46 protein-coding genes (1 of these 46 running past the window's edge) are annotated in these 57,671 nt (G+C 73.1%); 6 read left to right on the plus strand and 40 right to left on the minus strand.

What is annotated here, in order from left to right:
* Window positions 1–691: 691 nt before the first annotated feature.
* Window positions 692–1,993 carry a tyrosine--tRNA ligase gene (gene tyrS, locus ADL05_RS22220; protein WP_053618942.1) on the minus strand — a complete coding sequence of 434 codons (1,302 nt, stop codon included), beginning with the start codon at window positions 1,991–1,993 and terminating at the stop codon, window positions 692–694.
* A 248-nt stretch (window positions 1,994–2,241) separates the two neighbouring features.
* Here tyrS and ADL05_RS22225 point away from each other — a divergent pair, with 248 nt between their 5' ends.
* The 3 genes from ADL05_RS22225 (at window position 2,242) to ADL05_RS22235 (ending at window position 4,775) form a co-directional block, all read left to right on the plus strand.
* On the plus strand, window positions 2,242–3,051 hold the full coding sequence (locus ADL05_RS22225; RefSeq protein WP_053618943.1) for an alpha/beta fold hydrolase: 810 nt from the start codon (window positions 2,242–2,244) through the stop codon (window positions 3,049–3,051).
* A complete protein-coding gene (locus ADL05_RS22230) occupies window positions 3,044–3,634 on the plus strand; it encodes a TetR/AcrR family transcriptional regulator (protein ID WP_053618944.1) in 591 nt (196 codons plus the stop codon). Before ADL05_RS22225 ends, ADL05_RS22230 begins: the two co-directional genes overlap by 8 nt.
* A gap of 442 nt (window positions 3,635–4,076) precedes the next feature.
* Window positions 4,077–4,775 carry an HNH endonuclease family protein gene (locus tag ADL05_RS22235; protein WP_053618979.1) on the plus strand — a complete coding sequence of 233 codons (699 nt, stop codon included), beginning with the start codon at window positions 4,077–4,079 and terminating at the stop codon, window positions 4,773–4,775.
* A gap of 195 nt (window positions 4,776–4,970) precedes the next feature.
* On the opposite strand, the gene ADL05_RS22240 is transcribed toward ADL05_RS22235, so the two are convergent.
* The 34 genes from ADL05_RS22240 to ADL05_RS22405 form a co-directional block, all read right to left on the minus strand.
* On the minus strand, window positions 4,971–5,468 hold the full coding sequence (locus ADL05_RS22240) for a hypothetical protein (protein WP_231640867.1): 498 nt from the start codon (window positions 5,466–5,468) through the stop codon (window positions 4,971–4,973).
* A 119-nt stretch (window positions 5,469–5,587) separates the two neighbouring features.
* Window positions 5,588–6,805 carry an L-2-hydroxyglutarate oxidase gene (gene lhgO / locus ADL05_RS22245; RefSeq protein WP_053618945.1) on the minus strand — a complete coding sequence of 406 codons (1,218 nt, stop codon included), beginning with the start codon at window positions 6,803–6,805 and terminating at the stop codon, window positions 5,588–5,590.
* Window positions 6,806–6,940: 135 nt separating this feature from the next.
* Entirely contained in the window at window positions 6,941–7,399 is a 459-nt protein-coding gene (locus ADL05_RS22250) for a DUF742 domain-containing protein (RefSeq protein WP_053618946.1), read from the minus strand.
* Complete coding sequence (locus ADL05_RS30695; protein ID WP_156365970.1) at window positions 7,389–10,847, minus strand: sensor histidine kinase; 3,459 nt, start codon at window positions 10,845–10,847, stop codon at window positions 7,389–7,391. Before ADL05_RS30695 ends, ADL05_RS22250 begins: the two co-directional genes overlap by 11 nt.
* 263 nt (window positions 10,848–11,110) lie before the next feature.
* A complete protein-coding gene (locus ADL05_RS22260; protein ID WP_053618947.1) occupies window positions 11,111–12,028 on the minus strand; it encodes a sirohydrochlorin chelatase in 918 nt (305 codons plus the stop codon).
* Window positions 12,029–12,184: 156 nt separating this feature from the next.
* Window positions 12,185–12,787: an ATP/GTP-binding protein gene (locus ADL05_RS22265; RefSeq protein ID WP_053618948.1), complete on the minus strand. Its 603-nt coding sequence runs from the start codon at window positions 12,785–12,787 to the stop codon at window positions 12,185–12,187.
* Window positions 12,768–13,262 (minus strand): DUF742 domain-containing protein, encoded by a 495-nt coding sequence (locus ADL05_RS22270; RefSeq protein WP_082376758.1) that lies wholly within the window; start codon window positions 13,260–13,262, stop codon window positions 12,768–12,770. Before ADL05_RS22270 ends, ADL05_RS22265 begins: the two co-directional genes overlap by 20 nt.
* Window positions 13,259–13,693: a roadblock/LC7 domain-containing protein gene (locus tag ADL05_RS22275; RefSeq protein WP_053618949.1), complete on the minus strand. Its 435-nt coding sequence runs from the start codon at window positions 13,691–13,693 to the stop codon at window positions 13,259–13,261. The genes ADL05_RS22270 and ADL05_RS22275 overlap by 4 nt, the downstream gene beginning before the upstream one ends.
* Before the next feature lies 1 nt (window position 13,694).
* Entirely contained in the window at window positions 13,695–16,379 is a 2,685-nt protein-coding gene (locus ADL05_RS22280) for a nitrate- and nitrite sensing domain-containing protein (RefSeq protein WP_053618950.1), read from the minus strand.
* 524 nt (window positions 16,380–16,903) lie between these two features.
* A complete protein-coding gene (argH, locus tag ADL05_RS22285; RefSeq protein WP_053618951.1) occupies window positions 16,904–18,349 on the minus strand; it encodes an argininosuccinate lyase in 1,446 nt (481 codons plus the stop codon).
* 88 nt (window positions 18,350–18,437) lie between these two features.
* A complete protein-coding gene (locus tag ADL05_RS22290) occupies window positions 18,438–19,640 on the minus strand; it encodes an argininosuccinate synthase (protein WP_053618952.1) in 1,203 nt (400 codons plus the stop codon).
* A 53-nt stretch (window positions 19,641–19,693) separates the two neighbouring features.
* Entirely contained in the window at window positions 19,694–20,227 is a 534-nt protein-coding gene (locus ADL05_RS22295) for an arginine repressor (RefSeq protein ID WP_053618953.1), read from the minus strand.
* On the minus strand, window positions 20,224–21,171 hold the full coding sequence (gene argF, locus ADL05_RS22300) for an ornithine carbamoyltransferase (RefSeq protein WP_053618954.1): 948 nt from the start codon (window positions 21,169–21,171) through the stop codon (window positions 20,224–20,226). The genes ADL05_RS22295 and argF overlap by 4 nt, the downstream gene beginning before the upstream one ends.
* Complete coding sequence (locus ADL05_RS22305) at window positions 21,168–22,376, minus strand: acetylornithine transaminase (RefSeq protein ID WP_053618955.1); 1,209 nt, start codon at window positions 22,374–22,376, stop codon at window positions 21,168–21,170. Before ADL05_RS22305 ends, argF begins: the two co-directional genes overlap by 4 nt.
* Entirely contained in the window at window positions 22,373–23,371 is a 999-nt protein-coding gene (argB, locus tag ADL05_RS22310) for an acetylglutamate kinase (RefSeq protein ID WP_053618956.1), read from the minus strand. The genes ADL05_RS22305 and argB overlap by 4 nt, the downstream gene beginning before the upstream one ends.
* The gene (locus ADL05_RS22315; RefSeq protein WP_053618957.1) at window positions 23,368–24,156 is read right to left on the minus strand and encodes a bifunctional ornithine acetyltransferase/N-acetylglutamate synthase; all 789 of its coding nucleotides are present in this window, start codon (window positions 24,154–24,156) and stop codon (window positions 23,368–23,370) included. The genes argB and ADL05_RS22315 overlap by 4 nt, the downstream gene beginning before the upstream one ends.
* Window positions 24,157–24,616: 460 nt before the next feature.
* Window positions 24,617–25,645 carry an N-acetyl-gamma-glutamyl-phosphate reductase gene (gene argC / locus ADL05_RS22320; protein WP_053618958.1) on the minus strand — a complete coding sequence of 343 codons (1,029 nt, stop codon included), beginning with the start codon at window positions 25,643–25,645 and terminating at the stop codon, window positions 24,617–24,619.
* 111 nt (window positions 25,646–25,756) lie between these two features.
* Window positions 25,757–27,205: an FAD-binding oxidoreductase gene (locus ADL05_RS22325; RefSeq protein ID WP_053618982.1), complete on the minus strand. Its 1,449-nt coding sequence runs from the start codon at window positions 27,203–27,205 to the stop codon at window positions 25,757–25,759.
* A gap of 171 nt (window positions 27,206–27,376) precedes the next feature.
* Window positions 27,377–27,862, minus strand: a complete 486-nt coding sequence (locus ADL05_RS22330; RefSeq protein WP_053618959.1) for a MarR family winged helix-turn-helix transcriptional regulator — start codon at window positions 27,860–27,862, stop codon at window positions 27,377–27,379.
* A gap of 213 nt (window positions 27,863–28,075) precedes the next feature.
* On the minus strand, window positions 28,076–29,323 hold the full coding sequence (locus ADL05_RS22335; RefSeq protein WP_053618960.1) for an aspartate aminotransferase family protein: 1,248 nt from the start codon (window positions 29,321–29,323) through the stop codon (window positions 28,076–28,078).
* Window positions 29,324–29,824: 501 nt separating this feature from the next.
* Window positions 29,825–32,317 (minus strand): phenylalanine--tRNA ligase subunit beta, encoded by a 2,493-nt coding sequence (gene pheT / locus ADL05_RS22340; RefSeq protein WP_053618961.1) that lies wholly within the window; start codon window positions 32,315–32,317, stop codon window positions 29,825–29,827.
* Window positions 32,317–33,435, minus strand: a complete 1,119-nt coding sequence (gene pheS / locus ADL05_RS22345; RefSeq protein ID WP_053618962.1) for a phenylalanine--tRNA ligase subunit alpha — start codon at window positions 33,433–33,435, stop codon at window positions 32,317–32,319. The genes pheT and pheS overlap by 1 nt, the downstream gene beginning before the upstream one ends.
* A gap of 162 nt (window positions 33,436–33,597) precedes the next feature.
* Window positions 33,598–34,848 (minus strand): HAMP domain-containing sensor histidine kinase, encoded by a 1,251-nt coding sequence (locus ADL05_RS22350; protein ID WP_053618963.1) that lies wholly within the window; start codon window positions 34,846–34,848, stop codon window positions 33,598–33,600.
* 463 nt (window positions 34,849–35,311) lie between these two features.
* The gene (locus tag ADL05_RS22355; protein WP_053618964.1) at window positions 35,312–36,163 is read right to left on the minus strand and encodes an RNA methyltransferase; all 852 of its coding nucleotides are present in this window, start codon (window positions 36,161–36,163) and stop codon (window positions 35,312–35,314) included.
* 91 nt (window positions 36,164–36,254) lie between these two features.
* Window positions 36,255–36,629 carry a 50S ribosomal protein L20 gene (gene rplT / locus ADL05_RS22360; protein WP_179827896.1) on the minus strand — a complete coding sequence of 125 codons (375 nt, stop codon included), beginning with the start codon at window positions 36,627–36,629 and terminating at the stop codon, window positions 36,255–36,257.
* 171 nt (window positions 36,630–36,800) lie between these two features.
* Window positions 36,801–36,995, minus strand: a complete 195-nt coding sequence (gene rpmI, locus ADL05_RS22365) for a 50S ribosomal protein L35 (RefSeq protein ID WP_053618965.1) — start codon at window positions 36,993–36,995, stop codon at window positions 36,801–36,803.
* A gap of 186 nt (window positions 36,996–37,181) precedes the next feature.
* A complete protein-coding gene (infC, locus tag ADL05_RS22370; RefSeq protein WP_082376763.1) occupies window positions 37,182–37,766 on the minus strand; it encodes a translation initiation factor IF-3 in 585 nt (194 codons plus the stop codon).
* 374 nt (window positions 37,767–38,140) lie between these two features.
* Complete coding sequence (locus tag ADL05_RS22375; protein ID WP_053618967.1) at window positions 38,141–38,977, minus strand: shikimate dehydrogenase; 837 nt, start codon at window positions 38,975–38,977, stop codon at window positions 38,141–38,143.
* A gap of 16 nt (window positions 38,978–38,993) precedes the next feature.
* The gene (gene mltG / locus ADL05_RS31955) at window positions 38,994–41,861 is read right to left on the minus strand and encodes an endolytic transglycosylase MltG (RefSeq protein WP_231640866.1); all 2,868 of its coding nucleotides are present in this window, start codon (window positions 41,859–41,861) and stop codon (window positions 38,994–38,996) included.
* Window positions 41,845–42,348, minus strand: a complete 504-nt coding sequence (gene ruvX / locus ADL05_RS22385) for a Holliday junction resolvase RuvX (protein ID WP_053618968.1) — start codon at window positions 42,346–42,348, stop codon at window positions 41,845–41,847. Before ruvX ends, mltG begins: the two co-directional genes overlap by 17 nt.
* A gap of 717 nt (window positions 42,349–43,065) precedes the next feature.
* On the minus strand, window positions 43,066–45,738 hold the full coding sequence (gene alaS, locus ADL05_RS22390; protein WP_053618969.1) for an alanine--tRNA ligase: 2,673 nt from the start codon (window positions 45,736–45,738) through the stop codon (window positions 43,066–43,068).
* 427 nt (window positions 45,739–46,165) lie between these two features.
* Window positions 46,166–46,813, minus strand: a complete 648-nt coding sequence (locus ADL05_RS22395) for a hypothetical protein (protein ID WP_053618970.1) — start codon at window positions 46,811–46,813, stop codon at window positions 46,166–46,168.
* Between the two features lie 120 nt (window positions 46,814–46,933).
* Complete coding sequence (locus tag ADL05_RS22400) at window positions 46,934–47,224, minus strand: hypothetical protein (protein WP_053618971.1); 291 nt, start codon at window positions 47,222–47,224, stop codon at window positions 46,934–46,936.
* Entirely contained in the window at window positions 47,221–47,616 is a 396-nt protein-coding gene (locus ADL05_RS22405) for a DUF948 domain-containing protein (protein WP_053618972.1), read from the minus strand. Before ADL05_RS22405 ends, ADL05_RS22400 begins: the two co-directional genes overlap by 4 nt.
* 376 nt (window positions 47,617–47,992) lie before the next feature.
* Between ADL05_RS22405 and ADL05_RS22410 the strand changes: the two genes are divergently transcribed.
* Complete coding sequence (locus ADL05_RS22410) at window positions 47,993–49,549, plus strand: serine/threonine-protein kinase (RefSeq protein WP_053618973.1); 1,557 nt, start codon at window positions 47,993–47,995, stop codon at window positions 49,547–49,549.
* A gap of 19 nt (window positions 49,550–49,568) precedes the next feature.
* On the opposite strand, the gene ADL05_RS22415 is transcribed toward ADL05_RS22410, so the two are convergent.
* The 3 genes from ADL05_RS22415 to ADL05_RS22425 form a co-directional block, all read right to left on the minus strand.
* Window positions 49,569–50,060: an SRPBCC domain-containing protein gene (locus ADL05_RS22415; RefSeq protein ID WP_197285896.1), complete on the minus strand. Its 492-nt coding sequence runs from the start codon at window positions 50,058–50,060 to the stop codon at window positions 49,569–49,571.
* An 81-nt stretch (window positions 50,061–50,141) separates the two neighbouring features.
* A complete protein-coding gene (locus ADL05_RS22420; RefSeq protein WP_053618974.1) occupies window positions 50,142–51,554 on the minus strand; it encodes a replication-associated recombination protein A in 1,413 nt (470 codons plus the stop codon).
* A gap of 9 nt (window positions 51,555–51,563) precedes the next feature.
* On the minus strand, window positions 51,564–53,630 hold the full coding sequence (locus ADL05_RS22425; protein ID WP_053618975.1) for a SpoIIE family protein phosphatase: 2,067 nt from the start codon (window positions 53,628–53,630) through the stop codon (window positions 51,564–51,566).
* Window positions 53,631–54,217: 587 nt separating this feature from the next.
* Between ADL05_RS22425 and ADL05_RS31240 the strand changes: the two genes are divergently transcribed.
* On the plus strand, window positions 54,218–54,358 hold the full coding sequence (locus ADL05_RS31240; RefSeq protein WP_179827869.1) for a hypothetical protein: 141 nt from the start codon (window positions 54,218–54,220) through the stop codon (window positions 54,356–54,358).
* 249 nt (window positions 54,359–54,607) lie between these two features.
* Here ADL05_RS31240 and aspS read toward each other — a convergent pair whose 3' ends face one another.
* A complete protein-coding gene (gene aspS, locus ADL05_RS22430) occupies window positions 54,608–56,380 on the minus strand; it encodes an aspartate--tRNA ligase (RefSeq protein WP_082376765.1) in 1,773 nt (590 codons plus the stop codon).
* Window positions 56,381–56,523: 143 nt separating this feature from the next.
* Complete coding sequence (locus ADL05_RS22435; RefSeq protein WP_053618977.1) at window positions 56,524–57,201, minus strand: MBL fold metallo-hydrolase; 678 nt, start codon at window positions 57,199–57,201, stop codon at window positions 56,524–56,526.
* A gap of 440 nt (window positions 57,202–57,641) precedes the next feature.
* Here ADL05_RS22435 and ADL05_RS22440 point away from each other — a divergent pair, with 440 nt between their 5' ends.
* Window positions 57,642–57,671: the beginning of a DUF349 domain-containing protein gene (locus ADL05_RS22440; RefSeq protein ID WP_053618978.1), read on the plus strand. The gene runs 1,203 nt beyond the window's last position; the window shows 30 of its 1,233 coding nt (coding positions 1–30); its start codon is at window positions 57,642–57,644; the stop codon falls past the right edge of the window.

Genomic DNA, 57,671 nt, shown 5'->3' on the forward strand with positions numbered 1-57,671 from the left:
ATCAGGTGTTCCGTGCCCCGCCAAATCGGCGGTTTCGGAGCAATTGATCGGGGTAAAGCCCGTTCCGCTTCTCCGACCCGGCGAATTCGCCCGGCTTTCGAAGCAACTCCCCGAGCCTACCCGAACCGCATGAGTGCTCGGACCGGTAAGGCCGGAAAAGAGTCGAGGTGTCGCAGGACAATCGGACGGAACGACGTTCCACCCGACCGCGGTCCGGTGCTGAGTCGACCCGAAGAGCCGCTCGCCGTCCCGTGGCGACTCGACCTACTCTAGGCGGACTGGGAGCAGACGTCAAATCAGAGCCCGGAGCGGGGCCGTCCCCGCGGTCCGGGACCTCGGCGCCCCCGTGGGGCGGCTTCTCGGTCTCCCGACGGGCGCGATCCAGGGTCGCGTGGTCACGTCGGCTCTCGTTGTCTACCAACGAGCGTCATTCCCCCGGGACTCCCCTCGAAACACACAAGCCACGGCAAAGCACACCCCGGTCGCGTCCGTGCACGCCGTCGGGCTCCTGACGCCGGCGGGGCCGGGGCGCTGGCCCGCCAGCACGCCCCCCCCGCCCCCTCGCAGGGCGGTCGCGTCTCCTCCCCCGGGTACCAACCCAAAACCACCCCCGCCGTGGCGGGCCGGGGGGGCCGGCCCCCCGGGGCGCACCCCGCCCCCGCCGGCCCGTCAGACGGGCGTTCGTTTCGCGTCAGCCCGTGAGGACGACGCCACCGATGTTGCGCTTGCCCTTGCGCAGCACGACGAAGCGCTCCTGGAGCACGTCCTCGCTGCCCACCCGCGCCTCCACGTCGGTGACCTTGACGTTGTTCACGTAGGCACCGCCCTCCTGGATGGCCCTGCGGGCGGCGGACTTGCTCGGGGTCAGTCCGCACTGGGCGAACAGGTCGGCGACCGACGGCAGGTCCGCCACCGACCCCTCGTGCTCGGTCCTGGGCACCTCCGCCAGGGCCGCGTCCAGCGTGCGCCCGTCCAGCTCGGACAGGTCCGCACGGCCGAACAGGGCCAGGCTGGCCTCGATGGCCTTGCGGCACTCCTCCTCGCCGTGCACCAGTGTGGTGAGCCCCTCCGCCAGGGCGCGCTGGGCGGCACGGGCCTGCGGGCGCTCCTGTGTCTGGCGCTCCAGGTCCTCGATCTCGGACTGGCCGAGGAAGCTGAACACCTTCAGGTAGCGCACGACGTCGCGGTCGTCGGCGTTGAACCAGAACTGGTAGAAGGCGTACGGCGAGGTCAGGTCGGGGTCGAGCCAGACGGTTCCCGTCTCGGTCTTGCCGAACTTGGTGCCGTCGGCCTTCGTGAGCAGGTTCGTGGTCAGCGCGTGCGCCTGTCCGTGCGGCCGGTTGCCGTCCATCCGGCGGACCAGGTCCAGACCGGCGGTGATGTTGCCCCACTGGTCCGAGCCGCCGGTCTGCAGCGTGCATCCGAAGCGCCGGTAGAGCTGGACGTAGTCGTAGGACTGCAGCAGCACGTAGCTGAACTCCGTGTAGCTCATGCCCTCGCCGTCGAGACGGCTGCGCACGGTCTCGCGGGCGAGCATCTGATTGATGCTGAAGTGCTTGCCCACGTCACGCAGGAGTTCGATGGCGTTGATCTCGCCGAGCCACTCGCGGTTGTTGGCGAGGATCGCGTCGGTCGGCGCCGCCTGCTCGCCCTCCGGGGTGAAGCGCAGGAAGCGTGACAGCTGTCCGGCCAGGGTGGCGACCCATCCCTCGACCGTGTCCACCGAGTTCATCTGCCGTTCGGCCGACGGCTTGGGGTCGCCGATGAGTCCGGTCCCACCGCCGACCAGGGCGATCGGGCGGTGCCCCGCCTGCTGGAATCGGGCCAGGGTGAGGATCTGGGTGAGGTGACCGACGTGGAGGCTGCCCGCCGTGGGGTCGAATCCGCAATACAGGGTGATCGGACCATCGGCGAGCGACTTGCGGAGTGCGTCAATGTCGGTCGTCTGCGCGACCAGGCCGCGCCACTGGAGTTCGTCGATGATGTCGGTCACTGTGTTGCTCTCTGTCGTGTAGGCGGGCCCGTGGCCCGGTCTGCCTGGCAGTCTAGGCGGGCGGCCACGGCGGATCACCCGGTTTCCCTCCACGCTATCGGCTGCCCCGAACGCTGGTCACACGTGCACCTCGGGCGAAGGCGGAAGCCGAGCGCCGTCCGCACGTGTCGGCGACGAGGCCTTGACGCCTTTGGCTAATGGGCATAGCTTTTTGGCTATCAGCATTAGCTAGAGCCGAGGAGGCCCTGATGCACTACCTCGACCGACCCCACGGCCGGATCGCCTACGACCTCTCCGGACCCGAGAACAGCGGAAGGCTGGTGGTCTGCGTTCCGGGCATGTTCGACCACCGCGCCTCCTTCCGCTTCGTGGCCGAGCGGCTGGCCGACGCCGGGCACCGGGTGGCCGTGATGGACCTGCGGGGGCACGGTGACAGCGACGCCGCGTTCGAGGCCTACACCAACCGCGCCGCCGCCACCGACGCGATCGCCCTCGCCGAGGAACTCGACGGCCGCGACGTGGTCATGGTGGGCAACTCCTTCGGTGGAGCCGCCGTCACCATCGCCGCGTTGGAGCGCCCCGACCTCGTCGCGGGTATCACCCTGCTCGGCCCCTTCCTGCGCACCCGCCCGACGAGCCCCGCCATGACGCTCCTCCAGCGGCTCATGGTGGCCCGGCCCTGGGCGCCCTGGACCCTGGCCGCCCTCTACGACAGCCTCCACAAGGGGCGCGTCCCGGAGGGGCACCGGGAGCAGAAGGCCCGCGTCCTGGCGATGCTGCGACCGGCCGACCGCCTACGGGCGGTGCGGGCGACCATCTTCGGACCCAACGAGCAGGTCCTGACCGCGCCCGGCCTCCGGGCCGAGGCCCTGGTCATGGTGGGCGAACAGGACCCCGACTGGCCGGACCCGCGCGCGGAGGCGGAGTGGGTGGCCTCGGTGATCGACGGCACGGTCGAGATGGTCCCCGAGTGCGGGCACTACCCGCAGTCCCAGAGGCCCGGCGTCGTCGCCGCCGGCGTACTGCGGCTGATCGCGGAGGTCGACGCCGATGCCTAGGGCAGGACTCACCCCGCGTGTGGTGGCGGAGGAGGCCGCGCGGTTGTGCGACGAGGAGGGGTTCGACGCCCTGACCCTGGCCTCGCTCGCCAAGCGGGTGGGCGTGGCCGCGCCCAGCCTGTACAAGCACGTCGACGGGTTAACGGCCCTGCGCCGGGACGTGGCCCTCCTGGGCATGGCCGAACTGGCCGAGGCGCTGCGCGGGGCGACGGTCGGACGGTCGGGGGCTCCCGCCCTGAGGGCGGCGGCCGACGCCTACCGCGGTTACGCCCGCGCCCACCCCGGGCGCTACGCCGCCCTCCAGCAGGCCCCGCGTCCCGACGACGAGGAGGCCCAGCGGGTCGCGGCCGGTCCGGTCTCGGTGCTGGCGGCCGTGCTGCGCGGCTTCGGGATCGGGGACGATCAGGCGGTGCACGCGATCCGGGCGCTGCGCAGTGGACTGCACGGGTTCGTCCATCTGGAGGCCAACGGCGGGTTCAGGCTGCCCGAGGACCTGGACGAGAGCTACGGACTGCTCGTGGAGGGGTTCGTCCGCGCCTTCGAGGGCTGGGCCGATGTCGCGGCGCGGACCGGAGACGGCTGAGGCCGACCGGCGCCCCGCCCTCCAGGACGGTCGGAGAACGGCCGCCGCCGACGGGACGCGAGGACGGGGCCGGGAAGCGGCCGGAAGACGGCCGCGACCGACAGGACGAGGGCGGCCGGACGAGGGCGGCAGGAGGAGGGCCGCGGCCGTAGCGCCGTCCCCGCCCGACGGCCCGGCGGCCACCGCCCGCCGTCCCACCCAGCCGACCGCCCCGCTCCGCGCACGCGCTCCTTCCCCTGGCGGCCGAGCGGTGAGGAGCGGGAGGGGAACCGCCCGCCACTGGCGGGATCACTGGTCTCGGACACCACCTGCCCAGGGATTCGGCGCGGTGACGAGGCCCTGCCCCCGGGCGCGATTTCGGTGACCGGCGGTCATGGTCCAAGCTTGGGGTGCCGGAACGGCCCCCGCCCGCGCGGATCGAACAGCAGTGTTGGAGTCCTCCATGCCCAAGAAACCCTCAGCCAGAGGCACGAGCCTCGCCGCCACCGTGGTCGGTGTCCTCGCCGTCGCCGCGTTCGTCCTCTATCAGTTGGGCGTCATCGATCTGGAGGGCCTGGACACCTCCGGCGGCGACGCCCGGTCCAACGACGCCGCGGCCTCGTCCTCCGACACCGACCAGGTAGCGGCGTGGTTGGACGAGATCCGGATCGAGGACGAGAACGACCCGCCCGGGTACGACCGGGCGTTGTTCCCGCACTGGAGCACGGTCGAGGGCGCGTGCAACGCCCGGGAGACGGTCCTGGCCCGCGACGGCCAGGACGTGGAGGCCGACGACGAGTGCCGGGCGGTCTCGGGCACCTGGAACAGCGTCTACGACGGTGAGAGCTTCACCGACTCCGGTGACCTGGACATCGACCACATGGTGCCGCTCAAGGAGGGCTGGCGCTCGGGCGCGCACTCCTGGAGCACCGACCAGCGGGAGCAGTTCGCCAACGACCTGGAGCGCTCGCCCCAACTGTGGGCGGTGAGCGCGTCCAGCAACCGGTCCAAGAGCGATTCCGACCCCTCCGACTGGATGCCGCCGAGCGAGGACTTCCACTGTGACTACGTCGCGGCGTGGATCGAGGTCAAGCACGAGTGGGACCTGACCGTGGACCCCGACGAGGAGGCGACACTGCGCGAGGTCCTGTCCGGCTGCTGAGTCCCCCGGTCACCGCCGAGCCGGTCGCGAACCCCGTGACCGGCCGGCGGTGACCGCACCCCGACGGCGCCAGAGGGCACGGGACGTCACCGCGCGGCGCCGGAACGGGACGCGCCGGCCCGGCCCGGAGAGTCCACGGCGGAGCACCCCGAACCGGCCCCGGCCGCTGAGGACCGGAGCCGACACGTCTCCCGGTCACTCCGGCCGAATCCCACGGGCGGTGGCCAGGAGTTCGTCCGTGCCGAGGAGACCGAAGGCATCACGCACCTCCACCGCCACGCCCGCCTCGGGACACCAGAAGGCCTCCGTCTCGCCGTGCAGGCCCTCGACCCCGTTGTTGTCGAACTCGCTGAGGTCCCAGGTGTCCGGCGAGCGCTCGTGGTACTCCGTGAGGAAGGCCCGCACGGCGGACAGGTCGGTGAGCCGCGAGCCCCGCAGGACGAGGACCTGGAGGACGACCTGCGCTCCCCCGCCCTCCAGGCTCCGCTCCCACACGCGCGTGGAGAAGGACACGTCCTCCCATTCGTAGGCGAAGTCCGCGACCTCGGTCCGATCGTCGATCTGGTCGGGCAGGTGCCCGATGGCGAAGCCGTCCAACTCTCCCCCTCGCGGGTCGGTGGCGACCGCGGCCGCCGTGAGTACGAACACGAGCGCGGTGGCCAACGCCACCATGGCCCACCGGACAACGAACATGGTCACCCCCGACGGTGGTCGCGGGCCCCTCCCGGACCACCTGCCTTCCATGGTCCGCGGAGTCGCAGGCCAGTACCAGAGTGGGCTCCAGCCTGTGGACAACCCTGCTCCGACACACCTCAGCGGGGCGGTACGTGGGTGTCGGCGAGGTACTCGGCGATGGCGAGCGCGGAGGTCGCCGCGGGCGAGGGCGCGTTGCGCACGCACACCACGCGGCCGTGGGCGTCCACCCGGAAGTCGTCGATCAGGGAGCCGTCGCGCCCCAGGGCCTGGGCCCGTACGCCCGCCTGCGCCGGACGCAGGTCCGCACCGGTGATCTCCGGCAGCAGCCGCCGCGCCTGCCGGGCGAACGCCGTCCGCGACGCGGAGACCAGGGACTCGCGGATCCCGGTGCTCCAGTGCCGACGCGCCAGCCGCCAGAAGCCCGGCCAGGCGAGGGTCTGGGCGAACTCGCCCCGCTCCAGGTCGCGGAAGCGGTAGCCCTCGCGCGCCGTGGCGAGCACGGCGTTGGGTCCGGCCATGACCTCCCCGTGGACGTGCCGCGTCAGGTGCACGCCCAGGAAGGGGTACTGGGGGTCGGGCACCGGGTAGATCAGGCCCCGCACGAGGTGGCGGCGTTCGGGGACGAGTTCGTGGTAGTGCCCGCGGAAGGGGACGACGCGCGGGTCCGGTCCGGCGCCCGCCATGCCGGCGAGCAGGTCGCTGTGCAGGCCGGCGCAGGCCACGAGCCGGTCGAAGCGGTGGATGTGCCGTTCGCCGCGCGGGTCGCCGGTCAGGACGCGCACGCCGTCGTCCTGTTGGCGCAGGTCCAGGACCGGGGTGTTGAGCAGGACGCGTCCGCCCGAGCGGCGCACGTCGTCGGCGAGCTGTTCGGCCACGGCCACGAAGTCGGTGATGGCGGTCGTGGGCGAGTGGAGGGCGGCGACACCCGCGGCGTGGGGCTCGATGTCGCGCAGGCCCTCGGGTCCGAGCCGGGTGAGGCCGGGGACGCCGTTCTCCTCTGCCCGGCGTCCGAGGCCGTCCAGCCGGGCCTCCTCCTCCGCGTCGAGGGCGACGACGACCTTGCCCGCCTCCTCGTAGGGCAGTCCGTACTCGGCGCAGTACTCGCGCAGCAGACCGACGCCGCGGCGGCACAGGGTGGCCTTGAGGGATCCGGGCTTGTAGTAGAGGCCGGCGTGGACGACTCCGCTGTTGTGTCCGGTCTGGTGGGCGGCGACCCGGTCCTCCTTCTCCAGAACGGTGACGCGGATGCCGGGGCGTTGGAGGAGGAGTCGGCGGGCCAGGGCGAGGCCGACGATGCCCGCGCCGACGACGCCGATGTGTTCGCTGCTGCGCATGGGGCGCACGCTAGCAACCCGGGGGCCGTCCACGGCGGTCGGGGCACGGTCGACCGGGGCGGTCGGCCTGCCTGGACCGGGCTCGGCAGGCCGATGCCGGGCCGGGCCCGGGCCCCGGGTTCGGGCGGCGCGGGATCACAGCGAGCGCAGGCCCACCAGCACCGCGTGCAGGATGTCCTGGCGCTCCAGCGGCCGGGAGGGCCCGCAGCGTTGGAGGGATCCATCGGCGATCATGTGGGCGACGATGCTCCTGACCTGACTGAACGGCAGCCGCAGCTCCGCCGCGAGTTCGGCGAGCGTGCGGGCGCGCACCGCGCGCAGCAGGATGGTCTCCCGTTCGGGGCGGAGTACTTCGCGCTCGCCGGGCAGCCGGGCGGCGACGAGCAGGGTGAGCATGTCCAGGTCGTCCTCGTGCTCGACCGGGTCGTCCGTGGGACGATCGGCGGTTCCGGCGTCCACGGCGTAGGGGCGCAGGAACCGCTCCGTCTCCTCGTCGGCGGCCGTGGGCGGTTCCGGGAACCGGGGCCCCACCGTGGACGGCGGATCGGGGACGTGGCCGACCATCGGCCGGGCGTGCGCGCCGTCACCTCTCATCGTGCGCCTCCGGAGGCGTGTCGGGAGCGAGGACGCGGCCGAAGCCGTCGGGCGGGGTGGGCCAGGACGCCCCCGGTGCGTCGGCCGGGTTCGGGTGCTCCTGCCGCGGGCGTGCGGGATCCGACGAATCCTGTGGCTCGTTCGGTCGGCTCGAAGGCCCGGAGCCGGGCCGCGCGTCGACCGGTCGCGCGCCGGTGGGCGGCCCGGAGGCCGGAGACACCCGTTTGGGCAGTGGCGCCCGGGTGTCGGCGGACGGGTCGGGCCCCCGATGCGGCACCGGAGGAGGTGCCGTCCCCTCGGGACCGGGAGGACCGTGGTGCGGCACAGGTGCCTGGGGGCCGCTGACGGACGCCGGAGGCGGCCCGTCGCCCGGCCACGCGGCGTGCGCCGGGCCCTGCGGGGGCTGGTGCCGACCGCGGGCCCTGGCGGGCTGGGGCTGCGAGAGCGCGACCAGCGCATCGAGGTCGCGCTGGTGAGCGGTGTGCGCGGGGCCCGGTGCCGGGGCGCCCTCCCCGCCCCACGGCCGTACGGGAGCGGGCCGGTCACCCTGCCAGGGAGGCCGGCCGGGGTCCCCCTGGCCGACGGGACCGTCCGGGTCGGGCACGACCGGCCACTGCGGTCCGGTCACGGGCGCCTCGGGGGCACCGGCCACCCGGTCGCGGTGCTCCGGTCCAGGGAGGGAGCCGTGTCCGGGAGCCCCCGGCCACGGAGGACCCGTCACCGACACCGGCCGCTGCGGATCGGTCCCCGGCACCGCGCGGTCGGCCGACGCCCCGGACCCGCCCCAGTCCCCGGAGACACCAGGACCCACGTGCGGCTGCGGACCCGTGACCGACACCCCCGACGACGCACCCGAACGACCGGTGTACTCCGAACCGGCACCGTCCATGCCGGGCCCGATCCCCTGTTGGGGACCCGTGACCGACCCTCCGGACGGCGTTCCGCCCGGGCGGTCCCAGTTCTCAGCACTCCCAGGACCACCATCACCGGCAAAGCCCATCTGCTGTTGAGGACCCGTCACCGACCCGCCGGACGGCGCTCCGCCCGGACGACCCGCGTACTCGGCACTCCCGGGACCACCATCACCGACGAAGCCCAACTGCTGCTGAGGGCCTGTGACCGACTCCGAACGATCACCCGACGACCCGAACCCGCCCCGGTCCCCGGAGACACCAGGACCCACGCCCTGCTGCGGACCCGTCACCGACAGCGGACGCTGCGGACCGGTCCCCGGCGCCGCGCGGTCGTCCGTCGGCCCGAACGCGCCCGCCCCCTCAGGGCCGGGACCCACGTGCGGCTGCGGTCCCGTGACCGCTCCGCGGTCGCCCGGACGGTCGGCGGGAGGGCCGTGGACGGAGATCCGCGGGCCGCTGGGGGGCTCGGTCGACACGGGCGCCTGCGGGTGCGGCCGTCCGTCCGACGGTTCCGGGCCGCCGCCCGGGCCCGTGACGGGGACCGCGAGCGGGCTCTCCACCGGTTCGAGCAGGGACTCCGGCAGCAGCGCCGTGGCCCGGGTGCCGCCGTAGGACGAGGGCCTCAGCCACACGCGGATACCGTGCCGCTCGGCCAGCCGGGCCACCACGAACAGGCCCAGGCGGGGGTCCTCCGGCAGTTCCATCACGTCGAACTCCGGCGGCTGGGTGAGCGTGCGCTCGGCGGCCGCGTAGCCGTGCTCGGACATCCCCAGGCCGCGGTCCTCCACCTCCACGGTCAGCCCGCCGACCACCGGGGCGCAGCTGACGTCCACCGGCGCGCCCGCCGGGGAGAACTGGGTGGCGTTCTCCACCAGTTCGGCGAGCAGGTGGACGACGTCGGCGACCGCCTGGCCGTGCATGAGGACGCGGGGCGCGGAGGTCAGGCGGACCCGGTCGAAGTCCTCGGTCTCGGCGATGGCCGCGCGCAGGACGTCCACGAGCGGGCGCGGCTGGCGCCACCGGCGCACGGACTGGCCGCCGCCCAGGATGATGAGGTTGTCGGCGTAGCGCCGCGCCCGGGTGGCCAGGTGGTCGAGCCGGAAGAGCCGGCGCAGCGCCTCGGGGTCCTGCTCGTTGTACTCGATCTCGTCGAGCAGGCGCAGCTGGCGCTGGACGAGGTTCTGGTTGCGGAAGGCGATGCCCAGGTAGGCGCGGTTGGCGCCGCGGCGGATCTCGGCCTGGCGCACGGCCGCCTCGACGGCGGTCAGCTGGGCGGAGTCGAACGCCTCCGCGACCTGCCCGATCTCGTCCCTGCCGATGTCGTCGAGCGGGGGCAGCTCCTCCTGGACGTCGACCTTCTGTCCCCGCTGGGCCCGGTCGACGATGTCGGGCAGGTCGTCGTCGCGGTCCAGGATCTGGGAGCGCAGCCGCAGGAGGCGGTCGGTCAGGCGGCGCGAGGAGCGGCCGACCACGGCGATGGCGGCCACACCGCCGGCGAGCGTGGCGACCGCGGCGGCCACTCCGAGGGCCACGCGCAGCAGCGCGGCGCTCCGGGCCAGGTCGACGGTGCGCTCGGCCTGGGACCGGGCGAGCGAGTCCAGGCTCCGCGCCGCGTCGGCCGAGGACTCGTCCCACGCGGCGGCGCCGACGCCCACCTCCGTGTTCCACTCGGCGTCGGGCTCCCCGAGGGGCGGCGGGCCGTCGTCGGGGTCGCGGTCGACGATCGGGGTCCGGGTGACGACCTGGCGGCTGAGCTGTTCCGCCCGCGACCACTCCTCGCGGCCGGTCATCGCCTCGTAGCGCCGCTGGAGCGACGGGTGCAGGGTCGGGGCGACCGTGGAGAGCGTGGAGCGGTAGGAGGCGGTGAGGTAGGTGAAGTGCGCGGTCTCCTCGTAGCTCATCTCGCCGCTGGCGATCACCCCGGCCAGCAGCGCGTCGGCCGTGGAGTAGTCGGCGTGGGCGCCCATGAGTTCGCGCGTCAGGACCGCGTCGGTGAGGTTCTCTCCGCCGTCGGTGGTGTGGACCAGGGCGGTGATGGCGGACCGGGTGCCGCCGATCAGGTCCCCGTAGCGCAGGAGCGCCTCCCCCCGGTCGAGGGCGAGGTCGTCGACGAGGTCCCGTACCTCGGCCAGGGCCTCGGGCGCGGCGGCGACGGCGGCCGCGCTGCGATCGACCTCGTCGTCCTGGGCTCCGCGCAGCCGTTCGGCGAGGTCGACCGCCTCGGCCAGGGCCGCGTCGGTGCTCTCGCGCTGTTCCCGCAGGCCGGCGTCGGCCTCGTCGCCGGCGCCCTCGTTCTCGCTCCGGCCCATGTGGACCAGGGTGTCGCGGCGTTCGTTCCGCAGTTCGGTCGCGGCCCTGGAGAAGATCGCCGTGCCCTCGGCGGCACGTTCGACATCGCCCATGAGTTGGACCGCCCGCACGGTGCCGACGGCCGCCACGACGAGCCAGAGTGCGAGGAAGCACAGGCTCGGAATCAGCACGATGCGGGTGAGCTGACCGCGGATCGTGGACGCGTGGTCGCGGTTTCTGCGCATGGCCCCTCCAGCCTGAGCGGGTGCCGGACGTCCTCGGAAGGAGGCCCGGAGGCTCGTGGTCGTGACGAGGCTATCGAAAAAACATTGCCTTACGCTGTCAAACAATCACAAGTAGTTATCCGTCAGGGGAGACGAAACCGGCGCACCGTGTGTTACGCGACATCGACGCGGTGTCGAACGCGCAGGTCGTCCGGCCACGACACGAAGGGCCGCCCGTGGAACGGGCGGCCCTCGATGGCGTGGGGAGTCGGCGTGTCGCCTTCTCAGGACTCCGGCCGGTGGCGGGAGCCCACGGGCGCCGGAAGCTCCTCCGCGGTCGGCGGCTGCTCCACGCCGAGCGAGTTCAGCACCTCGGCGTAGCGCAGGGCGGCGATTTTGCCCAGCAGGCTGTCGGCGCCCAGCGGGGCGCCCAGACGGGCGCCGAACCGCGCGGCCAGGTCCTCCAGCTCCGCGGCGCGCAGCTCCGGGCCCAGCGCGCTGGGCGCGATGACCGGCCGCTGGCAGCCGCCCTGCCGCAGCTGGCCCAGGACCTGCTCGACGGCGGCCGGGTTCTCCAGGTCGGCGGGCAGCACGGTCAGGCCGAGGCGGGCGGCCAGCAGCACCGCGGACACACCGGCGGCACCGGCGGCGGCCTCACCGCCGACCGCGCCCACGACGACGCCGTCCGCCATGGTGTTGTTGCGCGCCACCACGCTGATCAGGCGCATCCGGTCGGCCCGGACGAACCCGGCCTCGGCCAGGCGCAGGTGCAGGACCTCGGCGAGCATCGGGTGCGGGCCCAGGCCCTCGGTGACGCGTACGTCGGCGCCGGCCCGGGAGACCGCCGCGTCGATCGCGGCGGACATCGCGGCGTGCGGCGCGGTGACCAGGGGGACGACCACTCCGGCCAGAGGGCGGCCGTCGGACCGCTCCAGCCCGGCCAGGGCCTCGTCCAGGGTCTGCTCGTCACCCTCGATGTGGCCGTGGCGGATGGTGACCTCGGGGCGGTAGGCCCGCACCAGGTCGGCCATGCGCCCACCGATCGACCCACCGTCGGCGTCCCTGGCCTGTTCGGCCGTGCCCGGGACCGCCATGATCAGTGCGGGCGTCCCGAACCAGTTGTCGAACGACAGGGGGTTGCGGTGTCGGCCCGAACGCCGCTTGGGCAGTTCACGTGGAGGAAGTCGATCAGAGTTTCGCATACCAGGATTCAGATGAGAGGCGGATGGGGTGCCCAGTTCACAGCTTTGGTCACTGCCGCGACATTGTAGCGTTCAACACCACATTTCCGGGCGCATCCCCCGAACGTATACCCGGGTACCGCCCCGGAGCGGCGGCGGGGCACCACCCGGCGCGGGTCATCCCGTCATGGCGGGGCTCCGGCTGCGGATGACGTGGGTGACCAGTTCCACCAGCACGTCGCGGCAGGAGTCGCGGTCACGGGCGTCGGCCATCACGACCGGCACCGCGGCGGGGATGTCGAGCGCCTCGCGCACCTCGGCGGCCTCGTAGGGCTCCGAGCCGTCGAACCGGTTGACCGCGACGACGAACGGCAGCCCCTGGCGCTCGAAGAAGTCGACCGCGTGGAAGCACGTGTCCAGCCGGCGGGTGTCGGCCAGGACGACGGCGCCCAGGGCTCCGGCGGCGAGTTCGTCCCACATGAACCAGAACCGGTCCTGCCCCGGTGTGCCGAAGAGGTAGAGGACGATGTCGTCGTTGATCGTGATCCGGCCGAAGTCGAGCGCGACGGTGGTGGTGCTCTTGCTCTCCACCCCGCCCAGGTCGTCCACCCCGTAGCTGGCCTCGGTCATCACCTCCTCCGTGCTCAACGGGGTGATCTCGCTGACCGAGGCCACCAGGGTGGTCTTGCCGGCGCCGAATCCCCCGGCGACGATGATCTTGACGGCCTGCGGGATCGCCTCCGGCGTTCCCCGGCCGGTCTCAGAGTCTGCGGATGCCATCGAGTACCGCCTGAAGTACTTTCTTCTCGGGGAGTCGGGTCACGGGCACGGCCGCCCGCGTGCGTACGTCGCCCTCGGCGACGAGGTCGCCCAGGAGCACCTTGACGACCGTCAGGGGCATGTCCAGCCGGGCGGAGACCTCCGCGACGGAGATCGGCCGGTGGCACAGCCGCAGGATCTCCTTGTACTCCGGTTCCAGGTGGTGTTCCTCCCGGTCCCCGGCGGCCACCACGATCGTGATCATGTCCAGGGCCGGGCCCGCGGACCGGGGCCGCGTCCGTCCCCTGGTCAGGGTGTAGGGGCGCACGAGCGGCTCGGAGGGCCCGTCCCCCCGCGCCAGGCCCGCGGCGGGCCCCTCGGAGCTGGGGTGGCCCCCGCCGCGGCGCCGGAAGGGCGCGGGGTGCTCGCGCGCCGCGCCCCCCGCCGCCTCCGCCGCTCCGGCCCAGGCGGTTCCCGGCCGATCCCAGGGGTTCACGACCCCGCCCCGCCCATGGCGGTGAGATGGCCCGCGCGCCGAGGCGCGGCCGTGAGGAACTGGCCCACGCGTTTGACGCGCAGGTTCATCTCGTAGGCGACCAGCCCCACGTCGGCGTCCTCGGTGGCCAGCACCGCCAGGCAGGCCCCCGTGCCCGCGGCGGTGACGAAGAGATAGGAGTGCTCCATCTCGACCACGGTCTGGCGGACCTCGCCTCCGCCGAAGTGGCGCCCGGTCCCCCGTGCCAGGCTCTGGAAGGCCGACGCCACCGCCGACAGGTGTTCGGCGTCCTGTGCGGAAAGCCCTCGCGAACCGCCCAGGAGCAGGCCGTCCGACGACAGGACGATCGCGTGTGCGGCTCCCACGACCCGGTCCACCAGGTCGTCCAGGAGCCAGTCAAGGTTGTCCGCGGCCCCGCTCATTCCCACCATCTCAGTCGCTCTCTCCCCTGCGGTCGTCGGTGCTGGCACCGACCTGGTCACTGCTGTACTCCCGTCCGGTCTCCTCGGCGTCGGCCGCGCGCCCCCTCCTGGTACCGGCGCTGAACGCGTCCATCATCCGGCGCGCGTCCTCCGGACTGCGCTCGGTGGCGGCCGTCCGCTCCCGCGGGTCCGGGCCGGCCGGTACCCGCGTCTCGGCGTCGTGCTTGAGCTGGGGTGCCAGGCTCGCCTGGCGTCTGCGGCGCGGCAGCCCGGGCCGGTCCGGTCGGGCGCCGACCCTGCCGGGGAGTGTGGTCTCGGGGGTCTCCCGCGGTGCCGTGGGGGTGTCGGCGGTGGCGGAGGGGGCGGCGGCGCCAGGAGGGTCCGCGGCGGCGGAGGAGGCGTCGGCGTCGCCGGGGGGATCCGCGAAGTCGGGGAGGGAGTGGGCGCCGGTGTCGACGGTGAGGTCGGGGACCTGGCGCAGGAGGGGGGCGGGGCGGCGCCGCACGACGGGGCCGTCCTCGCCGGGGGCGGGCACCGGGCGCAGCAGCGCGCGCGAGCCGCGCGGGGTGTCGTCCGGGGCCAGGACGTCCCGGGCCCGGCGCGTGGAGCGCTCCTCACGGGAGACCCGCTGGTCGAGCAGGTCCTGGCGTGCCAGGGCCGCGATGCGGGGGCGCTCGGTGCCGGGTCCGGGCTGGGCGGCCACGAGCGCGGAGGGAATGAGCACGGCCGCGCGCGTCCCCCCGTAGGGCGAGGGGCGCAGCTGCACCTGGATGTCGTGCTTGGCGGCGAGGCGGGCGACGACGAACAGGCCGAGCTGGGCGTCGGTGCCCGGCACCATGACGTCGAACTCGGGAGCCTCGCTGAGCGTGGTGTTCGCCCTGGCCAGGGCGTCCTCGGCCATGCCCAGGCCGCGGTCCTCGATCTCGACGGCCACGCCCTTGGGCACGGTCTCGGTGACGATGGTGACCTCGGTGTGCGGCGGCGAGTAGGCGGTGGCGTTCTCGACCAGCTCGGCGATCATGTGGATGACGTCGGCGACCACGGCTCCGGACAGCGACAGGTCGGGGACCGAGACCAGCCGGACGCGGGCGTACTCCTCCGTCTCGGAGATGGCGCCGCGCAGGATGTCGACGATCGGGATGGGGTGGCGCCAGCGGCGGCCGGGCTGGGCACCGCCGAGGATGATGAGGTTCTCGGCGTGGCGGCGTCCGCGGGTGGCCAGGTGGTCGAGCTGGAAGAGGCTCTCCAGGAGGTCGGGGTCCTCCTCCTCGCGCTCCACGCGGTCCAGGAGCTGGATCTGCCGTTGGACGAGCGACTGGTTGCGGTGGGCGATGCCGAGGAAGACGCGGCTGACGCCCGCCCGGATGTCGGCCTGCTTGACTGCGGCGCCGACGGCGGTGCGCTGGGCGATGTTGAAGGCGTCGGCGACCTGTCCGACCTCGTCGTCGCCGTGGTCGAGCTGCTTCATCTCGGTGTCCAGGTCGACGCTCTCGCCCGCCTCCAGCCTGCGCACGATGCGCGGCAGGTCGGTGCGGGCGGTGCCCAGGGTGTCGGCGCGCAGCCGTGCCAGCCGGTAGGTGAGCCGGCCGACCGAGTGCGCGGCCACGCCGTAGGCGACGGTGCCCGCGAAGAGCGAGGTGATGCCGCCGCCGAGCGCCAGCGAGAACATCCAGGTGCTGGCGGAGTCGGTGGCGTCCACGACGGAGGCGGCCCGGTCGGCGGTGATGGCGCTCAGGTCGGCGTTGACCGCGTCGGCCGCCGCGCGCCAGTCGTCGAGGCCGTCGGGCGGCGCGGAGCCGCGCTCCAGGTCGCCGGTGACCGGGTCCACGGACACCTCGGCCTCGTGGCGGGCCAGGGTGGCCGCCATGGCCAGGGCGTCCTGCCAGGGCGCGCCCGCGGCGAGGGTGACGGGCGTGGGGCCCTCGCCGGCCTCCTCCGCCCCGTCGGTGTCGGCCTGGCCGGTCGGATCGGCCGGGTCGACCTCGGCGGCCGGCGCTGTGTCACCGGTGTGGACGGTCTCGACCCGGTGGCGGGCGTCGGCGGTCAGCGCGGCGATCTCGGTCTGGTCGGCGCGGGTGAGTTCGTCCCGGGCCAGGACGGAGGCGACGACGGCGTCGGCGTGGCTGAAGCTCTCCTGCGCCCACATCAGGTCGGTGGTGGCGGAGGCCTCGGCGGAGGCGGTCCCGTCGTCGAGGGCGCGTGCGGTGCCGGCGTAGAGGCGGATGCCCTGGTGGATGGCGGTCGTGTAGGCCAGCAGGGTGGCGTCGGTGTCCCCGGGGGCGGCGAGGTTGTCCGCGCGCAGTTCCCCGGCGGCCCGCAGGGAGTCGAGGAAGTCGTCGGCCAGCGGACCGGTGGCGGGGTCGTCCTGGTCGCCGAGGTCGTCGGCCAGGGACCGCAGGTCGTCGACGGCGAGGTCGGTGTTCGTGCCCGCCTCGGCCAGCGCGTCGCGGTGGTCGCCGGAGGGGGCGGCCAGGTACTCCGCGCCGACCCGGCGTTCCTCCTGGAGCAGCGTCAGCAGTGCGGCGAGCTCGATCCCGGCCCGGCCCTCGCTCAGCGCGGCGCGCAGCGAGACGGCCTGGGCCAGTGTGGCCGCGCTGATGACGACGAACAGCACCAGGAAGGTGATGCTGGGGATCAGCACGATCCGGTTGAGCTGGGCTCTGATGCCGCGCCTGTTGCCCCCCGGCTGCGCCATTGCGTTCCTCCCACGGACTGGTCGCGAGCGCCGGTCGCCGTGGCCGTGGCGCGGACTGTCACGGTACGCGCAGGAGAGGCCACGTGGTGCCCGCAGGTTCTGGACGCTATCGCACTCCCGGCGCGGGTGCGGGGGGATTGGCGAAATGAGGGCGTGCCCGGCGCGGACATGCCCGACATGGCCGTCGGGGCGGGCGCGGCGCACGCGTGCGAGGGGCGTCCACGTGACCGGAACCCAAGGGGAGCCGGAGCAGGGAGCGGGTCCCGGGCCTTCAGGCACGCCTCCGCGACGCGACAGGCGCGCACCCCTCCGCGGGGTGCGCGCCTGTGCGGTGGCCGTGCCGTGAGCCGGGGGACGCTCCTAGGACGTGCATGGGAGATACTCGCCCTGCTGCGCGTCGCCCCAGCGGCACTCCCGCCGCGTTCTCATCAGTCGACAGGGGAACCACCCTGACTCCCTCTTCGGCCTCGCGAGAGCACCACTGGCTGCACCGCTCGCGACGGGCAGCATCCACCACACACGCCCTAGCCGAACGCCTTGCGGTACTCGGCGGCGCCCGCGCGCAGCCGTTCGAGCTGCTCGGCCACGCGCACCGGCGCGGTGCCGCCGCGCCCGGAGCGGGAGGCCAGGGAGCCCTCGACGGTGAGCACCTCGCGCACGGCCGGGGTCAGGTGCGGGGAGATGGCCGCGAAGTCCTCGTCAGTCAAGTCCGGCAGGTCGATGCCGCGCTCCTCGCACACCCGCACGCAGGTGCCGGCGATCTCGTGCGCGTCCCGGAAGGGCACGCGCTCGCGGACGAGCCACTCGGCGATGTCGGTGGCCAGGGAGAAGCCCTGCGGCGCCAGTTCGGCCATGCGGTCGGTGTGGAAGGTCAGGGTGGCGACCATTCCGGTCATCGCGGGCAGCAGCAGGTGGAGGCTGTCGACGGCGTCGAAGACCGGCTCCTTGTCCTCCTGCAGGTCGCGGTTGTAGGCGAGGGGGAGCCCCTTGAGGGTGCTCAGCAGGCCGGTGAGGTCGCCGATCAGGCGGCCCGCCTTGCCGCGCGCGAGTTCGGCGACGTCGGGGTTCTTCTTCTGGGGCATGATCGAGGAGCCCGTGGAGAAGGCGTCGTCCAGGGTCACGAAGGAGAACTCCTTGGTCGCCCAGAGGATGACCTCCTCCGACAGCCGGGAGAGGTCGACGCCGATCATCGCGGTGATGAAGGAGAACTCGGCGACGACGTCGCGGGCGGCGGTGCCGTCGATGGAGTTGTCGACCGACTCGGGGAAGCCGAGCTCCGCGGCCACCGCGCGCGGGTCCAGGCCCAGCGAGGACCCCGCCAGCGCGCCCGATCCGTAGGCGGACACCGCGGCGCGCCGGTCCCAGTCGAGCAGCCGCTCGACGTCGCGCATGAGCGGCCAGGCGTGCGCCATGAGGTGGTGGGCCAGCAGCACCGGCTGGGCGTGCTGGAGGTGGGTGCGGCCGGGCATGGCCGCCCCGGGGTGCGCGGCGGCCTGGTCGGCGAGCGCGCCGACCAGGTCCAGGAGCTGGTCGGCGATGGCGCGCGCCTCCTCCCGCAGGTACATCCGCACCAGGGTGGCGATCTGGTCGTTGCGCGAGCGCCCGGCGCGCAGGCGCCCGCCCAGGTCGGCGCCGACGCGCTCGATGAATCCGCGCTCCAGCGCGGTGTGCACGTCCTCGTCCTCCAGGACGGGGGTGAAGGCCCCGGAGGCGACGTCGGCCTCCAGGCGGTCCAGGCCCTCGATCATGCCGTCGAGCTCGTCGTCGGTGAGCAGCCCCGCCCGGTGCAGGGCGCGGGCGTGGGCGCGCGAGCCGGCGATGTCGTGCCGGGCGAGCCGCCAGTCGAAGTGGGTGCTCAGCGACAGCCGGGCCAGCGCCTGGTCGGGGCCGCCCTCGAAGCGGCCGCCCCACAGGCGCAGGGCCTGGGGCCGGCCTTCGCCTGGCTGGTCGTTGCCGGGCCGGTCGGCCATGGTGGTTCTCCTTCGGTACAGCGGAACGGTGGACGGGGGGTGGCGGGCGGTGCGGGCGGGCCGCACCGCCCGGGGCGCTGTGGCGCGGCTATCCGGCGGTGCGCCGGTCGCGCCGGCCGGCGATCCTGCCCGGCAGGGCGAACACGTCGATGAACCCGCGGGCGGCGCTCTGGTCGTAGGTGTCGCCGGTGTCGTAGGTGGCCAGGTCGAAGTCGTAGAGCGCGGTCTCGCTGCGGCGGCCGGTGACGACGGCGCGGCCTCCGTGCAGGACCATGCGGATGTCGCCGGTGACGTGCCGGTTGGCCTCGGCGACGAAGCCCTGGAGCGCGTCCTTGAGCGGGGAGAACCACAGGCCGTCGTAGACGAGTTCGCCCCAGCGCTGGTCGACGCCGCGCTTGTAGCGGGCCAGTTCGCGCTCGACGGTGACGTTCTCCAGTTCCTGGTGGGCGGTGATGAGGGCGATGGCGCCGGGCGCCTCGTAGACCTCGCGGCTCTTGATGCCGACGAGCCGGTCCTCGACCATGTCGATACGGCCCACGCCCTGGGCGCCGGCGCGGCGGTTCATCTCCTCGATGACCTGGAGCGGGGTGAGCGGGCGGCCGTCGATCGCGGTGGGGACTCCGTCGGCGAAGGTGATGACGAGTTCGTCGGGCTCGCGTGCCTCGGCCGGGTCCCGGGTGTAGTCGTAGAGGTCCTCGATGGGGCCGTTCCAGATGTCCTCCAGGAAGCCCGTCTCGACGGCGCGCCCGAAGAGGTTCTGGTCGATGGAGTAGGGCGACTTCCTGCTGACGTCGATCGGCAGGCCCCTCTCCTCGGCGAAGGCGATGGCCCGGTCCCTGGTCATGCCGGAGTCGCGGACCGGCGCCAGGACCTTGAGCTCGGGGAAGAGGGCGGCCAGGCCGGCCTCGAAGCGGACCTGGTCGTTGCCCTTGCCCGTGCAGCCGTGGGCGACGTGCGTGGCGCCGTGGTAGCGGGCGGCCTCGGCCAGGTGCTTGACGATGAGCGGGCGCGAGAGCGCCGAGACCAGGGGGTAGCGGTCCATGTAGAGGGCGTTGGCCCGGATGGCGGGGACGCAGTACTCGGTGGCGAACTCGTCGCGGGCGTCGGCGACGACGGCCTCCACCGCGCCGCAGTCCAGGGCGCGGCGGCGCACGGCGTCGAGGTCCTCCCCGCCCTGCCCGCAGTCGATGGCCACGGCGACGACCTCGGCGCCGGTCTCCTCGGCGATCCAGCCGATGGCGACGGAGGTGTCGAGTCCTCCGGAGTAGGCGAGTACGACGCGCTCGGACATGGTGTTCCCCCTGGGCTGTACGTGTGCTCGGCCGCCCCGCGGTGCGCGGTCCCCTACGGCCTGCGGTCGGCCAGCCGCAGGAGCGCGGCGGCCAGTTCGTCGCCGCCCTGGGGGTCGCGGGCGATCACCATGATGGTGTCGTCGCCCGCGATGGTGCCCAGGATGGCGTGGAAGTCGGTGTGGTCGATGGCCGAGGCCAGGTACTGTGCCGCACCCGGCGGGGTGCGGACGATGACCATATTGGCGGAGGCCTCGGCCGAGACCAGCAGATCCTCGGCCAGCCGGGTGAGTCGTGCTCCGGAGACCTGTTCGAGGTCCAGGCTGTCGGGGCGGGTGCGCTGCAGACGTTCGCCGCCCTCTCCCGGCAGGACATAGGCCAGGTGCCCCTCGGCGGTGCGGAGCTTGACCGCGCCCAGTTCGTCCAGGTCCCGGGACAGGGTGGCCTGGGTGACCTGGACGCCGGCCTCGGCCAGGCGCTTGGCCAGCTCGCCCTGGGACCGCACGTCCTCGCGGGTGAGGACGTCGCTGATCCGGGCGTGCCTGGCCGCCTTGGTCATCGGCGCCGTTCCACCGCTCTCACTCATCATCGTCGCTCTGTCCCGGGGTCGTCACTGGTCTCGAGCAGGAAGGCGAGCAGGGCCTTCTGTGCGTGGCGGCGGTTCTCCGCCTCGTCCCAGACCACGCTCTGGGGGCCGTCGATGACGCCGGCGCTGATCTCCTTGCCGCGGTAGGCGGGCAGGCAGTGCAGGACGACCGCCTCGGCGTGGGCGGCGCCCAGGAGCGCCTCGTCGACGATGTAGGGGCGGAAGGGCGCCTCGCGGTCGGCGGCCTCGTCCTCCTGGCCCATCGAGACCCAGGTGTCGGTGGCCAGGACGTCCGCGCCGTCGGCGGCCTCGCGGGGATCGGTGGTGACGCCGACCGACCCGCCGGTGCGCTCCGCGATCTCGGCCGCGCGGGCGAGCACGGCGGGGTCGGGGTGGTAGCCCTCGGGCGCGCCGACGCGCACGTGCAGTCCGGCGGTGGCGCCGCCGAGCAGGTAGGAGTGGGCCATGTTGTTGGCGCCGTCGCCGAGGTAGGCGAGTGTGAGTCCGGCCAGGGCGCCCTTGTGCTCGCGGACGGTCTGCAGGTCGGCGAGGATCTGGCAGGGGTGGAACTCGTCGGTGAGCGAGTTGACCACGGGCACGGAGATGTGGTCGGCCAGCGTCCGGATGTCGCTCTGGGCGAAGGTGCGCCAGACGACGGCGGCGACCTGGCGCTCCAGGACGCGGGCGGTGTCGGCCAGGGGCTCGCCGCGGCCCATCTGGGTGCTGGAGGAGTCCAGGACCAGGGGGGCGCCGCCGAGGTCGGCCACGCCCACGCTGAAGGACAGCCGGGTGCGGGTGGAGGGCTTGTCGAAGATGAGGGCGACGGTGCGGGGCCCTTCCAGGGGCCGCCGGCCGAAGGGGTCCTTCTTCATGGCGTCGGCGAGGTCGAGCACCCGGGCCTGTTCGGCGGGGCTCAGGTCGTCGTCGCGCAGGAAGTGCCGGGTCATGACGTGCTCTCCTTCTTCGCGGCGGCCTCGGCCGCGTCCAGGACGGTCGGCAGGGCCTCGATGAACACCCCGATCTGCTCGGGGGTGATGACCAGGGGCGGGGCGAGTCGGACGGCGTCGGGGGCCACCGCGTTGACGAGGAAGCCGCGGACGGCCGCCTGCTCCTGGACGTGGGCGGCGTGCGGCCCGGTCAGCACCAGGGCGCGCCACAGGCCGACCCCGCGCTGGCCCGCCAGGAGGGCGTGGTCGATGCCCTCGATCTGTTCGGCGAGCAGGTCGCCCATGACGGCGGTGTGGGCGAGCAGGCCCTCCTCCTCGATGGTGTCCAGGACGGCCAGCGCGGCGGCGCAGGCGACCGGGTTGCCGCCGAAGGTGGAGCCGTGGTCGCCCTTCTGGAAGGCGTCGGCGTAGCGGCCGAAGCCGACGGTGGCGCCGATGGGCAGGCCGCCGCCGAGGCCCTTGGCGAGGGTGAGGACGTCGGGGCGCACCCCCTCGGCCTGGTGGGCGAACCACTGGCCGGTGCGTCCGATGCCGCTCTGGATCTCGTCCAGGACGAAGGCGGCGCCCGCGTCGTCGCAGACGCGGCGCACGCCGGCGAGGTAGCCGTCGTCGGCGGTGACGACCCCGGCCTCGCCCTGGGCGGGCTCGGTGAAGACGGCGACGCAGTGGCCGTCGACGGCCTCGGCCAGGGCGTCCAGGTCGCCGTGGGGGACGAAGCGCACGTCCATCCCGAAGGGGCCGAACGGCTCGCGGATGGCGTCCTTGCCGGTCAGGGCGAGGGAGCCGGAGGTGCGGCCGTGGAAGCCGTGCGTGGCGGCGACGAAGTAGTGCCGACCGGGTCCGGCGGCGCGCTTGACCAGCTTGAGCGCGGCCTCGTTGGCCTCGGTGCCGGAGTTGGCGAAGAAGACCTTGGCGTCGCCGCCCAGGAGCCCGATGAGGCGTTCGGCGAGCTGGATCTCGCGCTCGTGCACGAAGAGGTTGCTGGTGTGGGCGAGTGTGGCGGCCTGGTGGGCGATCGCCTTGACCAGCGCGGGGTGTCCGTGGCCGAGGCTGGACACGGCGATCCCGGCGATGAGGTCGAGGTACTGGCGGCCGTCGGCGTCGTAGACCTCGCAGCCGCGGCCCAGGGTCAGGGCCACGGGCGGGACGCCGTAGTTGGGCATGAGCGCGGCGGCGAAGCGCTCGCGCAGGTCGCTGGTGGTCACTGGGAGCCTCCGGTGGGTGCGTCGGTGCGGTGGTCGGTGGCGCGCCAGGGGCGCGGGTAGTGGCCGTTGCCGGCGAGCAGTGCCGCCTCCAGCTCCTCGTCGGCGACCATGGTGCCGACGCCGCGGTCGGTGAAGACCTCCAGGAGCAGGGAGTGCGGCACGCGGCCGTCGATGATGTGGGCCTGGGGGACGCCGCCCTCGACGGCGGCCAGGCAGGCCTCCATCTTGGGCACCATGCCCGCCGAGAGCGAGGGCAGCAGGCCGCGCAGCTCCTCGACGTTGAGGCGGCTGATGAGGTCGGTGTTGGCCGGGTAGTCGGCGAACAGGCCCTCGACGTCGGTGAGCATGATGAGCTTGCTGGCGCCCAGGGCGACGGCCAGCGCGGCGGCCGCGGTGTCGGCGTTGACGTTGTACACGCCGCCGTCGTCGGCGCGCGCGACGCTGGAGATGACGGGGATGCGCCCGTCGGCGATGAGCGCGGCGACGGCGCCGGGGCTGACCTCGGTGACCTCGCCGACGCGGCCGATGTCCAGGTCCTCGCCGTCGACGGTCACGGACTTGCGCTCGGCGTACAGGAGGTTGGCGTCCTCGCCGGACATGCCGACCGCGAAGGGCCCGTGCTGGTTGACCAGGCCGACGATCTCCCGGTTGACCTGGCCGGTCAGGACCATGCGGACGATGTCCATGGCCTCGTCGGTGGTCACCCGCAGCCCGGCGGTGAAGGTGGACTCCACCCCGGCCCGGTCGAGCTGGGCGCTGATCTGGGGGCCGCCGCCGTGGACGACGACGGGGCGCAGGCCCGCGTAGTGCAGGAAGACGATGGACTCGGCGAAGCGGACCCGCAGCTCCTCGCTGATCATGGCGTTGCCGCCGTACTTGACCACGACGGTGCGGCCGTGGAAGCGGGACAGCCAGGGCAGCGCCTCGATGAGGTGGGCGGCCTTGTCGATGGCCTGGGCCTGGTCTGCTGAGGGTGTGTCGGAGCGCGCGATCATGAGCCTTCCGCCCGGTCATGGGAGTGTGCTGGTGTCGAGGGGTCGGCGGCGACCTGGGCCGCCAGGTCGGCGCACACGTCGGTGAGCAGTGCGGCGAACCCCTCCTCGTCGGGGACGGTGCCCGCGGCTCCGCTGGCCATGAGCAGCACCGTGTCGTTGGTGGCGCCCAGCGGCGCGAAGGCCTTGGCGACGGCCGGGGCGAGCAGGCGCTCGCACTGCGGGCCGGTGAGGTCGGCGTCGGTGGTCAGGACGGCCAGGACGCTGGACACGGAGGGGTCGGGGCCCTTGGCCATGGCGCCGATCGTGTAGCCGTCGCCGCGCCGGAAGACGAACTTGGCGACGGTGTCGGTGGTGCGCAGGGCGTCGGCGGCGGCCAGTCCCCCGCTGCGGGAGGCCTCGGCGAGGGCGTCGGCCGTGCCCCGGCGCAGGGCGTCCAGGGGCGGGCGCGTGCCGGGGTCGCCGCAGGCGCAGACGATGATCTCGGCGGCCGAGTCGTCGAGTTCGCCGGCGGCGTGTTCGGCCTGGGCGTGGACGTCCTGGAAGCCGAGGGGCCCGGCGGCGGCGTTGGCGCCGCCGGAGGCCAGGACGGCGGCGCGCACGCGGTGGCCCGAGGCGACCTGGCGCGACCACAGGACCGGGGCCGCGGAGTCGTCGCGGGTGAACACCGCGCCGGCGGCCCGGGAGGGGCCGTCGTTGATGACGACGGCGACGTCCCTGGCCCCGTCGTCCCTGGTTCCCGCGGAGACGCCCGCGGCTCTGAAGCCACGGGGTGCGGTGACACTCACGGTGATGCCTTTCTGTGTTCGGGGCGCTTCACGCCGGGTCCTTCGTCGTCGCTACTGCCTGGCTCGCAAGCTCGCTGGCGGCAGAGACTCCTCCTGCAGGCACCGGCGCGCCCCTCACCCCCCTGTGGTGCCGGTGAGCGGAACCGCTCACCTTCAACCCCCGGGGGTCACGGTCGGTGGAACCGCTCACCCTCAACCCCCACGGGGGCACGGTGGGCGGAACGGCTCGGCTTCGACCACGAGTGGTTCCGTCGAGCGGGACCGCTCAGCTCCACCCCCCGGGGGGTCTCGGCGGACGGAACCGCTCGCCTTCGACCCCCTGGGGATCGCTCGGATCGGCCTACTCGCCCAGGGCCTCTGCCTGCTTCGGCTCGGGTTCCTCCCCCAGTGGTTCCGGTGAGCGGAGCCGCTCGGCTTCGACCACGAGTGGCCCTGGAGCGGGAGCGCTTCGGTTCGGGGTTCAGGGGGCGACCGCGGCGAGGGGCAGACCGGTCTCCTCGGGTAGGCCGAGGGCGAGGTTGGTGCTCTGCACGGCGCCGCCGGCGGTGCCCTTGGTGAGGTTGTCCAGGGCGGCGACGACGACCATGCGTCCGGCGTCGGCGTCCACGGTGACCTGGAGGAGGGTGGTGTTGGCGGCCAGCGTCATGGCGGTGCTGGGCCAGGTGCCCTCGGGCAGCAGGTGGGTGAAGGGCTCGTCGGCGTAGGCGGTCTCGTAGGCGGCGCGCACCTGGGCGGCGGTGACGCCGGGCCGGAGGGGGGCGGTGCAGGTGGCGAGGATGCCGCGCGGCAGGGGCGCCAGGACGGGGGTGAAGGACAGCTTGACCGGCTCGCCCGTGACGGAGGTGAGGTTCTGCACGATCTCGGGGTTGTGCCGGTGGGTGCCGCCGACGCCGTAGGGGCTGAGCGCGCCCATGATCTCGCTGCCGATGAGGTTGGGCTTGGGCGCCTTGCCCGCGCCGGAGGTTCCGGTGACGGCGACGACGGTCAGGTCGGGTTCGACGAGCTGCTCGGCCAGGCCGGGGAAGAGCGCCAGGGTGGCGACGGTGACGTGGCAGCCGGGGACGGCGACGCGCCGGGCCCTGGCGAGCCGGTCGCGCTGCCCGGGGAGTTCGGGCAGGCCGTAGGGCCAGGTCCCGGCGTGGGGTGTGCCGTAGAACCGTTCCCAGGCGGAGGCGTCGTTGAGCCGGAAGTCGGCTCCGCAGTCCACGACGAGGACGTCGTCGCCGAGCTGCTGGGCGATGTCGGCGGACTGCCCGTGCGGGAGGGCGAGGTAGACGACGTCGTGGCCGCGCAGTTCCTCGACGGTGGTGGGGGCCAGGACGCGGTCGGCCAGCGGCAGCAGGTGCGGCTGGTGCTGGATCAGCGGTGTGCCCGCGTTGCTTCCGGCGGTGAGGGCGCCGATCTCGATCTCGGGGTGGCCGAGCAGCAGGCGGAGCAGCTCGCCTCCCGCGTAGCCGCTGGCTCCGGCGATCGCCGCGCTGTAACCCATGGTGCCGCTCCCCCTCCTGAATCCTGACTGGACTATCATGCATGCCTCTGCAAGTTTATGCAACCAGGATCGTGCGCACCCCGCCGGAGCGGGGTGGCGGGGGCGGTACGGTCAGCGGCCCGCGATGCGCGTGGCCAGACCGGCGAAGCGGGAGGTGCGGACCTTGTCCTCGGGCGTCCTGGACTCGCGGCGGTCGGCGGTGCGGTAGAGGCCGTAGATCATCTGGGTGCCCACCCAGCGCAGGGGTTCGGGCTCCCAGCCGCGGACCTGGTGGCCCACCCAGGGCAGGCGGGTCAGGTCGGTCTCACGGCCCAGCACCAGGTCGCGCAGGGTGCGTCCGGCCAGGTTGCTGGTGGCCACACCGCTGCCGACGTAGCCGCCGGCCCAGCCCACACCGGACGCGGGGTCCAGGTGCACGCTGGGGCACCAGTCGCGGGGCACCCCGAGCACGCCGGACCAGGCGTGCTCGACCGGGACCTCCGAGACGTCGGGGAACAGCCGGACAAGGGCCTGCCACAGCTCCACGATCGCCTGGGGCTGGGTGGCGCCGTCGTCCTGGGCCGACCCGAAGCGGTAGGGCACACCGCGCCCGCCGATGGCGATACGCCCGTCGGCCGTGCGCTGGGCGTAGACGTAGGAGTGCGCGGAGTCGCCCAGGAGCTCGCGGCCCTCCCAGCCGATCTTCTCCCAGAGCTCGTCGGGCAGCGGCTCGGTGGCGATCATGGAGGAGTTCATCGGCAGCCACTCGCGCTTGTGGCCGCGCAGGGTCGAGGTGAAGCCCTCGGTCGCGCGGATCACGTGCTCGGCGCGCACGGTGCCGTGGTCGGTGACGACCGCGGGAGGGGAGGTGCCCTCGCGGGGCCGGATCTCCTCGACCGCGGTGCCCTCGAACAGGTCCACTCCGAGCCCCTCCACGACCCGGGCCAGGCCCGTGACGAGCTTGGCGGGGTGCACCCGCGCGGCGTGCGGGGAGTAGGCGGCGGCCACCGCACCGGCGACCGACAGACGGGGTTCGTGGTCGGGCTCCAGCAGGTGGACGTCGTCGGGCCAGTAGCCCCACTCCTGCAGGTACTCGATCTCCTCGGCCAGGCGGGCGCGCTGGGCCGCGTTGGTGGCCACCAGGCGCATGCCGCCCCGCACGATGTCGGCGTCGATGCCCTCGTCCCTGGCGACGGTGGCGACCTCGTCCACGGTGTGCATCATCGCGCGCTGCAGGGCGATCATCGACGACTTGCCGTGTGACTGGGCGTAGCGCTCGCGCGAGCCCGCGAACTCGGCCGAGAGCCACCCTCCGTTACGGCCGGAGGCGCCGAAACCGGCGAACTCACGTTCGATGACGGCGATCCGCAGGTCGGGCTGGGCCTTCTTGAGGTAGTAGGCGGTCCACAGGCCCGAATACCCAGCTCCGACGACGCACACGTCGTACTCGGCATCGCCCGGAAGGGGGTTGCGGCGCTCGGGCAGACCGATGTCGCGGAACCAGAAGGAGACACCGCCGTTGGCGAAGCGCGTCGATCGGGGAATCGGCCTCAGCTGCGCGGCAGTGGTGAACAGTCTCATCATTCCCCCCGGAACGTCGTGCCCCCGCGGTCCGCCCCGCGTGGGACGCGCGAACTCCCGCCAACCTACACGGGAACGGCGGCCCGTGTGGCCCTGTCCACGCTTTCGGACGGGGTCCGCCCGGAGGAAAGAGGCAATTCGGCTACGGAGTGTCGTCGTTCGCGGCCGGGCTCAGTCGCAGGCGCTGTCACGCAGCGTACGGGCGATGGCGGCGAGCCGCCGGACACCGTCGACGCCGAGCGGCCCCTGGACGTGCTCGCGCAGCCGGTCGACGTGGTTGGCGCGCACCTCGCGGATGAAGGCCAGGCCCGGCTCGGTCAGGACCGCGTAGACCACGCGGCGGTCCTCGGAGCAGTTGGCCCGCTCCAGGTAACCCTCGCGTTCGAGGCGGTCGGCGAGCTTGGTGAACCCGCCGGTGCTCAGGCTGACCTCGCGGGCCAGCCGGCTCATGGGCAGCCGGTGCCCGGGTGTGCGCTGGAGTCGGATGAGGACCTCGAACCACGGGCCCGCCATGTCCCTGCCGTCGGGCGTGATCCCGCCGAGCAGCTTGGGCTGGAGCGCGCTCATCGCCTCGTGGACCAGCCCCCAGGCGGTGATGAGGTCGTCGTCGCTGATCTGCCCCGCGTCCGCCCTCGGCTCGTTCTGCTGCGTCGTCATGGCCGCCCCCGTCGCCCGTGGGATACCTCCCGGCACCTCACCCATCCGAAGAATCTTCCCAGCAAATATTACTCGATGGCTGGGAAGCGGGACCACAGACGAACGTCACACCCGGCGCGCGGAAGCGGGCCGGGTCCTCGGCGGAGTGGAACGGTGTCTCTTCCTCGGGTCGGGTCCGGCCGCGCCCCCGGCATGGCCGGTCCCGACCCGATCTCAGTACCTGACGGCGGTCGCTCCGTGGCGGGCGGCGACGGCGTCCAGCGCCCCCGCGAGCGTGGAGACCAGGTGGTCGATCTGTTCCCAGGTGATGATCAGCGGCGGCGAGACCAGCAGCGCCCGGGGCACGGGACGCAGGATGACGCCGCGGGCGCGCGCCTCGGCGAACACCTCCGCCGTGGTGATCCCCAGGTCGTCCAGCGCCTCGCCGGTGAGCTCCACGGCTCCCATGACGCCCATGCCGGAGCGGACCTCGGCCACCAGCGGGTGGTCCGACAGTGTCCGCAGGGCCGCGTCCAGGTGGCGCTCGACCTCCAGCGACACCGTGAACAGGTCCTCGCGTTCCAGGATGTCCAGGTTGGCCATCGCCGCGGCGCAGCCCGCCGGGTGCCCGGCGTAGGTCGTCCCGTGCATGAACGGGTTGCCCGCCTCGTTCCAGAACGGGTCGGCCACCCGACCGCTGACCACGACCCCGCCCAGCGGCAGGTACCCGCTGGAGACGCCCTTGGCGAAGACGATCATGTCCGGGCTGACACCGAAGCGCTCGATGCCGAACCAGTTGCCCATCCGCGCGAAGCCGCAGATCACGCTGTCGACGACGAAGAGCACTCCGTACTTGTCACAGATCCGGGCGACCTCGGTGAAGTAGCCGTCCTCGGGAAGGAACACTCCTCCGGCCCCGATCACCGGCTCGGCGAAGAACGCCGCGACCTTGTCGGGCCCGACCCGCAGGATCTCGGCCTCCAGGGCCGCCGCGGAGTCGTGCGCGACCACGGAGGTGTCCTCGATGAGGCGCCCGAAACCGGTCCGGAACCGCTCCATGCCGATGATGCTCGTACCGAAGCCGTTCAGTCCGTGGTAGCCGCCCGTACGGCTGATCAGGTGTGTGCGCTCGGGACGGCCCAGCACCGCCCAGTACCGCCGCGCCAGCTTGGCCGCGGTGTCGATGGACTCCCCTCCCCCGCAGGTGAGGATCACCCGGGGGTCGACGACCGGGGCGTGCGAGGCCAACCGCTCGCTCAGGTCCCGGGCCGGGGCGTTGGAGAAGTCCCCGTAGACGGTGTAGGCGTCCAGGGTGGTCATCTGGCGGTGGACCGCGTCCGCGATCTCCCGGCGCCCGTGTCCGACGTTGCAGTACCAGAGGCTGGCCGTGCCGTCGAGATAGCGGTCACCGGACTCGTCCCACAGCCATACGCCCTCGCCCCTGGCGACGACGAACTCCGGGCCGCGGGCCACGGCGTTCATATCGCAGAATGTGTGCCAGAGGCGGTTGGGCTCCCGGGGGCTCCTGGGAGCGAGCGCGGACGAGACAACCGTTTCGGTCATATGGCGACCTCCGAGCCGTGTCTTGCGCATGAGCGCAGCGGAAAACTCAGGTTGACTGCCTATGCACCGGGCGCCCAGTCCTCAGCAGGTGATTGCAGGCTAAGCTCACGACCGCCCCCTCAGCAAGAGTCAAAACGATCCTTCATGCCCCGAAACCCAAACTTCATGCCGACTACCCTCGGTGAAGCGCCGCAAAACCCCGCCTACGCAGCGAAAACGCCGTCAAAATTAGGTGAGGAACAGCGGTCAGAGATCGGACCTTTGACCTCTGTGCGGGGGTCGCGGGGCCGCCCGTAGCACGTTCTTCACACATGGCGGCGGGGCCGGTCCCCCGCCTGGGAGAACGGCCCCGCCGCGCCATCCCTGTGCCTGCCTCGGGCCTCCGCTCGTACCCCGCTTCGGCCCGGACTCGTTCCGGCCTCAGCCGCGCAGGGCCGCGCCCGTGCGCTCGGCCGCCCGCGCGACGGCCGCGTCGCGCGCCGCGCCCGCCTCCTCGGCGGTCAGCGTCCGGTCCCCGGCCCGGAACCGCAGGGTGAAGGCGGCCGACTTGCGGCCCTCCCCGACCTGCTCGCCGGTGTAGACGTCGAACAGCCGCACGCTCTCCAACAGCTCGCCCGCCCCCTCGGCCAGCGCGTCGCCGACGGCGCCGACCGGCACCGACTCGTCCACGACCAGGGCCACGTCCTGGGTGGCCACCGGGTACGTCGACACCGTGGGCGCGGTGTCGGCGCCCCGGGCGCGCTCGATCCGGTCGAGCTCGACCTCCATGGCGCAGGTCCGCTCCGGCAGTCCGAACGCCTTGACCGTGCGCGGGTGCAGCTCGCCCGCGTGCCCGACGAGCAGGCGCTCGCCGTCCACGCGCACGTACAGCGCGGCGCACCGGCCCGGGTGCCAGGGCGCGTGCCGGTCGGCCTCGACCTCCAGCTCGACCCCGGCGGTCCGGGCGATGTCACGGGCGGCCTGGATCGCGTCGGCCCAGGTGGCCGGGCGGCCCGGACCCCACCAGCCCGCGCGCTCGGCGTTGCCGGCCAGCACGGCGCCCACGCGCCGCGGCTGGTCGGGCACGGCGGCGTCGATCTGGCGGAGCTCCTCGGCGCTGGGCCCGCGGTCGACGGGCAGCAGCGGGGCGCGGGTGGCGCCCGGCCTGGGCCGGTAGACCAGCCCCATCTCGAACAGGGCGACGTCGGTGAACCCGCGGCCCACGTTGCGGGCCAGGGCCTTGAACAGGCCCGGCAGCAGCGTGGTGCGCAGCAGAGGCTCCTGCTCGTTGAGCGGGTTGGCCAGGCGCAGGCTCACGCGGCGCGCGTCGTCGTCCTCCAGCTGGAGGCCGTCGAGGTCGGACTCGCCCACGAACGGGTAGCTGAGCACCTCGTTGTACCCGGTGTCGGCCAGGACCCGGCCGAGCGTGCGGCGCAACCGCTGGCCCGGGGTCAGGCCGCGCCCGGCGGGGGCCCGCGGCGGGACGGAGGGGATGTTCTCGTAGCCCTCGAACCGGATGACCTCCTCGGCGAGGTCGTTGGGGTCGGTGAGGTCGGGCCGCCAGGTGGGCGGGGTGACCGCCAGGTCCTCGCCCCGGTCCTCCACGGCGCAGCCGATCCGCTCCAGCCAGGTGCGCGTCGTGCCCTCGGGGTAGTCCACGCCCGCCACGTCGCCCGGGTGGGAGGCGCGCAGGACGATGGGCCCGCGGGCGGCGGACTCGTCGACGTGGGTGTAGGCGTCCTCCACGCGCGCCCCGCCCAGCTCGGCGAGCAGTTCGACGGCCCGGGTGGCGGCGGCCAGCTGCACGGCGGAGTCGATGCCGCGCTCGAAGCGGCGGGAGGCCTCCGAGGACAGCTGGTGGCGGCGCGAGGCGCGGGCGATGTGCATGGGCTCGAAGTGCGCGGCCTCGATCAGGACCCGGGTGGAGGTCAGGCCGATCTCGGTGTTCAGGCCGCCCATGACCCCGGCGATCGCCTGGGCGCCGGAGTCGTCGGCGATGACGATGTCGTCGGCGTCCAGGACGCGCTGGACGTGGTCGAGGGTCTCCAGCTTCTCGCCGGAGGCGGCCCTGCGCACCTGGACGGCGCCGTCGAGGCGGTCCCGGTCCCAGGCGTGCAGCGGCTGGCCGAGTTCGAGCATCACGTAGTTGGTGACGTCGACGGCCAGGGAGACCGGGCGCACGCCGCTCTGGTGCAGGCGGCGCTTCATCCACAGCGGGGAGGGCAGGTCCGGGTCGAACCCGGTGGCCCCCCGCAGCACGAGCCGGTCGCACAGCGCGGGGTCGGCGATCCGCCCGGGGTGGCCCTCGCCGGTGGGCGCGGCGACGGCGACCTCGGCGGGGTCGCGGAACGCCGCCCCGTACAGGGCTGCGGTGTCCCGGGCCACGCCCCGCATCGACAGCGCGTACCCGCGGTCGGGCGTGACGGCGATGTCCAGCACGTCCTCGCGCAGGCCCAGCGGGCCGATGGCGTCGTCGCCGACCGCTCCGAAGCCCTCGGGCAGGACCACGATGCCCGTGTGGTCCTCCCACAGGCCCAGCTCGGTGGCGGAGCAGATCATGCCCGCCGACATGCGGCCGTAGGTCTTGCGGGCGCCGATGCTGAAACCGCCCGGGAGCACGCCGCCGGGCAGGACGACGACGACCAGGTCGCCCTCGGAGAAGTTGCGGGCGCCGCAGACGATCTCCTGGGGCTCACCGGTGCCGTTGGCCCGTCCGACGTCCACCTTGCAGTGGCGGATGGGCTTCTTGAAGCCTTCGAGCTCCTCGATCTCCAGCACGCGGCCGACGACGAGGGGGCCGGTCAGGTCGGTGCCGAGCTCGTCGACGGTCTCGACCTCCAGGCCGGCCAGGGTCAGCTTGGCGGCCAGGTCGCGGGCGGTGACGTCGGCCGGAAGGTCGACGTACTCCCGCAGCCAGCTCAGGGGGACGCGCATCAGTTCTCACTCCCGAACGCCGAGGTGAAGCGGATGTCGCCCTCGACCATGTCGTGCATGTCGCGCACGCCGTGCGCGAACATGAGTGTCCGTTCGATTCCCAGGCCGAAGGCCCACCCGCTGTACACCTCGGGGTCGACCCCCGCGGCGGTGAGCACGCGCGGGTTGACCACGCCGCAGCCGCCGATCTCGATCCAGCCCTCACTGGAGCAGGTGCGGCAGGGCGCGTCGGGGTCGCCCACGGACGCGCCACGGCACACGAAGCACTCCATGTCCACCTCGGCGGACGGCTCGGTGAAGGGGAAGTAGGAGGCGCGGAAGCGGGTGCGCAGGCCCTCGCCGAACATGCCCCCGACGAAGGCGTCGATGGCCCCCCGCAGGTGCGCGAGCGTGATGCCCTTGTCGACGACCAGCCCTTCGAGCTGGTGGAAGACGGGGCTGTGCGTGGCGTCCAGCTCGTCGGTGCGGAAGGTCTTGCCCGGCGCGACCACGTAGACGGGCAGCTCGCGGGTGAGCAGCGAGCGCACCTGGACCGGCGAGGTGTGCGTGCGCATGACCAGGCCGGTCTCGCCGCCGTCGGGGCTCTCCACGAAGAACGTGTCCTGCATGGTGCGGGCCGGGTGGTCGGGCAGGAAGTTGAGGGCGTCGAAGTTGAACCACTCCGCCTCGATCTCCGGGCCCTCGGAGACCTCGAAGCCCATGCCGACGAAGATGTCGGCCATCCGCTCGGCCACGGTCGTCAGCGGGTGGCGCGCGCCGCGCGGCGCCCGGTCCCAGGGCAGGGTGACGTCGACCCGCTCCTCCACCAGGACGCGCTCGTCGCGTTCGGCCTCCAGGACGGCCTGACGGGCCTTGAGGGCCTGGCCGACGTCGCGGCGGGCCCCGCCCACGCGCTTGCCCGCGTCGGCCTTGGCGGCCGGCGGCAGGGCGCCGATCTCCCGGTTGGCCAGGGCCAGCGGGGACCGGTCGGAGGCGTGCGCGAGCCGGACCTCCTTGAGCTCGGCGAGGTCGGCCGCGGCCTCGATGGCGGCCAGGGCCTCCTCGCGCATACGGGCGACCTCGTCGGGGTGGAGGGGGGTCACCTCGACCGGATCGAAGGAATTGTTCGGTGCAGACATGGTTGGTTGCCTCGCCGCCGCACCCCGCGGGGGTGGACGGCAGTCACGGTCCGCGCGGGGCGGACGAAGCCGACAGGACAAGCACAGGCGGGTTGCGGGCGTGCCCGGCACCGGCCGGGGCACGACGCGGGAGCCCACCGGGGCCGAAGGGGTCTGAGGGACTCAGACGAACTCGGGTGTCCCGGCGGGCATGGTAAATCGGAACTCGGCGCCGCCGCTGGGGGCGCGTCCGACGGTGATCGTACCGCCGTGGGCCTCGACGAGGCCCTTGACGATGAACAGGCCGAGGCCGGTCCCGCTCCGGCGCTTGCTGCGCCAGAACTGGCGGAAGACGCGCGGAATGGTCTCAGGTGCAATGCCCTGGCCCTCGTCGCGCACCGACACCGCTGCTCCTCCTTCACACGGCTCGATCACGATACTGACAGTACCAGCGCCGTGCCGCACACCGTTTTCCACCAGGTTGAGCAGGATCTGCTCGATCTTGTCGGCGTCCAGCCACAGCCGAGGCAGCTCGCCGCGGGTCTCGACGCGGAAGCGCTCCTCCGGCTCGCCGGCGGCGACCCGCCCGGCCACGACCCGGCGCACGGCCTCGGCGAGGTCGACGACCTGGCGGCGCACCTCCAGGCGGCCCGACTCGATCCGGGAGACGTCGAGGAGGTCGTGGATGAGGCGGGTGACGCGGTCGGCGTCGGCGTTGACCGTCTCCAGCATGAACAGCTTCTGCTTGTCGGTGAGCCGTTCCCACTTGGCGAGCAGGGTGGAGGTGAAGCCCTTGACGCTGGTCAGGGGCGAGCGCAGTTCGTGGGCGACCTCCGAGACCAGGTCGGCGCGGCTGCGTTCGGCCCGGGCCGCGGCGTCGCGCAGGGTGACGACCAGGCGGACGAGTTCGCCGCCGGGCCGGGCCCGCACGTAGCGGGTGGCCACCAGGATCTCGCGCTCGTCGGGCAGGAAGAGCGAGCGCTCGGACTGGCGGACGCGGTCGCGGGCGCCGCCGTAGGGGTCGGTCGCCTCCCACCAGTCGTGCCCGTCGAGGCCGACCAGGGGTAGCGCGGTGCGGAAGTCGCGGCCGAGCGCGGCCTCGGCGGGAACACCGGTCAGGTGGGCCGCCACCGCGTTGAACAGCACGACCCGGCCGCGCGCGTCGGCGACCAGGACGCCGTCCGGGAGGTCGTCGGCGTGCAGGGGGCCGCCGCCGAGGTGGCCCGAGGCGCCCTCGACGTCCCACAGCGCGGCCGACGGCGGGTCGGCCGCCGCCCGCACGGGCGCCGTCGGCGGTGACGGGAGGAGGAGGCCCTTTCCGTCGGCGGAACCGGGTACGGCGGGACCGTGCCCGGATTCGGGTTCGTCCGAGGAGTGCGCCGTCCCCCCGCCCGAGTCACCCTCCGGGTGATCCGCCTGTCGGCCGCCGCCCACGCCTCTCCCCGCTCCCCTTGAAGGTCCACGACCACAGGCTCCTGGGCCGCGGACCGCTGACCGATCACATCCACCACACGCCCGTGGACGCCACCGCAGGTGGTCTACCCTGCACTCCCACCTGGTACGCCTTGCGGCCCGGGTCGGGACCGTCCGGCAGGGGACGAGCGTATAGGCACTCCGCGCGCGCACGGCAACCCGAAGGCAGGGAAGGCCGCCTGTCGGGGTCCGCCCGCTCCCACGTGCTGCCCAGCCTGCCCGGTCCGCGCGGACCGACGCAGCCCCGTACCCGTGACACGGGTCGGCGCGCGCCGACGGACCCGTGCCCCGCATGGGTGACCCGGGACGTCGCCGAGCCTATCGGTCCGGGGCGGTGGAGCCCCGGTGTTCCGGACATTTGCGTCCGCGACTCGTGGTCGGTGTCGCGGGCCGCGCGGGGTGGGGCGGCCCGGTCCGGTCCCGCTCAGGCGCTGCGCTGCTGCCGAGCGGTCGTGTACAGGCACACCGCCGCGGCGGTGGCCAGATTCAGGCTTTCGGCCCCGCCGTAGATCGGCACGCTGACCGCGCCGTCGGTCTGGCGGACGACGTCCTCGGGCAGTCCCCAGGCCTCGTTGCCGAAGACCCAGCCCACGGGGCCGTCCAGGTCGCCGCTGTCGGCGACCTGGTGCAGGTCCTGGGGTCCGCCGCCGTCCGCTGCCCACACCCGCGCGCCGCGGCCGCGCAGGAACTCCACGGCGGTGCCGACCGGTACCCCCACCACGACGGGCAGGTGGAACAGGCTGCCGGCGGAGGCGCGCACGCACTTGCCGTTGTAGGGGTCGACGGAGGCGTCGGTGAAGATCACCACGTCGGCGCCCGCGGCGTCGGCGGTCCGCAGGACGGTTCCGGCGTTGCCGGGGTCGCGCACGTGGGAGAGCACGACCGCCATGCGCACGTCGCCGACCTGGTCGAGGGGGACGTCGACGAACTCGCAGACCGCGATGATCCCCTGCGGGGTGACGGTCTGGGCCAGCTCGGACATGACGTCGAGGCTGACGCGGTGGGTGGGAACGCCCGCGGCGCGGGCGACGTCCACCAGGTCCAGATGGCGCTGGGCGGCCTCCGCCGTGGCGAAGACCTCCACGACGCCGAGGGCGGCCCCACCGTAGGGGGACCGCCCGTCGCGGCCGCCGTCGACGGCGGCCAGAGCCTCCCGCACCGCCTGCGGCCCCTCCGCGAGGAAGCGCCGCTCACGTTGGCGGAAGGTGCGCTTGGCGAGCCGCCGAACCCCCTTGATCCTGGGTGAACGGATACTCGTGAACTCGTGGCTCGCCATCGCTACTCGCTGTTGTCTCTGCCTCGGTCGGCCTGGGTCGTGTTCTTCGCGGCGTTCCGGCCTCGCGGCCGAAAGCCTCAGAGAACACTCCCTAGGCGGCGGCCGGGGTGGCCGGGAGGGCCTTCTTGGCCTGCTCGACCAGGGCCGCGAAGGCGGCCTCGTCGTTCACGGCCAGCTCGGCCAGCATGCGGCGGTCGACCTCGATGCCGGCCAGCTTCAGGCCCTGCATGAGGCGGTTGTAGGTCAGGCCGTTGGCGCGGGAGGCCGCGTTGATGCGCTGGATCCACAGACGACGGAACTGCCCCTTGCGGTCCTTGCGGTCCCGGTAGGAGTAGGTCATCGAGTGGAGCATCTGCTCCTTGGCCTTGCGGTACAGGCGCGAGCGCTGCCCGCGGTATCCGCTGGCCCGGTCGAGAACGACCTTGCGCTTCTTCTTGGCGTTGAGAGCCCGCTTCACGCGTGCCACAGTGACTCCCTCGTAGTCTCAAATCCGGCGCGCACGGCGCGCCGACCGGTCCGGCCGGGACTGGTCCAGGCGGCCCGTGTTCGCTTCAGGTGGGTGCCCTCCGGGTGCCGTCTGTGCACCGACGCGCGGTCGGTCGCACGGGCACGCCCGGGAGGAGGGAAGTTCCGGGTGCTACCTGCCCAGGAGCTTCTTGATGTTCTTGGTGTCCGCGGGAGCCAGCTCGGCCTCGTTGCCCAGCTTGCGCTTGCGCTTGGAGGTCTTGTGCTCAAGGATGTGGTTCTTGTTGGCACGGCGGCGCATGATCTTGCCGGAACCGGTGACCTTGAAACGGTCCTTGGCTCCGCTGTGGGACTTGTTCTTCGGCATGTCGCCGTCGTCTCCTACTCCGTCGGCGCGTCATCCGCTCAGGGCGGCTGACGCTGTTCTTCCCCTGCTATGGCGGGGCCCCGCGCGCCGAATCCGACGCATCCGGGCCGATCGCGCACAGCCCACCCCACCACCCGGTTCCGCTTTCGCGGCGGTCCGGGCGGTGGGGGACTTCCCCGGGCGCCGTTACGCCTGTTCGCGCTGCTCGCGGCGGGTCTTGTCGCCCGCCGCGGCACGGGCCTCGGCCTTGTGCTCGGACCGCCGCTTGTGCGGGCCGATCACCATGACCATGTTGCGGCCGTCCTGCTTGGGCTGGGACTCGACGGTGCCGAGGTCCTGGACGTCCTCGGCCAGTCGCGCCAGCAGTCGGCGGCCCAGCTCGGGGCGGGACTGCTCGCGACCGCGGAACATGATCGTCACCTTGACCTTGTCCCCGCTCTTGAGGAACCGTACGACGTGACCCTTCTTGGTCTCGTAGTCGTGCGGATCGATCTTCGGGCGGAGCTTGATCTCCTTGATGATCGTGTTCGACTGGTTCTTGCGCGACTCGCGGGCCTTGACCGCGGACTCGTACTTGAACTTGCCGTAGTCCATCAGCTTGGCGACCGGCGGGCGCGCGGTCGGGGCGACCTCGACGAGGTCGAGGTCGGACTCCTGGGCCAGACGCAGGGCGTCCTGCACGGAGACGATTCCGACCTGCTCACCGTTGGGTCCGACGAGACGGACCTCGGGCACCCGGATGCGGTCATTGATGCGGGGCTCGGCGCTGATGAGACCCCTCCCTAGCTTTCTCGATTACCTGGGACCGACCGTCCGCCAGGCGGTGGACGGTCTGTTAGGCCCGTTCGCTCGTGCTCCGTCGAACTCCGGGGCCGCGTCGGGGTCAGCGCAAAACGAAAACCCCGCCAGCATGTGCAAGCGGGGTGATCCAGCCGATTGTTCCCGATGACGGACATCACGCGCACCAGACGCCCCACAGGGCGCCGGGTGAACTGAGCGCGACGCGCTCGATCACCGGACCGGGACCTACACGGGCAGGACCCGGCAGGTGGGAGGATCATCTCCGCTTGCGGTACGGCGTGCGAACACGCCGGACCAAGTCGTTTCAATACGAATATACCAGGAGTCGGGAGCGCCCGGACCGTTCAGGCGGCGGCCCGGCGACGCTCCAGCTCGGCCTCGCCCGCGGCGCGCATCGCGGCCACGGGGACGTCCTCGACACCGGTCATCAGGCGCACCTGGGCCACGGCCTGGTGCAGGAGCATCGGGAAACCGCCCACCACGCGGCCGCCCCGCGCGGCGACGGCCTCCGCCGCCCGGGTCGGCCAGGGCGCGTACACCACGTCGAACAGGTCGGCGCGCGAGGCCGCCAGGTGCTCGGCGTAGCGGTCGGCCGCGCCCGAGGGCAGCGACGAGACCACCAGGTCCACGTCCAGGCGGGCTCCGATGCCGGACAGCGGCGCGACCTCCAGCGGGTGGCCGAGCCGGCGCGCGGCGTCGGCGACCTCACCGGCCCGCCCGGTGTCCCTGGCCAGGACGGTGACCGGAGCACGCACGCCCAGCTCGCGCAGGGCGGCCAGCGCGGAGGCCGCCGTCGCGCCGGCCCCCAGCACCACCACGTCGCGGGGCGCGCCGACCCCCGCCTCGGTCAGGGCGGTGGCGATCCCGGTGACGTCGGTGTTGTGGGCCGACCAGCCCCGCCCCCGCGGCACCAGGGTGTTGGCGCCGCCGACCTGGCGGGCCAGCTCGGTGACCTCGTCGGCCAGGTCCAGGGCCCGCCGCTTGAGCGGCATGGTCAGCGACAGGCCGCGCCACTCGGGGCCGAGCCCGTCCAGGAAGGGCGCCAGGCCCTTCTCGTCGCACTCGACCAGCCCGTAGGACCAGTCGTCGAGCCCCATCGCGGCGTAGGCCGCGGTGTGCAGGACCGGTGAGAGCGAATGGGCCACCGGCGATCCCAGGACGGCCGCGCGTGCCAGAGTCATGCTTGTCCCGTGCTTCCTACCACTCGGCCTGGTTCTCCTCGACCATCTGGTTGTGCTCCTCCAGGGTCGTGGAGAAGCCCGTCTCGCCGTTCTCCGGGTCGATGAGCGCGAAGTAGAGGTAGTCCACGTCCGCGGGTTCCAGGGCCGCCTCGATGGCCTCCTGGCCGGGCGGCACGAAGGGCCCCTCGGGCAGGCCCAGCATGCCGTAGGTGCTGTAGCCCTGCGGATCGGCCTCGCAGGCGTCGCGCTGCTCGTCGTTGAGGAAGGTGCCGTGCTCCCCCAGGACGTAGAAGCAGGTGCTGTCCATCTGGAGCTCCATGCTGAGCGCCAGCCGGTTGTGCACGACGGCGGAGATGAGGGGCATGTCCTCCTCGTTGCCGGTCTCGGCCTGGATGATGGAGGCGATCGCCATGATCTCGTTGGGGTCGCGATCGATGGCGGCGGCGCGCTCCTCCAGTTCGATCTCCTCGGCGACCTGGTTGAAGTGCGACACCATGGTCCGCAGCACCACCCCGGCCTCGGTGCCCGCGTCGAACCGGTAGGTCTCGGGGAAGAGGTACCCCTCGGGACCCGCGGTCGCGTACTCCGGCAGGTTGAGGTCGTCGACGTCGGCGTAGGCCTCCTCGAAGTCGGCGACGGGGATGCCCAGGTCCTCGGAGAGCTGCTCGAAGATCTCCTCCGAGCGCAGCCCCTCGCGGACCGTGACCCGGCCGCCGAGCCGGTTGTCGGGGTCGAGCAGCGCGGCGACCGCGCTCTGCGCGCTCATGCCCTCGGCGAGGGAGTAGCTGCCGGGCACGAGCCCCTCGCCGGCCTCCTCCGGGGGTACGTCGTCCAGGGCGTTGGTGAACGCGCGCACGCTCGCCACGACCCCGGAGTCGGTCAGGGTCTCACCGACGGCGGTACCGCTGTCGCCCTGCTCGATGGTGACGACGACCTCGCCGCTGCCCTCGCCGTCGTAGTCGGCGGGGAAGACGTAGGTGCGCACGATCCCGTATCCGCCGCCCACGACGACGAGGACCAGCACGAGCACGAGCGCGATCATCATGCCCTTGCTGTTGCGCTTGCGGCGGGCCCGGCCCGATCCGCCCTTGCGCTGGCGGGCCTGCTTGGCGCGCCGCTTCATCTCGCGCTGCCGCCGGCTGTTGCCGTAGGCGGCGGCGATGTCGTCGAGCGCCGGCTCCTCGTACTCGACCTCGTCGTGCTCGTCCTCGTCGGCCTCCGCCTCCGGCTCGGGCACGTACTCCTCGCGCGGGTCCTCGACGTCGAACCCGTCCGAGGCGCGGCGGCCCCGGCCCCGCCTGCGACGGCGGAAGGGCTCGCCCTCGGCCCTGCCGCGCCTGCGGCGCGAGCGCCGGGCGACCGGCTCCTCGTCCTCGGCGGCCCCTGCTTCCTCGGCGGCGGCCTCGCTCGGGGCGAAGTCCTCGTCGGGCCCGTCGGCGGCCCGGCCGCGGCGGCCCGCGGGCTCCTCGGGCCGCTCGAAGAGACCGGAGTCGAAGGAACCGGAGTCGTGGGAACCCGGCTCGGAGGAAGGCGGCTCGAACGGGCCGGAGTGCTGCGCGGCCTCGGCTGGGAAGGCTCCCGCCTCGGCCGCGGGCTCCTGCGACCGACGGGCACGCCTGGCCCGGCGGCCGGTCGGCTCCTCGTCGCGGAAGGCCTCGACGGACGTCTCACCGGTCGCGTGGCCCTCGTCGGGCGCCTGCGCGCCGCGGCCACGGCGGCGGCCGCCACGGCCGCGGCGGGTCCGCCCCCGGGGCTCTTCGGCCTGCTCGAAGGAACCGGAGCCGTGGGAAGCCGACTCGTGGGGATCCGGTTCGAACGCCCCGGCTCCCTCCGGCGCGTCGGCCAGGAAGGCGCCCGCGTCGGCCGCGGGCTCCTCCGACCGGCGGGCGCGCTTGCGGCGGCCGAGACGTCCCCGGGGCTCCTCCTCCTGCGGTGGCGGCTCCGGGTCGCGGCCGCGCCGACGCCGGGGGCGGCGGTCCTCGGACTCGCTGATCACCGCGAAGGCGCCGGTGTCGGCCGACTGGTGCACACCGGGGAACGCGCCGGTGTCGAAGACGCTGTCGTCCTCGGGGACGTCGGAGAGGAAGCCGCCCTCGTCCGGCTCGGGGGCGCGCTTGGCACGCTTGCGGCGGGCACGGCGGCCGACGGGCTCGTCGGGTTCGACGAAGGCACCCGGGTCCGGGCCCGCGTCGGCGGGCGCGGGGGGTTCGCGGCGCGCGCGGCGCCCGCGCCGCGGCTGCTCCTCGGGTTCGACCGGCTGCTGCGGGGCCTGCGGGGTCTGTGCGGCGGGGGGTGCCTGCGGGGTGGAGGGTGTGGGCGATCCGAGCCCGGCGAGGGCCGCCAGCCCGTCCTGGTTCGGGTCCGTCGGCGCGGGCCGCCGGCCCTGGCGCGCGTCGGGGCCCGGGACGCCGGGCGGCTGCGCGCCGGGCGGAGCGGGCAGGGGTCCGGCGCCCCCGGCCGGAGGCTGGGGAGCGGGGCCGCCCTGGCGCTGGGCGGCCGAGCGCGCGGCGCGGCTGCCGCGCAGGGCCTCGGCGGCCCCGCCGCGGCGGGCCTGGTCGCTTTGGGGCGCGGCGCCGGTGCGGCGCGGCGGCTCGTCCTGGGGCTCGGCCGCGCGGTGGCGGCGCCCGGTGGGCGGCGGTCCGCCCAGCGGGTCGTGGTCGGAGTCCGGCCGCGGTGCGTACCGGGGGGTGCGGAACTCGCCGGTGGACGTGTCCGGCGGACCGCCGGCGGTGCCGCCGGTGTCGGGCGGGCCCGGACGCGCCCGGCGACCGCGCGACGGCGGCTGCGCGGCGAGCGGGTCGCTCAACGGGTCGTAGTCGTAGCCGCCCTCGCGGTCAGCCCGCCCACGGTAGGGATTATCGGGGTAATCATCCCTGTCGTTCATCGGAGTCTCCTTGGCTGGAGCGGACGATCTCGCCCGGGGGATGGCCTGTTGACCGTTCCTGGTCCAAGGCGCTCTGGAGGAGGACCGTGGCCGCGGCCTGGTCGATGACGGACCTGCGGGCCTTCCCGCCCTTGGCGCCCTTCCGGCCGAAGGAGGCGCCGGAGAGCAGCTGGCCCTGGGCGGTCACGGTGGTGAGGCGCTCGTCGACCAGTCGGACCGGGACGGGGTCCAGGAGCCTGGCGAGGGTGCGTGCGAACGCGCGGGCGGAGCGTGCCGCCGGTCCCTCCTCGCCGGACAGGGACGCGGGATGGCCGACGACGACTTCGCGTGCCTCCCGCTCCACGACCAGCCGGGCGATCCGATCGAGGTCGCCCCTGCCGCGCCGCACGGTCTCGACCGGGCTCGCCAGCGTACCGCTGGGGTCGCTCGCGGCGACCCCGATACGGGCGTTGCCTGGATCGATCGCCAGGCGCACACCGTGCCTCAAGAGGACGTCTCCCACGACCCGGGGACGGTACACGGGCGGGCTGTGCCGTCGAAGGCACGGCACCGCGGCTGGGAAATCCTCAACACGGTGGTCCTGTTCATCAGCTGGATCGCGGGCGCGGCCGCGCAGAGAGCCGGTGTGATCGGCTGTGACGCGCCACAGTATGCCCGATTCGATGACGGTGCGCAGCCTCGCCGGGCGTCGCCGTCGTTCATGTGCTCCGCAGGGCCGCTGATCGCCAGGCGCACGCGTGGCGACGGGGACCGGGTCGGGGCACGTACCGTCAGAGTGTAAGCCACCCGAGTGGGACGTTGGGGCATGCAAGGGCCCACCGCGCGCCCGCGGGGACGGCGTTCGGGGCCTAGGCCGGTGCCCGACGGGTTGGTCGTTCGAGGGGTGGTGCTCCCCGGGCGCGCCGACGGGGCTCGCCCGCTCGCGGGAGGGACGGGAGAGACCGCCCAGGTCGCACCGGGTGGCGTCACGCAGGGCGCACCGCCCGCCACGCTCGCGCGAGCCCGGTGGGTCGCGACCGCGGGACGGGCGTGCGCACCAGGCTCGGATTCGGGAATGTCGATGTCCTCCCCCGGACACCGGCCGGCCGCGGACACCGGCCCGGGCACGGGAACCGGCCGGCCGGGGTTCCATGGAGGCCCGGGCGGACGGACGGGGGCGGGACCGCGCGGTCCCGCCCCCGTCGTGCGTGTCGTGCGCCGTCGGCTAGACCGACGCCACGCGCGCCTCCACGGCGCGCAGGGCCTCGTCCACCTTGCCCGCGTCCTTGCCGCCGCCCTGGGCGATGTCCGGCTTGCCGCCGCCACCGCCGCCGAGCGCGCGGGCCGCGATACCGACCAGCTCGCCCGCCTTGATCCCGGCCCGCTGCGCGGCCTTGTTCACCGCGATGACCACGACCGGGCGGTCCTTGGGCACGGCGGTCATCGCCACGACGACCGGCTCCTCCTCGCCGAGGCGGCCGCGCACGTCCAGGACCAGGGTGCGCAGGTCGTCGGCGCCGGCGCCCTCGGGCGCGGACTCGGCCACCACCAGGGCGGAGCCGTGCCGACGCGCGCCGTCGGCGATCCGGCCCGCCGACTGGAGCACCTGGGCGGCGCGCATCCGCTCGATCTCCTTCTCCGCGGCGCGCAGCCGGGAGACCATGGTGTCGATGCGCTCGGGCAGCTCCTCGCGCGGCGTCTTGAGCTGCTCGGAGAGCTGTCCGACCAGTGCCGACTCCTTGGACAGGCGTTTGAAGGCGTCCACGCCCACCGCCGCCTCCACGCGGCGCACGCCCGAACCGATCGAGGACTCCCCCAGCAGCTTGACGATCCCCAGCCGGGAGGTGGAGCCCACGTGGGTGCCACCGCACAGCTCGACGGAGTAGTCGCTCATCTCGACCACGCGCACCCGGTCGCCGTACTTCTCGCCGAACATGGCCAGGGCGCCCATCTTGAGCGCCTCGTCCAGGCTCTTCTCCTCCGTCCGGACCGGGATGTCGCCGGCCAGCACGTGGTTGACCTCCTCCTCGACCTCGCCGAGGCGCTCGGCGCCCAGCGCGCTGTCAGCGGTGAAGTCGAAGCGCAGCTGGCCGGGGCGGTTCTCCGAACCGGCCTGGCCCGCCGTCGGGCCCAGCGCGTTGCGCAGCGCCGAGTGGATGAGGTGCGTCGCGGAGTGGGAGCGCTCGATCGCGCGGCGGCGGCCGGTGTCGATCGACGCGTGCACGGTGTCGTCGACGACGATCTCGCCCTCGCGCACGGTCCCCCGGTGCACGAACAGGCCGGGCAGCGGCTTCTGGACGTCCTCGACGTCCACCACGCCGCGACCGTCGACCGTCAGCGTGCCGGTGTCGGCCAGCTGGCCGCCGCTCTCGCCGTAGAACGGGGTGCGGTCCAGGACGATCTCGACCTTGTCGCCCGCGCGCGCGGCCGGTGCGGCGACGCCGCCGACGACCAGGCCCTTGACCCGCGACTCGGCGGCGGAGTCGGTGTAGCCGAGGAACTCCGTCCGTCCGGCGCCCTCCAGCAGGCGCGCGTACAGCGACACGTCCGCGTTGCCGAGCTTCTTGGCCTTGGCGTCGGCCTTGGCGGTGTCCTTCTGCCGCTGCATGAGCTCGCGGAACGACGCCTCGTCCACGGACAGGCCCTGCTCGGCCGCCATCTCCAGCGTGAGGTCGATGGGGAAGCCGTAGGTGTCGTGCAGCTGGAAGGCGTCCGAGCCGGAGAACTGTGTGCCGCCCGCCTGGCGGGTGCGCTCGGCCGCGCGGCCGAAGAGCGCCGTGCCCGCGCGCAGGGTGTCGGCGAAGTTCTTCTCCTCGTTGTCGATGACCCCGTGGATGACGTCGGCCTTGTCGAGCAGGTCGGGGTAGATGTCCTTCATCGCGTCGATGCTGACGTCGGTCAGCTCGTGCAGGAAGAGGGTGTCGCTCTCCCCCGAGAGCAGGCGCAGGTTGCGGATGGAGCGGCGCAGGATCCGGCGCAGGACGTAGCCGGCCTTCTCGTTGCCGGGCTTGACGCCGTCGCCGACGAGCATCACGGCGCTGCGCACGTGGTCGGCGACCACGCGCAGCATGACGTCGTGGTCGTGGTCGGCGCCGTAGCTGGTCCCGGTCAGCTCCGCGGCGCGGTGCAGGACGCGGCCGATGATGTCGGTCTCGTAGATGTTGTCGACGCCCTGCAGGACCGCCGCGAGGCGCTCCAGGCCCAGGCCGGTGTCGATGTTCTTCTTGGGCAGCTCGCCGAGGATGGGGAAGCCGCCCTTGTCGCCGCCCTCGCCCCGCTCGTACTGCATGAAGACGAGGTTCCAGATCTCGATGTAGCGGTTCTCGTCCGCCTCGGGGCCGCCCTCGGCGCCGTACTCGGGGCCGCGGTCGTAGAAGATCTCGGAGCAGGGGCCACAGGGTCCGGGCACGCCCATGGACCAGTAGTTCTCCTCCATGCCCATGCGCTGGATGCGCTCGGGGCGCACGCCGACCTCGTCGCGCCAGATCCGCGCGGCCTCGTCGTCGTCCAGGTAGACGGTGACCCACAGCTTCTCGGGGTCGATACCGAAGCCGCCGTCCTCGACGGGCGTGGTCACCAGCTCCCACGCCAGCGGGATCGCGCGCTCCTTGAAGTAGTCGCCGAAGGAGAAGTTGCCGAGCATCTGGAAGAAGGTCGCGTGCCGGGAGGTCTTGCCGACCTCCTCGATGTCCTTGGTGCGGATGCACTTCTGGACACTGGTGGCCGTGCTGTAGTCGGGCGTGCGCTGGCCCAGGAAGTAGGGCTTGAACGGGACCATGCCTGCGGGCACCAGCAGCAGCGTGGGGTCTTCGGCGATGAGGCTTGCCGAGGGCACCACGGTGTGTCCGTTCTTCTCGAAGAAACCGAGGAAGCGGCGCGCGATCTCTGCCGTCTCCATTGATGCCCTCCTGTGCTTGGCTGCGCCGCCCGGGGCGACGTGGGGGTCCCGCGGGCGGGACCGTCGTGTGGTGTGCTCGGTGGTGGCCCATCGTAGAGGGAGCCGCGACACCGGCGCGCGTGGTTTACGGCGGCCGCCTGGGACCCGCTCTGATGACGACAACGGCGGCGGCTGCGTTGTTCCAAGGCTATCGCCGCTGGCCACCGCGCGGGTCCCCGCCGGTTCCGGAGCACGCGGCCGCGGGCCCGGGCCGGTCGGGAGTGGCGGGGAGGGGGACCGGCCGCGGGTCTGCCGGATCCGTCGGTCCGGCCGGTGGTACGGGAGGCGGGGCCGGGGCGCGGCGGCGCGGCCGGGCGAACGGCCGTGACCGGCGGGGGAACACGCGGTCCGGCGGGCGGGCGACCGCCGGACCGCGGGCGTCGGCGGGTCAGTCGGCCATGTGCAGAGGTCCGCAGGCGGCCGGGTTGGTGGCCTCCATGGGCAGGTTCGGGTCGAGTTCGCTGGCGCCCAGGACGTCGCCGTAGGTTCCGTCGCCGTCGTAGTCGATGCCGTGGACGACGATCACGGCGTTGTCCGCGCGGATCGCGTCGGCCGCGGCCTGGCTGAGGTCGAACGTGCGGTCGTAGGAGATGGTGCCGCCGGGAGCCGTCGGGAAGCGGTCGACGGCCAGGCCGCTGCTCGCGCTGGTGTCCCCCTCAGTGGTGAGCGAGGTCTCCACGGCGCCGTAGGCGTCCAGGCCGTCGAGGGTGCTGAGGGCCCGCTTGCCGTTGTGCAGGCCCGCGTCGTAGTCGGTCGGGCACTCGCCCCGGCCGCCGATGTGGATGTGCTGGGCGTGCGGGTGGTCGGCGAGGATCTCGTCCACTTCGACGCGCACCCGCGCGGTGTCGCCGTCCAGCCAGACGGTGGTCGTTCCCGACGCCTGTGACTTGTTGACCGTCACCGGCGCGAGGTGCGCCGTGTACTTCTCGATCCCGTCGTAGCCGGACCAGTCGTCGGCCTGGGCAGTGCCCATCACCATCGGTACGGACGCCGCGGTGGCGGCGGCGAGACAGAGGAGTCGCTTCGTGAAGCTCATGGCACCTTCCAGAGACAAGGGACGTTACCAAGAGCGACATTAACACTACCCTGCGCAGTGGAACGGAGGATCGCCAGCCGACCCGCCACCCGAGTGCCAGGGCCGCGGACCCGTACGGGTTCAGCCCCCGGAGGGCAGCCGGCCCCGGTCCCCCGCCGTGTCCTCGGCGCCCAGCGCGCGTCGGCCCTCGCGGGGCGCGTAACGCCGCAGGAGCTCGGCCTCCTGGTCGCGGACCGCGTCGGCCAGGTCCTCGTTGAGTTCGCGCAGGGCGCCCCGGTACTCGCCGACCCGCCCCTCGACCCGGTCGGCGAGACCGCCCGGGCTCATGGCGCGCCGCGCGCGGTGGAACCGGTGCACCGCGTAGCCGCCCGCGGCGGCGCCGGCGGCGAGGTAGAGGAGTCGGCCGATCACCGGCGGGCCTCCTTGCGGCGGCGGCTGCGCACGAGCGCCAGGGTGCGGCGCTGGCCGAGGACGCGGCGGACGGCGTAGGAGAAGGAGGCCACCTTGACCAGCGGCCCGGTGACCACCGACCGCGTCAGCGCGGTCACCGTGGACACGTCCTCCGACGTGGCCTGCATGTTGGCGGTGATCTCCTCGACCCGTTCGAGCGAGGTGTTGGTGCGCTCCACCGTGGAGGCGACGTCCTCCAGCAGCGGAGGCGTGCGGTCGCCCAGGTCGGAGACGACCCTGGTCGCCGCGTTGATGAGCTTGATGAGTCTGACGAGCGCCACGCACAGGAACGTGGCCAGCACCGCCCAGACCACCGCGGCGACGAGCGCGGCGACGTCCACTCCGGTCAGCATGCGTGCTCCGAGGACAGATAGAGGGCTTCTGAGTCGGGACGGGTCCCCCGCCGTCTCGGTCCGGGGGCGCGTCCGGGGTCGGGGGGACCGGCGACTGCGCCGGGTCCGGCCTCCCGCGGGGGACCGGCGACGGGCGTCGAACAGCGCCCGGTCCGGTTTCGGCCGACCCTATCGCGTCCAGGGGCCGACCGGGCGGGCACGCCACGGTGTCCGCGGATCACATCCGTGTCGCGACCAGTGAACGAGTTGGCCGATGCGGGACACCCGTATCGACGTCGGACCGCCCCTCCAGGACAATCACTACAGAGCGGGATCTTCACTACGATGTCCGGACACTCCGCCGACACGCGGCCGCAGAAGCACCGACAGGACCCCCATGAGCCCACGTTCTCCCCGAGAGATCTCCGTACTGGTACCACCGGACCTGGCGCCCCTGTACCCGGACGACCCCGCACGGATCGGCCCGTACCTCGTCCTGGGCAGACTCGGCCAGGGGGCCACCGGCACGGTCTACGCGGCGGTGGACACCTCCTCCACCACCTCCGCCGACCGCCTCGTGGCCGTCAAGACGCTGCGCTCGCCCGAACTGGAGTCCCCCGACGTCTACCCGGCCCTGGCCGAACGCCTGCGCGCGCTGTCCACCGTCGACTCCCCCCGCGTGGTCACGCCGCTGGCCTTCGACAGTGACGCCAATCCGCCGTGGCAGGCCATGCCCTACCTGGCGGGGGAACGGCTCTCGCACTACGTCACCAAGCGCGGCGGCCTGGGCACCGGCAAGCTCATCGCTCTGGCGACCGGCCTGGCCGAAGGGCTCGCGGTCCTGCACGCGCGCGGCGTGGCGCACGGTTCGCTGCGCCCGAGCGAGGTCCTGCTGGAGTCGCACGGCCCGCACATCATGGAGTGCGCCGTCCCCGCCTCCGCCGAGCGGCTGCGCGGGTCGGGCGCCACCTGGCTCGCCCCCGAACGGTACCGGGGCGGCGTGGCCACGCCCGCCGCCGACGTCTTCGCCTGGGGCGCGGTCGTGGCCTTCGCCGGGACCGGGCGGCTGCCCTTCGGCACCGGCGAGCCCGACGAGATCGCCGAACGCGCTGCCCGGGGCGCCTTCAACCTCGACGGGCTGGCCAAGGGGCTGCGGCCCGTGGTCGCCCGCGCCCTGTCCCCCGACCCGGACGAGCGCCCCGGCCTGCGCGAGGTCACCGGCGCCGTCATCGCGGTCTGGCAGGCCGAGAACGGCGAGGAGGCCACCACGCCCGGCCGCGACGAACTGGCCCTGATCCTGGAGCGCGAGTGGCACGCGGTCGAGCCGCCCGCGCGGGTACCCGAGGTCATCCGGCTGGAGGGCCGCCTGTCCCGGCGCCGGCCCGCGCGCGTGCTGTTCCTGGCCGGGACCGCCGCCCTGGCGCTGGGCCTCATCGGTGTCGGGGTGTGGGGGGTCGCCCGGCTGCTCGACGACGAACCGGACGAGGAGCTGGTCTCGGAGGTCGCCGACGAGGAGGACGCGGTCGTGGTGGCGACCGACGAGGAGGAGGACCTGACGATGGTCGTCCGTATCGATCCGGCCGAGCAGGAGTCACCGGAGACCGGCCCCTGGGTCTACACGCCGGTGGTCCACCCCGTGGAGGAGAGCGGCGAGCCGATCACCGGCCAGGGCGTGCCCGGCCACGACGAGTGGGCGGGGCAGTGGGAGGAGGCGGGCGAGTCCGGCGAGGCGGTCATCGCTCCCGACGCCGAGGTGCTGTGCGCGAAGTTCTGCGCCGCCCCCGACCACGTGTTCGTCGACGCGGACGGACGCGGCACCTGGGAGCTGACCGGCCAGGACTTCATCGAGTACCTGTCCTGGGGCCCGGTGGTGATCGTGGAGGTCACCTTCGCCGAGCAGGAGGACGAGGGTCCGCGGGAGATCGTGTCGGTCGTGGAGCGCTTCACCACCTGAGGGCCGGGCGGCCGGGCGCTCACCGCGGCCCGGCCGCCACCCGCTGGAGCAGCTCCATCCGCTCGCGCAGTTCGTCCGCCAGGTCCGGGGCCGCGATCCGGTCGCGCTGCGCGCGGGTGCGGGCGCGGACCAGGAGGGTCAGCAGTGTCCCGGCCACGGTCCCGGTGAAGGTGACGGTGTTGACCAGCTCCTCCTCGTCCCGCGGGTACCCAGCGGGGTCCTCGAACACCTCCGTGGACACGATCCGCTCGCCGGGCACGATCTCCCGGAAGGTCCCGTGGAAGGCGATCTCGTCGCCGCCGACCTCCATCGCGTACCGCCACCGGCCGCCGACGCGCAGGTCGACGCGGACGTCGGTGGCCCGCCCCGCCGACCCGGCCCACCAGCGGCGCACCAGGTCGGGATCGGTCCAGGCGCGGTAGACCCGCTGCGGCGGGACGGCCAGCTCCGCGGTCACCAGGATCTGGTCGTCGCCGGGCAGGGTCATCGTCAGACGCGTGTCGGTCGCCACCGCGTTCACCCCCGTGCGCTGCCGGGCGGTCGCCCACGGGTGTACCTACCCCGCCGGCGGCCCTCCGACCTGGGGGCGTGGTCAGCGGCCGCCCCTGACCACGTCCCGGATGCGCTGGAGGACCTCGCCGAAGCGGCGCTCGGCCCCGTGCGCGGTGGGGCGGTAGTACTCGCGGTCGACGAGTTCGTCGGGCGCGTACTGCTGTGCCACGACGCCGCCGGGGAAGTCGTGCGCGTTCCGGTAGCCCTGGCCGTGGCCGAGCTCGGCGGCGCCCTTGTAGTGCCCGTCGCGCAGGTGGCCCGGCACCTGCCCGATCCGGCCGGCGCGCACGTCGGCGATGGCGGAGTCCACGGCGCTGATCACGGAGTTGGACTTGGGCGCCAGGCTGATGTGGATGACCGCCTGGGCCAGGTTGATGCGCGCCTCGGGCATGCCGATGAGCTGGACCGCCTGCGCGGCGGCGACGGCGGTCTGCAACGCGGTGGGGTCGGCCATCCCCACGTCCTCGCTGGCGTGCACCACGATCCGGCGGGCGATGAAGCGGGGGTCCTCCCCCGCCTCGAACATCCGGGCGAGGTAGTGCAGCGCCGCGTCGGGATCGCTGCCGCGCATGCTCTTGATGAACGCGCTGATGACGTCGTAGTGCTGGTCGCCGGAGCGGTCGTAGCGCACCGCGTGCCGGTCGACCGCCCGTTCGACGTGCTCGGCGGTGATGGTGGCGGGCTCGGCGCGGGCGGGGCGCGTACCCGAGGCGTCCGCCGGGGCCGGCCCCTCCTCGCCCCCGGCCTCCCCGTCCGGGGGCGGGAGGCGGGTGGGCCCCGAGACCAGCGCGGCGGCCTCCAGGTAGGTGAGGGAGCGCCGCCCGTCGCCTCCGGCGAGGCGCACGAGGTGGTCGGCGGCCTCCTCGGTGAGGGTGTAGCGCCCGTCCAGGCCGCGTTCGTCGGTCAGCGCGCGGGCGATGAGGGCGCGCACGTCGTCCTCGTCCAGGGACTCCAGCGTGAGCAGCAACGACCGGGACAGCAGCGGGCTGACCACGGAGAAGAACGGGTTCTCGGTGGTGGCGCCGATGAAGCTCACCCAGCGGTTCTCCACGGCGGGCAGCAGGGCGTCCTGCTGGGTCTTGTTGAAGCGGTGGACCTCGTCCACGAACAGCAGCGTGCGGGTCCCGTGCATCCCCATGCGCCGCCGTGCCTCGTCCACGACCGCGCGGACGTCCTTCACGCCCGCGTTGACCGCGGACAGCTCCACGAACCGGCGCTTGGTGACCCGGCTGACGACGGTGGCCAGGGTGGTCTTGCCCGTCCCGGGCGGCCCCCACAGGAACACGGACATGGGCGCGTCGTCCTCGACCAGGCGGCGCAGCGGGCTGCCGGTGCCCAGGAGGTGCCGTTGGCCCACGACCTCGTCCAGGGTGCGCGGGCGCATGCGGACGGCGAGGGGTTCCTGGCCCTTGGCGGCTTCGGATCCGGCATCGTCAAAGAGTGTTTCGGACACCCACCGAGACTAAGGGCTCTTCGGTGAGTACTCGCCCCGCAGATCGGCACCGGGGGGCGCCTGCTCGGGGACGCGTCCGACGGGTTCGGTCTTCCGGGTGATGAGCAGGGCGATGTCGTCGCCCCGCCCGGCGGGCGCCATCTCGGCGAGGACCTGCGCGGCGGCCTCGGGGTCGTCGGCGTGGGCGGCCAGGGCCTCGCCGACCTGCGCGAGCCCGTCCTGCATGGGGACCTCGGCGCTCTCGACGAGTCCGTCGGAGCACAGCAGCAGGGTGGTGCCGGGCTCCAGGACCCGCGTGGTGACGGTGTACTCGGTGTCCGGCAGCACGCCCAGGGGCGGGCCGGTCTCGGGTTCCCACAGGTCGTAGCGGCCCCTGGCGGCGAGCACGACCGGCGGCTGTCCGGCCCAGGCGGCCTGCATGACGCCGGTGCTGCGGTCCACGACGAGGTAGCCGCAGGTGGCGAAGACGATCTCACCGGTCTCGGTGAGCAGGCGGTTGGTCTCGCCCAGGACCACGCCGGGGTCGGACTGGTTGGTGGCGTAGGCGCGGAAGGCGACGCGGATCTGCCCCATGGCCGCGGCGGCCTCCACGCCGTGGCCCTGGACGTCGCCGACGAGCAGGCCGACCTTGCCGCCGGGGAGCTCGATGACGTCGTAGAAGTCACCGCAGATGCGCCAGTCGGCGCGCGAGGGCAGGTACTTGGTGGCGATGTCCAGGTCGGGGAAGCTGGCGACCTGGCGGGGCAGCATGCGGCGCTGCACGGCGTCGGCGAGTTCCAGTTCGGCCTGCTGGGCCTTGATGCGCTGCAGGGCCTGTCCGGCGAGTCCGGCGAAGGTGAGCATGAGGGCGCGCTCGTCGCGGCTGGCGTGGTGGGGGCGGCCCCAGACCATCTGCCAGACGCCGAGGGCGACCTTGCCGTCGCCGAAGATGGGCACGGTCGCCCAGGCCTGGCCCTTGCTCACCGAGCCGCGCATCAGTTCCTCGGCGGCGGGGAAGCGGCTGATGACCTCGGCGCGGGACTCGAAGAAGCGGGGCTGGCGGTCCTGGATGACCGCGCCCATGGGGTAGTCGGTGTCGTCCGCGCGGCGGCCGTGGATGCGTTCGACGTTGGCGGTGAGCCGTCCGCTGGGCGAGGCCCGCAGCAGGCCGTCCTCGACGTAGAGGGCGATCGCCTGGATGCCGCCGAAGATCGGCAGGAACTCCTCGCTGAGCAGGTCCATCACCTTGTCGACGGTGGTGGCCGAGACGAGTTTGGAGGACAGCTCGGTGACCAGCCGGCCGTGCTCGGCCTCGGTGCGGCGGCGGTCGGCCAGGCGGCGGACCAGCTGGACGTGCTCGGTGACGTCGTCGATGATCCCGACCAGCCGGTCGGGCCGGCCGGGCACGAAGCGGGCGCGCACGTGCAGCGAGCGCTCGTCGCCGAGCCGGTCGAAGACGCGGAAGCGCTGTTCGTAGTCGCGGCCGGCGAAGGAGGCGGACATGGCGTCGCGGACGCGGGCGATGTCGTCGGGGTGGACCCGCTCCAGGATGCGTTCGAGCTCGCGGTCGCTGCCCGCCAGCAGCGCGCCCAGAGGGGTGGGGCCGAACAGTTCGTGCAGGCGCCCCGAGCTGAGGTCCAGGCTCCACAGGACGGAGTCGGAGTTGTCGGTGCGCAGCTCGCCGACCACGCGCAGGTCGGCCTCCTCGGTGGAGAGCACGTGGAGCAGCACCACCACGCCGCCCGCGGAGGCGGGTGCGTCGCCGTTGACCGGCGGCAGGGGGCGCAGGTCGGCCTCGGCCAGCAGGACGCTCTTGTCGGCCAGGGCCAGGCGCAGGCGCACGCGCCCGCCGCCCTGCCCGGCGAGGGCCTCGGAGTGGGCGACGGTCCCGCGGTGGACGTCGTCGCCTTCGAGGAGGTCGTACCACGCCCGGCCGACGAGGTCGGCGGCCTCACGCCCGAACAGATCGGTGAAGGCCTGGTTGGCGTGCAGGATCGCGCCGTCGTCCCGGGTGAGCACCATGGGCTCGGGGGCATGGGAGAACGCCTCCGCGAGCGCGTTCTCGGAGCCATCGCCTGAGGCGCGTTTTCCGTTCACGTATGACTCATCCTCATGTCGTCTCGGACGTCACACCCGCGTCCAGGCGCGGTCACCCCTGTGCACGTACCGATTCGGATCATTCTAGTGTCCGGGGCCGGCGCGATCCGGGGAGGAGAACGGGCGGGCTGTGGGGACCTCGGTCCACCGGCACGTCCCCGACCTCGTCGAACTCCGGATTCGCGGCTTCGCCGGTGAAATGCGTGAGCGCCGAATTCCACACTCCCGCCGGTACTCGACGCACCCCAGGGCGTGAATCGTTACGCTCGTGTGACTGAATACCGCACAATGCACTCCGGCCCCACAATGACCGCCGGCACAGGCGGTTCCAGTGGTGCACGGCGCTCACTCCAGGGCACGTGCGACTCGTGGTGCGAGTGGGGTGATTCGCCCCCAACGGTAAGGGATGGCGGCGGCGTTCGCATCCGGGCGGGCCTTCGTGTCCAGGATCGGCCGTGTCCACTCCCATGAATTTCGACCCGTATCCGCTGGATATGTCCATGTGACCGAATGTGGCATGTTCAAGACAGGATAAACCGGGCACCGACCCATCAGTTCGCACACTCGCCGAACCCCGAGGACATCCCATGTACCTGGTACGCGAGAACGCCGGGGCGGTACCCCCGCTGAACGGCACCACCTGGAACTGGACCTGTCGCCTGTGCACCCACAGCAACCCCGACGACGAGGACATCTGCTGCCAGCGCTGCGGCGCGGGCAAGCCCTGACTCCGGCCGCTCCCCCGCCCGCGGGCCGCGCCCCGGCCGCACACGACGGCGGGGGCCCCTCTCCGGAGGGGGGCCCCCCCCGCCCGCCCCGTACTTCTCGGATCCTCCGCCGGGCCCCGGTTCGCGCTCGGGCGCCGGGGGGACGTGCACCGGGTTTGAGCGAGCGTAGCGGCCGCTACGGTGTGCCGGCTCGTCCCCGGTGGACCCTCCGGGACCTCCGGAACACCGTCGGCGCCCTCAACAGGCCGGTCAGGAGCGCTTGTTCTCCTTGGGCGGCACCACCGTGCGGATGTGCACGTCGCGCAGCTGCTGGTCGGACACCACCGCCGGGGCGCCCATCATCAGGTCCTGCGCGTTCTGGTTGAGCGGGAAGGCGATCGTCTCGCGGATGTTGGGCTCGTCGGCCAGCAGCATCACGATCCGGTCGATGCCGGGCGCGATGCCGCCGTGCGGCGGGGCGCCGAACTTGAGCGCCTTGAGCATGCCGCCGAACTCCGCCTCGACCGCGTCCTTGTCGTAGCCCGCGATGTCGAAGGCCTTGTACATGATCTCCGGCGAGTGGTTCCGGATGGCGCCGGAGGACAGCTCCACACCGTTGCAGACGATGTCGTACTGCCAGGCGAGGATGTCCAGCGGGTCCTCGGTCTCCAGCGCCTTCATCCCGCCCTGCGGCATGGAGAACGGGTTGTGGCTGAACTCGATGTCGCCGTCGTCGTTGCGCTCGAACATCGGGAAGTCCACGATCCAGCAGAACCGGTAGACCTTCTCCTCGGCCAGGCCGGCCCGCCGGCCCGCCTCGACGCGCACCGGCGCCATGATGCGGTTGATCTCCGCCTCGTCCTCGCTGGCGCAGAAGAACAGGCCGTGGCCCGGGCCCGCCCCCAGCACCGACAGCAGCTCGTCGGAGATCTCGGTCACGAACTTGGCGATGGGGCCGGTCAGCTCGCCGTTCTCGCCGACCCTGAGCCAGGCCAGGCCCTTGGCACCCTGCTCGACGGCGTAGTCGCCGATGCCGTCGAAGAACTTGCGCGGCCTGTCCCCGACCTCGGGAACGGCCAGCGCGCGGACCTTCTTGCCCGCGAAGGCGCGGAAGTCGGTCTTGTCGAACAGCTCGGTGACGTCGAGCATCTTCATCGGCACGCGCAGGTCCGGCTTGTCGGTGCCGTACCACTCCAGGGCGTCGCGGTAGGCCACGCGCGGGAAGGGCGAGGTGATCTCCCACTCTCGGGAGAACGTGCGGAAGACGTCGGTCATGACCTGCTCGATGACCTCGAAGACGTCCTCCTGCTCGACGAAGCTCATCTCCATGTCGAGCTGGTAGAACTCGCCGGGCGAGCGGTCGGCGCGGCTGTCCTCGTCGCGGAAGCACGGCGCTATCTGGAAGTAGCGGTCGAAGCCGGCGATCATCAGCAGCTGCTTGAACTGCTGGGGGGCCTGCGGCAGGGCGAAGAACTCACCGGGGTGCAGGCGCGAGGGGACGAGGAAGTCGCGCGCGCCCTCGGGGCTGGAGCTGGTGAGGATGGGGGTCTGGAACTCGTGGAAGCCCAGGTCCGTCATCTTCTGCCGGATGAAGGCGACCACCTGCGAGCGCAGCATGACGTTGCGGTGCATCCGCTCGCGGCGCAGGTCGAGGAAGCGGTAGGTCAGGCGGCGCTCCTCGGACGTGTTGTCCTCGGGGAAGACCGTCAGCGGCAGTTCCTCGGTGGTGCCGAGGACCTCCAGCTCGGCGGCGTCGATCTCGATCTCGCCGGTGGGCAGGTTGGGGTTGACGTTCTCGTCGCTGCGCGCGGCGACCTCGCCCGTGACCCGGATCACCGTCTCCTTGGGCAGACGGCTGAGCTCCTCGAACACCGGAGACCCCGGGCGGGCCATGAGCTGCGTGACGCCGTAGTGGTCACGCAGGTCGACGAAGAGCAGACCACCGAGATCCCGGCGATTGTGCACCCAGCCGGAGAGGCGCACCTGCTGCCCGACGTGCTCCTTGCGGAGCTGACCACACGAATGAGTCCTGTAACGATGCATGAGTTACCAAGTCCACTAACTACACGGCTGGGCGAAGACGCCGGGGAACCCTGACTGGGACCGGCCGGAACGATGCCTCTTGATCACCTGGAATCCTACCGCCAACCGCCGTGCGCACCGCCTCCCGTTCTCGGGCCGGGGCCTCAGGCGGACAGGCCGCGCAGGTAGGGGTTGGTGGCCCGCTCGCGCTCGACCGTGGTCGCCGGGCCGTGGCCCGGCAGGATCTGCGTCCGGTCCGGACGGCCCAGGACCGCGCCGGCGAGGCTGCGGCCCATGTCCGCCTGGTCTCCCCCGGGGAAGTCGGTACGGCCGATGGAGCCGGCGAAGACGAGGTCGCCGGCGAACATGACCGGGACGCCGTCCTCGGTGGACACCGTGTAGACGACCGAGCCGGGGGTGTGCCCGGGCGTGTGCTCGACGGAGAACTCCATCCCGGCCAGCGCGAGGGTCGCGCCGTCGGCGACCTCCACCAGCACGGCGGGCTCGGTGTAGGGGCCCGGGCCCAGCAGCGCGGCCAGCTGCGCGGCGAAGCCCTGGTCGACCCCGGCGGCGGGCTCGGTGAGCAGCCCGCGGTCGGCGGGGTGCAGGTGGACGGGGACGCCGTGGCGCTCGCACAGGTCGGCCGCCGACCAGACGTGGTCGAAGTGCCCGTGTGTGAGCAACACCGCGGCCGGGGTCAGATCGTGTTCGGCCAGCACCTTGGCCACCTGCGCGGAGGCCTCCTGACCCGGGTCGACGATGACGCAGTCGGTGCCCGCGGCCCGGGCGACCACATAGCAGTTCGCGGCGAGGGGGCCGGTGGGAAGCGCGGCGATGAGCACGGGTCGTCCTGTTCCTGCGGGGTTCGGGTCGGTCCGGGCCGCGCGCTGGCGAACGTGCCCGCGTGGACCCTGGTTGCCGAGGGTACCGAGACCGGGCGACCGGCCCGGATCCCGGGAGCGGCTCGTTTCATCACCATTCGATCACCGCGCCCGTCTGGCCTCTTTGCCAGAGCGCGTGGTAATGCCATATTGGTCACCGTCGTCGTGTGCGCCGGCGCCCTTGACCCGCCCACGTGCGGAGTCCCGCGTCGGCCGGACGCACGAAGGCACATCAGCAGACCCATGATCTGCGCAGACTGTGAGACACGGCGCGTCGTTCACCGCCGAATCGTATGGCTATATCGTGCTGAGCACGATGGTTCCCATCACGGACCGGCGCGATCCGTCGCGACGACCCGAACCCGACCCCTCGGCCGGGTTCATGACAGCAGGAGGACACGGTGACCACGGACCCTTGGGGCCGCGTAGAC

The organism is Nocardiopsis sp. NRRL B-16309 (genome assembly GCF_001279585.1).
Taxonomy (GTDB): Bacteria; Actinomycetota; Actinomycetes; order Streptosporangiales; family Streptosporangiaceae; genus Nocardiopsis.

What these genes read in the sequence shown, in the direction of transcription:
- ADL05_RS22225 (WP_053618943.1), top strand. Translation starts at nt 2,242, where the DNA reads ATGCACTACCTCGACCGACCCCACGGCCGGATCGCCTACGACCTCTCC.
- ADL05_RS22230 (WP_053618944.1), top strand. Translation starts at nt 3,044, where the DNA reads ATGCCTAGGGCAGGACTCACCCCGCGTGTGGTGGCGGAGGAGGCCGCG.
- ADL05_RS22235 (WP_053618979.1), top strand. Translation starts at nt 4,077, where the DNA reads ATGCCCAAGAAACCCTCAGCCAGAGGCACGAGCCTCGCCGCCACCGTG.
- ADL05_RS22240 (WP_231640867.1), bottom strand. Translation starts at nt 5,468, where the DNA reads ATGTTCGTTGTCCGGTGGGCCATGGTGGCGTTGGCCACCGCGCTCGTG.
- lhgO (WP_053618945.1), bottom strand. Translation starts at nt 6,805, where the DNA reads ATGCGCAGCAGCGAACACATCGGCGTCGTCGGCGCGGGCATCGTCGGC.
- ADL05_RS22250 (WP_053618946.1), bottom strand. Translation starts at nt 7,399, where the DNA reads ATGAGAGGTGACGGCGCGCACGCCCGGCCGATGGTCGGCCACGTCCCC.
- ADL05_RS30695 (WP_156365970.1), bottom strand. Translation starts at nt 10,847, where the DNA reads ATGCGCAGAAACCGCGACCACGCGTCCACGATCCGCGGTCAGCTCACC.
- ADL05_RS22260 (WP_053618947.1), bottom strand. Translation starts at nt 12,028, where the DNA reads ATGCGAAACTCTGATCGACTTCCTCCACGTGAACTGCCCAAGCGGCGT.
- ADL05_RS22265 (WP_053618948.1), bottom strand. Translation starts at nt 12,787, where the DNA reads ATGGCATCCGCAGACTCTGAGACCGGCCGGGGAACGCCGGAGGCGATC.
- ADL05_RS22275 (WP_053618949.1), bottom strand. Translation starts at nt 13,693, where the DNA reads ATGGTGGGAATGAGCGGGGCCGCGGACAACCTTGACTGGCTCCTGGAC.
- ADL05_RS22280 (WP_053618950.1), bottom strand. Translation starts at nt 16,379, where the DNA reads ATGGCGCAGCCGGGGGGCAACAGGCGCGGCATCAGAGCCCAGCTCAAC.
- argH (WP_053618951.1), bottom strand. Translation starts at nt 18,349, where the DNA reads ATGGCCGACCGGCCCGGCAACGACCAGCCAGGCGAAGGCCGGCCCCAG.
- ADL05_RS22290 (WP_053618952.1), bottom strand. Translation starts at nt 19,640, where the DNA reads ATGTCCGAGCGCGTCGTACTCGCCTACTCCGGAGGACTCGACACCTCC.
- ADL05_RS22295 (WP_053618953.1), bottom strand. Translation starts at nt 20,227, where the DNA reads ATGATGAGTGAGAGCGGTGGAACGGCGCCGATGACCAAGGCGGCCAGG.
- argF (WP_053618954.1), bottom strand. Translation starts at nt 21,171, where the DNA reads ATGACCCGGCACTTCCTGCGCGACGACGACCTGAGCCCCGCCGAACAG.
- argB (WP_053618956.1), bottom strand. Translation starts at nt 23,371, where the DNA reads ATGATCGCGCGCTCCGACACACCCTCAGCAGACCAGGCCCAGGCCATC.
- argC (WP_053618958.1), bottom strand. Translation starts at nt 25,645, where the DNA reads ATGGGTTACAGCGCGGCGATCGCCGGAGCCAGCGGCTACGCGGGAGGC.
- ADL05_RS22325 (WP_053618982.1), bottom strand. Translation starts at nt 27,205, where the DNA reads ATGAGACTGTTCACCACTGCCGCGCAGCTGAGGCCGATTCCCCGATCG.
- ADL05_RS22330 (WP_053618959.1), bottom strand. Translation starts at nt 27,862, where the DNA reads ATGACGACGCAGCAGAACGAGCCGAGGGCGGACGCGGGGCAGATCAGC.
- ADL05_RS22335 (WP_053618960.1), bottom strand. Translation starts at nt 29,323, where the DNA reads ATGAACGCCGTGGCCCGCGGCCCGGAGTTCGTCGTCGCCAGGGGCGAG.
- pheT (WP_053618961.1), bottom strand. Translation starts at nt 32,317, where the DNA reads ATGCGCGTCCCCCTGAGCTGGCTGCGGGAGTACGTCGACCTTCCGGCC.
- pheS (WP_053618962.1), bottom strand. Translation starts at nt 33,435, where the DNA reads ATGTCTGCACCGAACAATTCCTTCGATCCGGTCGAGGTGACCCCCCTC.
- ADL05_RS22355 (WP_053618964.1), bottom strand. Translation starts at nt 36,163, where the DNA reads ATGGCGAGCCACGAGTTCACGAGTATCCGTTCACCCAGGATCAAGGGG.
- rpmI (WP_053618965.1), bottom strand. Translation starts at nt 36,995, where the DNA reads ATGCCGAAGAACAAGTCCCACAGCGGAGCCAAGGACCGTTTCAAGGTC.
- ADL05_RS22375 (WP_053618967.1), bottom strand. Translation starts at nt 38,977, where the DNA reads ATGACTCTGGCACGCGCGGCCGTCCTGGGATCGCCGGTGGCCCATTCG.
- mltG (WP_231640866.1), bottom strand. Translation starts at nt 41,861, where the DNA reads ATGAACGACAGGGATGATTACCCCGATAATCCCTACCGTGGGCGGGCT.
- alaS (WP_053618969.1), bottom strand. Translation starts at nt 45,738, where the DNA reads ATGGAGACGGCAGAGATCGCGCGCCGCTTCCTCGGTTTCTTCGAGAAG.
- ADL05_RS22395 (WP_053618970.1), bottom strand. Translation starts at nt 46,813, where the DNA reads ATGAGCTTCACGAAGCGACTCCTCTGTCTCGCCGCCGCCACCGCGGCG.
- ADL05_RS22405 (WP_053618972.1), bottom strand. Translation starts at nt 47,616, where the DNA reads ATGCTGACCGGAGTGGACGTCGCCGCGCTCGTCGCCGCGGTGGTCTGG.
- ADL05_RS22410 (WP_053618973.1), top strand. Translation starts at nt 47,993, where the DNA reads ATGAGCCCACGTTCTCCCCGAGAGATCTCCGTACTGGTACCACCGGAC.
- ADL05_RS31240 (WP_179827869.1), top strand. Translation starts at nt 54,218, where the DNA reads ATGTACCTGGTACGCGAGAACGCCGGGGCGGTACCCCCGCTGAACGGC.
- aspS (WP_082376765.1), bottom strand. Translation starts at nt 56,380, where the DNA reads ATGCATCGTTACAGGACTCATTCGTGTGGTCAGCTCCGCAAGGAGCAC.